Genomic DNA, 55,360 nt, shown 5'->3' on the forward strand with positions numbered 1-55,360 from the left:
GAGCCCGACGACGGGATCGATGTATTCCCTGATGATCTTTTCCGGATGCTCCGCGGCGACCTTTTCGATCTCGACGCCGCCCTCCTCCGAGCCCATCATGACGATGCTCGCCGAGAGGCGGTCGATGACGAGGGAGAGGTAAAATTCCTTTTTGATCTTCGATCCTTCTTCGATGAGCAGACGATTGACAACCTTGCCCTCGGGCCCCGTCTGATGCGTGACGAGCGTTTTGCCAAGCAGCTCGCGCGCGTAGCGGCGCACCTCGTCGGTCGTCTTGGCGATCTTGACGCCGCCGGCTTTCCCCCTGCCGCCGGCGTGGATCTGTGCTTTGACGACGATGACCGGTGCGCCGAGTTTCTCGGCGTTGTCGACGGCCGCGTCGACGGTGAATGCGGGCAGTCCGTTCGGGACCTTGACGCCGTATTCGCGCAGCACCTGTTTGGATTGATACTCGTGAATGTTCATTTACCCAATCCTCCCTTTTTGTGAGTAGAACCTACATGCCACTCCTATATTAACCCCGTTTGACGGGAAAGTCCACAGATTTCCATAGCCGCGACGATTGAAAAAAATAGGGGAGTTATAAATGTTTTCTATGAAAAATTTTGTATCTCGTCGAGTTTGTAAACGGTCTCGGCGGCGAATACTTCGTCCGGCCGGAGAATCGGCTGCGGGAAGGCGGGATTGGCGGGGCTGTTCGGGAAGAACTGGGTCTCGAGGCAGAACCCGCCGCGCCGCGGGAAGACGATGCCGCCCTTGCCCGGGGGCGTTGTGCCGTCGAGGTTGTTGCCCGTGTAGAACTGCACGCCGATGCGGTCGGTGTAGCAGGAGAGGGCGAGCCCCGCGATATCTGAGGAGACGCATGCCGCTTTTGTGAGATGCGCATACGGCGCGGGCGCAGTGTCGCCGCGCAGCACCCAGTTGTGGTCGTAGCCGCGCGCCGTGCGCAGCTGGTCGTAGTCCGCGTCGATGCGTTCGCCGATGCGGTGCGGCGCGGTAAAGTCCATCGGCGTCCCCGCGACGGGGAGGATCCGCCCGTCGGGGAGGGACTCGGCGTCCGCCCATGTGAACGCGTCCGCGCAGATCTCCGCGGTATGATTTAGGATGCTCGGCGCCGCAGCGCCCTCGAGATTGAAATACGTGTGATTCGTCAAATTGCAGACGGTCGCGGCATCGCTGACGGCTTCGTATGCGATGGAGAGCGCGTCGTTATCGTCGAGCCGGTAGGTGACCTTGACTTCGAGATTGCCCGGGAACCCCGCGGCTCCGTCCGGGCTGACGGTCGTCAGCCGCACGCCCCCCGGGAGGATCTCCGCCGACCATAGATGGTACTGGATACCGCTCGATCCGCCGTGGATGTGGTTTTGTTTTTTCGAACCCGTATTGCGCTCGAGTTGATAGGACCGTCCGCCGACGGTGATGCGCCCGCCCGCAATGCGGTTCGCGTGCCGGCCGATGACGGCGCCCATGTAGGCGGTGTCGCGCACATAGTCCTCGCCCCGCGCGTAGCCGAGCACGATGTCGACGGGACGTCCGTTCACCCGCTTTTCGAACGTGACGAGGCGCGCGCCGTAGTCGGTGACGGCGACGCGCGTGCCGCGCGCGTTCGTCAGCGTGTAGAGACCGATGCTTCGCCCGTCGGGCATCCTGCCGAACGGCTCCGGCGTTGGTGCTGTCATCGTATTCCTCCCCCGAAAACATGTGACGCGCTGCGGAAAAGACGAATCCCGGTTCAGGGGCCTGCCGCATGCGGCGTATCGACAATCGCGCCCACAGGGCAGTCCTCCGCCGCCTCATAGGCGTCGTCCTGTTCCTGCGGGCAGGGCTGACGCGTGACGCGCGCGCAGTGTGCGGCGCGGTCGATGCGGAAGACGGCGGGCAGGCGCTCGGCGCACATGCCGCACGAGACGCAGAGGTCTTCCCGGATGGTCAACGGCATGGCGGTCCCCCCTTTTTTATCGATACGAAAATGAAAATTCCTGCCGCGCGGCGTGCGGCAGGAGTTCTCGTTCAATATAACACACGCCGTCAGTATGGCATAGGATGTGTCGGTTGTCTGCGGTCAATGTGACGGAATCGCGGCCTAGACCTCGACCGCCGTGGTTGTATCGCCGAGCTCCTTGTGCATATAGGCGCGGATCTCGACGCCGTGTTCCATCTGCATGACGTGATCCAGGAGTTCCTTTGCCCGGGCCGCGGTCACGGAGCGGATCATCTCTTTGACGCGCGGGATCGAGGGCGCGCTCATGGAGAGCTCAGTGATGCCCATGCCGAGCAGGAGGACGGCCGCGTACGGATCGCTCGCCATCTCGCCGCACATGCCCGCCCAGATGCCGCGCTCGCGCGCGCTCTGGATGGTACGCTGGATGAGGCGGAGGACGGCGGGGTTGAACGGGTTGTAGAGATGCGCGATCTGCGCGTTGCCGCGGTCAACCGCGAGCGTGTACTGGATGAGGTCGTTCGTCCCGATGCTGAAGAAGTCGACGTATGCCGAGAGGAGCGGGGAGACGACGGCTGCCGCCGGGGTCTCGACCATGATGCCGACCTGTATGTCGGCGTATTCCTTGCCCTCGTGGGCGAGCTCGACCTTGGCCTGCTCGACGAGTTTCTGTACGCGCTGGATCTCGCTGACGCTGATGACCATGGGGACCATCATCGCTGCCTTGCCGTAGAGGCCCGCGCGCAGGATGGCCTTGATCTGGGGCAGGAAGAGATCGTGCCGGTCGAGGCTGATGCGCAGGGCGCGGTAGCCGAGGAACGGGTTCTCCTCCGGCTCGATGTTGAGGTAGGGGAGGGGTTTGTCGCCGCCGATGTCCATGGTGCGGATGACGCAGATGTTGCCGCCGCATTTCTCCACGGCCGCACGGTAGGCCTTGAACTGATCTTCCTCCGTGGGGATGGTCGTCGAGCCCATAAAAACGAACTCGGAGCGGAAGAGTCCGACGCCCTCCGCGCCGTAGGTCAGCGCGTTGTCGACGTCCATGTGCGTGCCGATGTTCGCCGTCAGCTCGATGCGTACCCCGTCCTTTGTGACGGCGGGGAGATCCTTGAGCGCGGCATAGTGGGCGGCGAGTTTGGTCTGCTCCTCGATTTTTGTCTCATAGAGCGCGCGTTCCTTCTCGGTCGGACGGATGACGATATCGCCGCGGCTGCCGTCGATGATGACCTCGTCGCCGTCGTTGATGAGACTAATCTTGTCGCCGATGCCGAGCACCGTCGGGATGGCGCGCGCCTTCGCGATGATGACGACGTGGCTGGTCGCGCTGCCGGAGCCGAGGATGACGCCCGCGATCTGCTCCGTGGGCATGCCTGCGACGACGGACGGCTCGATCTCCTCGCCGCAGAGGATGACTTGCCCCGCGTCGAGTTCGGGCTCCTTGACGCCGAGGACGTGTCTGGCGATGCGTTTTCCGACATCGCGCAGGTCGACCGCGCGCGCGGCGAAGTACTCGTCCTCCATCTGTTCGAAGAGCTGCGCCTGTTCGTCGGCGGCCTCCAGGATGCCCTGCGGCGCGCTGCCGCACGTATCGATCTTATGCTTGATATTGTCCGCCATCATGGGATCCTGTACCATCATGCGGTGTGCTTCGAGGATCGCGGCCTGTTCGGTCTGACCGTCTTTGCGCAGACGTTCGATGGTCGCGAGGAGATCCTCCGTGACGGCCGCGATGGCCGCCTCTGCCTTTTTCTGCTCCGCCGCGACGTCCCCGGGGCGATAAGCGGCGAGATAGCCGTCGAGATTCTGCCCCGCGAGCATGACCCGGCCGACGGCGATCCCGGAGATGACCCCTTTTCCACGGATGGTTTCCGCCATTATGATTCACCCTCTCTTCCTATGAAAAAACGCCTCGGGGTGAAACAGCACGCTGCAAAACCCCGGGGCGCCCGTACATTTATTCTTCGCCGAACTTCGTCTTGATGAGTTCCGCGAGCTCCTTGACCGCCGCAGCCTCGTCCTCGCCCTCCGCGATGATGGTGAGTTCCGTACCCTTGACGAGGCCCATGCTCATCAGCATGAGGATGCTCTTGGCGTCGACCTTCTTGCCCTTCGCTTCGAGTTGGATCTTGGACTTGAACTTCGTCGCGGTCTGGACGAATACAGATGCGGGACGCGCGTGGATGCCCGTCTTGTTCTCGATTGTCACCGTTTCCTGCGTCATATGAACCTCTCCCATCCGAAAAAGTAAGCATATTATCCCCATCGCAGCCGCCCGCACACGAACGGAAGCAAATGAATGTCACCGTCATTATACTAAAAATGCCATCCGAAATAAAGGGCAGAAATAAAAATGTTTTTCAAGAATATTTTGCAAGAAAAGGAAGGATTTTCCGTGTCTGCGTCGAAAGAATTCAAGAATACCTGTGCGGTGCGCGCGCCGCATCGGGAACGGGCGCGGGGAACGAGGAGGGAAGACGATGCGGGTGCAGCTTTGGCTTTCCTCGCTTTTTCTTGCCGTGCTGCTCGGCGTCGGGCTCGCGGCGGGACTCATCGCGTTCAGCCCGGCGCTCACGCGGACGTACTATGTGCATATGGCCCTGCTCATTCTCGGCGCGGCGGCGTGCGTAACCGTCTACAACAGATATATGGCGGGGCGTATCCGCCGCCGTGCGGATGTGCCGACTGTTCCCGCAGCGGAATGCGGACCGCCGGCGGAACCTGCGGCCGAGGCGCATATGCGGGAGGTACTTTCCGCGGAGCTGCCCGCTGCGGCTGCCGGCCCCGCGGAGACGAGCGATGCGGCGGAGACGCTGCCGGCGGACCTCGACGCTCTGCTCGATATCGCCTACGAGTCGAGCGCCGCGGATCCCGCGCGCGCCATACGGGTATATCGGGAGGCGCTCGCGCGCTACCCGGACGATTCGTATATCCCGTACCTCGTCATCGAGCTCTCGACCCTTTACAAAAACATGGGCGACTACGGTGCGGCACGCGAGCTCTTCACCCATGCGCTCACACTGCCGGTGATCGAGAAGAGCGAGATTATGGTGCAGGAACTCCGGCGTTCGCTGCGCCATCTGGATGCCGTCGCTCTCATGCTGGCGATGCGGGGCACGCCTCAGCTGCCCTTCGGTGCGGTGCCGAAGGAACTGCTGGACGCGGCCAATCGCCGGGCGGACAGAGAGGCGTCCGCGTCCAACCCTTGACATTTTTTGAAAAATGGAGGAATAGAAATGAAGAAAAGCGCTGACATCCTGGGACTCCCCGTCATCAGTATTACGGAGGGGCGCGAGCTCGGCATGAGCAAGACACTGCTCATCGACGCGCCGAACCGCATCGTGGCCGCGGTCACGATTGAAGACGAGGACTGGTATCGCGGCGTCAAGCTCATCCCCTATGATAATGTCATTGCGGTCGGCGAAGATGCCCTCACGATCAACAACAGCGAGAACATCCTGACCCTCGATGCGGCGGGCGATTTTGAGTCGCTGCTCGACGACAACATCCGCGTGATCGGCACGAAGGCGATTACGCGGACGGGCGTGATCCAGGGCCTCATCTCCGAGATCTTCATCGGCGACGACGGCAGCATCGAGAAATGCGAGATCACGTCGCCCGAAGGCATGACGTCCGAGGTGACGGCGGATCAGGTCTCGATCTTTGGGAAGGAAGTTACGGTCATCTCCCCGGAGGGCGACGGCGGAAAAAAAACTGACGCAGCGGCGGCACCGGCGGCATCCGCTGCGCCTGCACCTGCGGCAAAAGCCGCGGCTGAGCCGGTCGTCGAGGAATCTGCGTCCGCCGCGGCGCCGGACGAGCCTGTCGGCGAGGTGCCGGCAGATGCGCCCGCACCGGAAGAGATGTCCGAAACTCCCGCCGAGGAGCCCGGCGCCGAGGAATCGGTTGCCGTCGCGGCTACGGAGGCCGCTCCGGTCGAGATCCCCGCGGCTCCGGCAGAGGACGCCGAGAAGAGCGCGGACCGCGTGAACGAGGATCGCCACCGCCGCTTCCTCCTCGGCAAGAAGGCGACGCGCACGATCAAGATGGACAACGGTGTCGTCATTGTTGAGGCGGGCGCCGACATCACCGAGGAGGTTCTGCAGAAGGCGAAACTCGGGAACAAGTTCATCGAGCTCTCGATGAGCGCTCAGTAAACGGGTATCGATGGGGAAAATTTCCTCCAAAACATAAAGGGGAGCTGTCACAAGACGGCTGAGAGGGGACGTAGGCGTCCCGACCCGCAACCTGATTTGGGTAATGCCAACGTAGGGATATACCGATGCAGTCGAACGCGGCTATGTCTCTTGGCATAGCCGCGTTTTCACATCGGATGGGGAGGCGTTATGATGGATCGGCGGACAGGGCTCGGCGCAAATGCGCTGATTTGGTTCGGCGCGGGCGTTTCGCTCGCGGAGATGCTGACGGGGACGTTCTTTGCGCCGCTTGGATTTTCGGACGGCGCTGCGGCGATTGTGCTCGGGCATATGATCGGCTGTTTCTTGCTGTTTTTGGCGGGTGTGATCGGCGCGCAGACGCGGCGCAGCGCGATGGAGACGGTGAAGACGGCGTTCGGCGCGCGCGGCGGACTGCTCTTTGCCGTGCTCAACGTGCTCCAGCTCGTCGGCTGGACGGCGATCATGATCTATGACGGGGCGCGCGCGGCGGGCAGCATCATGGATGCGGGACACGCGCTGTGGTGCGTTGGGATCGGCGCGCTCATCATCCTTTGGATCCGCATCGGCATCCTGCGTATCGGTCCCGTGAATGCGGTCGCGATGACGGGGCTGTTCTTCCTGACGGTGCTGCTCTGCGCGACGATTATGGGCGCGGACGGTGCGCCGACGTCTGCGGCAGAGGAGACGATGAGTTTTGCGATGACGCTCGAGCTCTCGATTGCGATGCCGCTCTCGTGGCTGCCGCTCATCAGCGACTACACGCGCGCGGCGGAGCGTCCCGTCGCGGCCGCTGCCGTGAGCGCTGCCGTCTACGGTCTCGTCAGCTGCTGGATGTACTTCATCGGGATGGGGGCGGCGATTCTCGCGGGGACGTCCGATATCGCGCAGATGATGCTGCATGCGGGACTCGGCGCGGCGGGGCTCGGCATCGTCGTGCTCTCGACGGTGACGACGACGTATCTCGACGCGTACTCGGCGGGCGTGTCGAGCGAGAGCATCGTGCGCGGCGTTTCGGGGCGTACGGTGGGCATCGTCGTAGCTGCCGTCGGGACGGCGGCGGCAGCAGTCTATCCGATGGACGACATCACGGGCTTCCTCTACATCATCGGATCGGTATTCGCCCCGATGATTGCCGTCCTCCTTGTGAGCCACTTCGTCCTGCATGAGGACGCGTCGGAGCGCACCGTGCACGGAGCGAATCTCGCCGTCTGGTTCGTCGGGTTCCTCTGCTATCGCGGTCTAATGATCGTCGATACGCCGATCGGGAGCACACTGCCGACCATCGCGCTGACGATGGCGCTCGCGTATGCGGTGAATAAGGCGAGGGGAGCGCGGGCGGTACGGTAAAAGTCTTGGAAGTGCATATGTAGCGGCTCAGGGCATATTTTACGCCGCCACCGTAGGGGCGCCGCGCTGCTGCGCCCTCCCCCTCGTTATGGCGGCATATCGTATCGCCGAAATAGCGGCGCTATGCGCGAAAATCCCGCATCACGCCTCGAAAGGATAACACAATGGATTTCAATTATATACTTCCCTCCATATGCGCCGCTGCGCCCCTCATCCACTGCATCACGAACTATGTGACGGTGAACGATGTGGCGAATGTCCTGCTCGCGGCGGGGGCGCGTCCGATTATGGCGGACGACCCGGAAGAGGTCGAGGAGATCACGGAACTCTGCGCGGGCCTCTGCATCAACATCGGCACGCTGAACGCGCGCACGATTCCCGCGATGACGGCGGCAGGACGGCGGGCGCACGCACTGGGGCGGCCCGTGGTGCTCGACCCCGTAGGGGCCGGAGCGAGCCGTCTGCGCACGGAAACCGCGCGCGATATCCTATGTGAGGTAAAGCCGACGGCTGTGCGCGGCAATATCTCCGAGATCCGCGCGCTCGCGATGGGCACGGGGGCAGCCGCGGGCGTCGATGCGGCCGCGGCAGACGCCGTGACCGAGGAGAACCTTGCGGAGGCGGCGGCCTTTATGCGCGCATTCGCCGCAGAACATCACTGCATCGCCGCCGTGACGGGCGCGATCGATATCGTTACGGACGGCGCTGCTTGTTATGCCGTGCGCAACGGGCGCCCCGAGATGAGCCGCGTCACAGGGACGGGGTGTCAGCTGTCCGCGCTCACGGCGGCGGCGCTTGCCGCGGCATCCGAGGAGCCCCTCACGGCCGTGCTGGCCGTCGTCGTTATGATGGGCGTTGCGGGAGAGATCGCATGGGAACGCATGGGGTCGAGGGACGGCAACGCCGCGTACCGCGCGAAAATCATCGACGCCGTGTACCGTATGGACGAGGAGACACTCGCACGGTACGCCAAGGATGAACGGATCTGACGATATGAGAAAGCCCGCACGAAAATCCGGCGGCACGAACGTGGAGGCGAAAATATGAAACTACACACAGCACTCACAATTGCCGGTAGCGACTCCGGCGGCGGCGCCGGCATCCAAGCGGACCTCAAGACCATGACGGCGCACGGCGTCTACGGCATGACCGCGGTCACGGCGCTCACCGCACAGAATACGACGGGCGTGACGGACATCCTCGCGGTGCCGCCCGCGTTCCTCGCCGCACAGATCGACGCCGTCTTTACGGACATCCCTCCCGATGCCGTCAAGATCGGCATGGCGGCGGATGCGGCGCTGATCCGCGTGATCGCCGAGAAGCTTGACGCGTACGGCGCGCGGCACGTCGTTCTCGATCCCGTGATGGTCGCGACGAGCGGCGCGCGCCTCATCAGTGAGGACGCCGTGGATACGCTGCGAACGGAGCTTGTGCCGCGCGCGGATCTCATCACGCCGAATATCCCCGAGGCGGAGGTACTCGCGGACATGGGCATCAAAAATACCGCCGATATGGAGCGTGCGGCGGCAAAAATCTATGGGACCTACGGAACGGCGGTACTGATGAAAGGCGGGCACGCGGTGGACGACGCGAACGACCTCCTCGCAGACAGGGGCGGCGCGCGCTGGTTCCGCGGGCGGCGCATCGCGACGGAGAATACGCACGGCACGGGATGCACGCTCTCGAGCGCGATCGCGTCGAACCTCGCGCGCGGATTCGATATGTATGAGGCGGTCGCACGGGCGAAGGACTACCTCTCGGGCGCACTCGCGGCGGGCCTTGACCTCGGCAAAGGGCACGGGCCGATGGCGCACGGTTTTGACCTCAAGAGCCGATTCATCTCGTCTTGATACTGCGCATCAAAATACCGCATGTACATTTTACATGCGGTACTCAGATTCCAGTGAAGGAGATTCTATGCTAGATACGCGCACGCGCAAACTGACCCTTGCGGGCATTCTCACTGCCGTCGCCGTGCTCAGCGGCGTGTTCAGCTTCCCTGTGCTCGGCAGCCGCTGCGCGCCCGTGCAGCACCTCGTCAATATCCTTGCCGCCGTCTTTCTCGGCCCGCTTTGGGGCATCGGCGTTGCATTCTCGGCAAGCCTCCTGCGCAACATCGCGGGGCTCGGGAGCCTCATGGCGTTCCCGGGCAGCATGATTGGCGCGCTCGCCTGCGGCATGGTCTACTATTATACGCGCCAGCTCGGGCTGACCTGCGTCGCCGAGGCGCTCGGCACGGGCGTCTTCGGCGCGCTTGCCGCCTATCCCGTCGCCGCGCTCCTCATGGGGCTTACGCCCGCGAGTTATACCGTCTACATCGTCCCGTTTTTCATATCGACAGGCGTCGGCAGCATCGCCGCATTCATCCTTCTGCGATTCCTCCTGCCGAAGATAAGGCGCGGGTGAATATTTATTTCTGACCGGATTCGTTCGGCATGCGCTTTGAGCGCATTCGTCCCTTCGGGGACGGCGGCCGCCCGATCGCCTCTGAGGAGCGCCCGCGATGAAATCCTCTTCATCCCCGAGAATTGAAATAAATACGGCGACGAATGTCGCTATGACGGGCAGAATACGCTCCGCAGACTGCGGGCGGAGGTTGATATTCGTCCGGCAGACATAAAAAAGAGCGGCGTATCAACGACGATACCCCGCTCTTTTTGTGCGCGTATGATTCAATTAACGTGCCGCCGCCCGTTCCGTGCAAATGCCGCAAATATAGGCGAACCGGCTGCCGCCCTGCGCGCCGTCTGCCGTGATGCAGAGATCGTCCTCCGCTGCACCGAGCGCACGGAAGGGGATCATGACGGTCTGTACGTAGCCGATGACAATGCGGTCGTTGTCCGTCAGCGGCACGCGGCTCAGCTCGGCGTAGTCGAGCGCGCGTCCCGTTTCCGTGCCGACGCGATATGCAAGGCTCGCCCATGCGGGGTAACCGATGAAGTAGGTCTTGATATAAAGATTTTCCCCGCGGAACACGATGCCCGCGGGCAGACGGTGCGGATATTCCTCCGGAACGTCGATGCCCGAAGTCTCCTCCGACCATATCGCTCCGGGAACGATGCGCGTCAGCGCGGGCGCGGCGGCCGCCTGCGCGGCCTGCAGCGTACAGAGGAAGGCGGTGGCGGCGACGAGGAAGCAAAGAATTTTTCGCATGAAGGTGTCCTTATTTTTAACATAGAAAAAGGAGGGAAAATTGAAATACAAAACCGCCGACCGGCTTTCTCGTCACCTGTCGGCGGTTCTTCGGAAAATACGGGAAACGATAGGCAACTCTCTCGCATCCAAACGGCCTTTGCTTCGTTCCTCGTCGCTGCTAGCGTGCGCGGGGAACTTTCCCTCAAACTTTGAAAACGCTGAGAAACCACCTTGGCAAACGACAGCGCGCTCTTTGCCGAACCTGCGTGACACGTTCTCACGCGGCGCCTGCGTCTGCCCCCATGTCCGCCCCTGCGGACCGCCGCATCCTCCTGTCGTCCCCGTCGCTTCGCTCCGCGCACCCGGCCGCGCTCCTTCCGCGGAAGCGGCGATGCACCCTTTGCGGGGATCCGTGCGGCTGCTCAATATCCCATCGGAATCTCCTCCCAGCCCGTCGGGGAAGGCGGTGATGTGCGCTCCGCTTCGCCGGTGGTCGCACCTCCGTCATCCCGATCCAACAATGACTCGTCGGTCAACACTGTGGGAAAACCCCGGAGCCTGAACCGGATGCTTACGGTTCATACGGCGGCCGCCTGTCCTGAATCAAGCTGGCTGTGAGAGGCTCCTTTACTAACTTTAGTATATCAAATTTTAAAAAAATGTCAATGCTGCAAAGAAAAAATAAAGGAGTTTTTTGAATCGAGGAGAATTTAAAAAACAGTTTTATCTTAAAGCGAATTACTCGTGAAAAATATCACAGATGAAAAATATTTTCAATTAGTATTGAAAAGAATACCTGCTTGCTCTATAATAAAGAATATTCGGATAAGGACTATAAAGAAAGCGTGATGATATTGAGCAAGATTGTTGAAGAAATCAAGAACCAAAGCTACCGCGCCTGCTGGGGGCTTTTCATCGACGGCGAATGGATCGCCGCAGAAGGGGAAAAGTCGTACGAAGTGACGACGCCCGCCACGGGGAGTCTCATCGGCGTCTGTGCCGAGGCGTCGCAGGCGGACGTCGATAAGGCGGTCCGGGCGGGCTGGAAGGCGTTCCCCGCGTGGAAGAAGAAGAGCCCCGCAGAGCGCGCGGAGATTCTGCTGAAGATCGCCGACCGCATTGATGAACACGCCGAGGAACTTGCCTATATCGAGAGCCTCGACAACGGCAAGCCCGTCCGCGAGACGCGCGCCGTCGACGTTCCGCTGGCGAGCGATCACTTCCGCTATTTCGCGGGCGTCATCCGCGCGGAGGAGGGAACGGCGTCGCAGATTGACGAGAACACCCTCTCCATCGTCCTGCGCGAACCGCTCGGCGTCGTCGGACAGATCGTGCCGTGGAACTTCCCGTTTCTCATGGCGGCGTGGAAACTTGCCCCCGCGCTCGCGGCGGGCAACTGCATCGTCTTTAAGCCCTCGAGCGAGACCTCGCTCAGCGTGCTCGCGCTGACCGACATTATCAAGGATCTTCTGCCTCCGGGCGTGCTCAACCTCGTCACGGGGCGCGGTTCGACGACGGGCAACTACATTCTCGCACACGAGGGGCTGAAGAAACTCGCCTTCACGGGCTCCACCGAGATTGGCTACGACGTCGCAAAGGCGGCGGCGGATCGTCTCATCCCCGCGACGCTCGAGCTCGGCGGCAAGTCGGCGAACATCTATTTCGAGGATGCGCCGTGGGAGAAGGCGGTCGAGGGCGTCTGCCTCGGCATCCTGTTCAACCAGGGACAGGTCTGCTGTGCCGGCTCGCGCGTCTTCGTACAGGATACGATTTACGACAAGTTCCTCGCGGCGGTGAAGGAGAAGTTCGAGGCGGTGAAGGTCGGCCTCCCGTGGGAGGACGCGACGCAGATTGCCGCACAGATCAACATGCACCAGCTGGAGAACAGCCTTGCCTACATCGACATCGCGAAGAAAGAGGGCGCGCGCATCGTCTGCGGCGGCGCACGCGCGACAGGCGCAGGGCTCGAAAACGGTGCGTTCATGCAGCCGACCATCATCGCCGACGTCACGAACGACATGCGCGTGGCGCGCGAGGAGATTTTCGGCCCGGTCGTCTGCTTCATCAAGTTCCATGACGAGGCGGAGGTCGTTAAGATGGCGAACGACAGCGAATACGGTCTCGGCGGCGCCGTCTGGACGAGGGACATCAACCGTGCGTTCCGCGTCGCGCAGGCGGTCGAGACCGGCCGTATGTGGGTCAACACCTACAACCAGCTGCCCGCGCATACGCCGTTCGGCGGCTACAAGAAGTCCGGCATCGGCCGCGAGACGCACAAGGTCATCATGGATGCCTACACACAGTCCAAGAACATCTACATCAGCCTGAGCGAAGCGCCGTTCGGACTGTATTAAAGAAATAGGCGCGGAGTATTTTGCTCCGTATGCAGGGCGCCGCCCTATCCCATGCGGTAGGACGGCGTTTTTATGTGAAAAATGCGCTATTGACTTTTTCCGGAATTCGACACAATATAAAGAGAGACCGTGCACATGACGGTGCAGGCGGACACAACGAAGAATATGATCGGAGGATAAGATGAGACTGCAGAAAACGATGTATGGAACGGCGATTGCGGTGCTTTCCTGCGCCGCGTATCTCGGCGCGGGATATGCGCCTGCGGCGGCGGCGCCTGCCGCGGCAGAGACGCAGACAAAGGCGGAGACTCCCGCGTCTCTCGCGCTCTCGCCCGTGACGATCACCGATCACGATGAGACGCTGACGATGCTGCTGCCGGCGCAGATTTCGGAGTTCAAGAAAGAAGAGCAGTCGTTTGCGGAGATCGGTTTTACCATCGGGAAATATCTTGCGCGCGCCGAGGGAGCGGGGCTCGACGTGCTCGTTCAGCACACCGTATTCGGAGATGCCGGCGACAGTGCGGCCGGCGTGCCGACACTCGACGAGGCCGTGGCGGGCGCGCGCGATGCGATTGCGGCGGCCTATCAATACGATCAAATGATGCGGGACGAGCGGATCGATCTCGGCGGTATGCCGGGGCACCTCTTCTCATATGCGTATACGGTCGGGGGGACGCGCTATATCGACGACAGCGTCGTTGTGACGATCGGCTGCAATCAGTGGAACATCACGCTCTCGCGGCGCGCGGACAACAAGACGGCCGCGCCGCATATGAATGAGATACTAAGTTCTATTCGAGTGGGCGCCGCGCAATAGAGAGCGGGGCCGGCCTGTGCGTATGAGTCTTATGCATACGGAGAAGGAGAGTTCTATGTCCATGTTAAAGAATATACGGTGCCTCATCGCGCTGTGTCTGCTCGTGTTTGCCGCTTGTTTCGGCGGGGCGGCGCAGGCTGCGGCAGAGGACGGTACGGCCCCGCTCGAACTGCATCCGGTCACGCTCACGGATCACGGCACGACGCTGACGATGACACTGCCGCAGGTGCCCGATTTTGAATCTCATGAAATGCCCCTGCCTAACGGGTTCTATATGAACGAATTTTCTTCGTATCGGAAGGATATGGATTTCCGCGTGCACGTCCAGCATATGATCTACGGGCACATGAACGATGGGAAGCCGGTTGAGCCGCAGCTGGAGGAGACGGCCAAGGGGATGCGCAAAAACTTTAGGACGCTTTACAAGCTTGACCGGTTCGACCGCGACGAGATGCTGGACCTGGACGGCACGCCGGCGCGCTTGCTCTCGTTCAGTTTTGCGATGGACGGCAAACGCTATACGGACGATTATCTCATGGTTGTTTTTGGGCAGGAGGAGTGGAGCGTATCGCTCACCCGTCCTGCGGGGAGCGCATCGATCGAACAGCGTATGGACGAGATGCTGACCTCCGTTCGGGTGACGGCGGCAAAATAATCCGAGGCGGGATTTGAAACGTATCCGGCGGTATGCCGCAGACTATTTTTAGGAGAAGAAGCGATTGCGCGGCGATTATTTGGATATTGAGCGGAAAATTGAGCGCGGAGAGCGGCTGACGCACGCGGATGGCGTGCGTCTTTTCGCGTGCCTGGACATCGCGTGGATCGGGATGCTCGCTGACCGCGTGCGCCGGGAGAAATGCGGCGACATCGTGTACTACAATGTGAACTGCCATGTGAATCTGACAAATATCTGCACGGCGCACTGCAGGTTCTGCGCGTTCGGGCGCGATGCGGACGAGAAGGGCGCATACGAGATGAGCGCCCGTGAGGCGGTCGCCCATGTGGCGGATGCGATGCGCGACCCGCATCTGGCGGGACTGCACGTCGTGAGCGGGCTGCACCCGGACTGGACGTTCGACGACTACCTCCTGCGCCTTTCCGCCCTGCACGAGTCGTTCCCGTCGCTCTATCTGAAAGGCTTTACGGGCGTAGAGATCACGCATTTTGCAAAGACGTCGGGCTTGCCTGTGAAAGAAGTGCTCCTGCGTCTGCGCGATGCGGGGCTCCAGTCCATCGCGGGCGGCGGCGCGGAGATTCTGACCGACCGCGTGCGCGGCGAGCTCTGCCCGAACAAGGCGACGGCGGACGAGTGGCTCGTAGTCGCGCGTACGGCGCATGAGCTCGGCATCAAGACGAACGCGTCCATGCTCTACGGGCATATCGAGACCATCGAAGAGCGCGTGACGCATATGCTGCGCCTGCGCGACCTCCAAGACGAGACGGGCGGCTTCCAGACGTTTATCCCGTTCCCATTCCTCCCGTCGAATACAGAGCTCGGGCAGAAGGTGAAGCAGACCTCCATGTGGGACGATTTGCGGACGATTGCGATCTCGCGGCTCATGCTCGACAACTTCCGCAACATCAAGGCGTACTGGGTCATGCTCACCGTACCCGTTGCACAGGTCGCGCTCTGCTTCGGCGCGAACGACATCGACGGCACCGTGCACAAGGAGACCATCCTTCACGACGCGGGCGCAAAGAGCCCTCGCGCCCTCTCTGAGGATCACATCATCCGCGTCATCCGTGAGATCGGGCGGACGCCCGCGGCGTGTGACTCGAACTTTAATATCATTGAGACCTATTGAGGTGAGAGGAACGATGCATTCAAACTTCCGCCTCGCTCAGGAGGGGGAATATAGGGCGGGATTTTGGCGTCTCGCTTAGGTTTTGGGATATAGGGAGGCATGAAAAATACCGCTGCTCCTATGACGGAACAGCGGCTTTTTTGTTGCCGGATATTATGCGTATCCGTACAGCTTCCGCTTTTTCCACAGGAACGCGAACACCATGCACGCGCCGAGGAAATCGGCGGCGGGTGTCGCCATAAAGACGCCGTGGATGCCGAAGAATCGGGGGAGCAGGAGGAGGAAGCCGAGGAGGAAGAGCATCGTGTGGCAGAAGGACAGCAGCGCGGAGGTGCGGCCGTCGCCGAGCGCGGTGAAGAAGGACGAGCCGTAGGTGCCGAATCCCGCGAAGAGGAAGCCGATCGCATAGAGGCGGAACCCCGTCACGGCGAGGTCGTAGACGTGCGAGGTTGCGGGGACGAAGATCTGTGTGAGCGGCGCGGCGATGAGGATGCTGACCGCGGTGGTAAAGAGGGAGAATGCGGTGATGAGCGTGAGACTGCGGCGCAGGATTCCGCGCAGGGCGTGCGTGTCGCGTTTGCCGTAGTTGAAGCTCGCCAGAGGTGCGACGCCCTCGGCGTAGCCCATGTAAATGGCGGTAAGCAGACCGGAGATGTACTCCGAGATGGCGATTGCCGCCACGCCGTCCGCGCCCGCAAGGCGCATCATTGTGTTGTTCATGACGATCATGATGATGCTCATGGAGAGCTGCATCACCATCTCGCTCGAGCCGTTGCCCATCGCAGAGAGGACGGTGCGCAGCCGCCAGACGGGGCGCACGAGGCGGAGCGTCCCCCTCCGGTGTATGACAAAGTACCATAGGCCGACGAATGCGGAGATGGAGAAGCCCGTCGCCGTCGCGACGGCTACGCCCCCCAGCCCCCAGTCGAGGACAAAGAGGAGGATGTAGTCAAGCACCATATTGACGATGCCGCCGACGAGAAAGGAGAGCATCGCGAGACGCGGCTGTCCTGCCGCAACGAGGAAGATGTCGAGAATTAGCCCTGCCATCGTGAGCGGTGTCGAGACGAAGAGCGGCACGGCATATACTTCGCAGAGCGGATAGAGGGCATCGTCCGCGCCGAAGAAATAGAGGACGGGGCGTAGGAAGATCAGTCCGAGTACAGCGATCATCGTGCTGAGAATGACGCAGACGAGGACGAGCAGGGAGAAATTTTCCTGCGCATGACGGCGTTTTCCCTCCCCAAGCTGCGCCGCAACGAGGGCACTGCCGCCCGTGCCGAGCATGGTCGCGAGTACGATCGTGAGCGGGATGAACGGCATGACGATGTTGATTGCCGACAGCCCGTCCGTCCCGACGGCGTGCGCAACAAAGAAGCCGTCGACGATGAAGTTCACATTCATAACGAGATGTGAGATGATCATCGGCACGGCGAATGCGAGCAATGTGCGGTAGGTGATGGGAGCGGATAATTGTGCCATCGTACCCTCCTTCCTCGATAATAGGCGCTATTATAGCACGGAACGAGGCGGGAAAGCAAGTCTTGCACCCGCGTGGAGGATTTGCAAAAGCGCGCCGCATTTGATACACTTGCGGGGGTATTAAAGGAGAGAATATCGTACATGAGTGATCGAAAGAAAGCCCGTGCCGCCGCCGAGCGCGGGGCGCGGCTGACGAGGGCGGATGCGCTCGCCCTCTACGAGGACAACGACCTCCTCGCGCTCGCTGCGTGGGCGCGTGCGGCGAAGGAGCGAGCGAGCGGGAAGAACGTCTACTATACGGTGAACCGTCACATCAATCTCACGAACATCTGCAGTGCGAACTGTCCGCTCTGCGCGTTCCAGGTGGAACGCGGCGATGCACGCGGCTATATTATGGAGACCGACGACGTGGCTCGCGTGCTGGAACTGGCGAAAAAAACACCGCGCCTCACGGAGATCCACATCGTGAGCGCGCTGCATCCTGACCGTCCTTTCTCCTACTACGAGGGCGTGGTGCGGCAGGTGCGCGCGGCGCTTCCCCATGCGGATATCAAGGCATTCACGCCCGTGGAGGTTGTGAACTTTGCAAAGACGGAGGGGACGTCCGTCCGTGACGTCCTGCACACCCTGCAGGAGGCAGGGCTGTCGTCACTCCCCGGCGGTGGCGCGGAGATCCTGTCCGATCGTGTGCGCGCGGTTATATGCCCGAACAAGGCGACGCGTGCGGAGTGGATCGACTGTATGCGCACGGCGCACGCGCTCGGTATCCGCACGAATGCCTCCATGATGTACGGACACATCGAGACGGTGGAGGAGCGCATCGACCATCTGCTTGCCCTGCGCGATCTGCAGGATGAGACGGACGGTTTTCAGGCATTCATGCTCTTTCCGTTCCATCCCGAGAACACGGCGCTTGGTGCGGAGAAGAAACTCACGCGCGTCGGCTCATGGGAGGATATGAAGATGCTCGCGCTCTCGCGCCTTGTGCTCGATAACGTCGCACATTTCAAGGCGTTCTGGGTCATGCTGACGCAGCCGATTGCGCAGCTTGCCCTCGGCTTCGGTGCGGACGATCTCGATGGTACGATCGGCGAGGAGAAGATCATCCACGCGGCGGGGGCACAGACGCAGACGGGCATCACGCGGAGCGAACTCGACGCGATGATCCGCGAGGCGGGCTATGTGCCTGTGGAGCGCGATACGTTTTATCGGCCGATCGCGGCAGGGGAGGGCGCATGAGACTCACGGAGCAGGAGGCTGCCGATCTCCTCACGTACGGCGACCCGATCGAACTCGGGCGCGCGGCGGATGCGGAGCGGCGGCGGCGGTTCGGCGATACGGTGACGTTCATCGTTGACCGCAACATCAATTACACGAATATCTGCGTGAATGAGTGCCGTTTCTGCGCATTCTACACGAAACAGGATGCGGAGGATGCGTATCTTCTGCCGCTGGAGGAGATTCTCGCGAAGGTCGGCGAGACGGCGGCAGCGGGAGGAACGCAGGTCATGATCCAGGGCGGCATCCATCCCGATCTGCCGCTCTCGTACTACGAGGATATGCTGCGCGCCATCCGCAGCCGCTATCCCTCCATCGTGATCCACTCCTTTACGGCGACGGAGATCCTGTATTTTGCAGAGAAGGAGGGGCTTACGGTCGAGGAGACGCTGCGGCGGCTGCAGGATGCAGGGCTCTCGTCGCTCCCCGGCGGTGGTGCGGAGATCCTCGTCGACCGCGTACGCAAGCTCATCGCGCCGAAGAAGATCATGACGGCGGACTGGCTGCGTGTCATGCGCACGGCACACAAGATCGGCATGGAGTCGACGGCGACGATGGTCATCGGCTTCGGCGAGACGATGGCGGAGCGCGTGGAGCACATGGAGCACATCCGCCGGCTGCAGGAGGAGACGGGCGGCTTCCGCGCGTTCATCACATGGACGTTCCAGCCGGGCAATACGGCACTCGGCGGAGAGAAGACGTCGAGCTGGGACTATATGCGGACACTTGCCCTCACGCGGCTCTACATGGACAATGTTGCGCACATCCAGGGCTCGTGGGTGACGCAGGGCGAGCGCATCGGTCAGCTGACCCTCGGCTTTGGCGCAGATGATCTCGGGAGCATCATGCTCGAGGAGAATGTCGTGCGTGCCGCGGGGACGCGGTATAATATGTCGATCAAGAAGATGATCGATCTGATTCGCGGCGCAGGCAGAGAGCCGGCACAGCGTGACACGCAGTATCGCGTGATACGGAGGTTTTGATATGGCAGAGCAACAGGTTCCGGCAGCGGGCTATGCCGTCATCGGCGGCTCGGGGACGCTCTCGAGCGACTTCCCGCGTGCCTCGATGGCGGCGGATGTGGAGATCCTCGCGGACGGACTGCACTTTGCAACACCCTACGGCGAGAGCCCTGCGTTCCGCCTCTTCTCCGTCGCGGGACGGCACGTGCTGACCTGCCGTATGCACGGCTGGCGCAGCGGCGTCACGCGCGCGGACGCGTCGCGGCAGGTGTTCTGGGTGCTGCGCGCGGCGGGCGTGCGGCGCATCCTCTCCGAGGGCGGCGTCGGCACGGTCAATCCCCTGCTCGACCCGCGCGATTTCCTCATCCCCGACGACTACCTCGACCTCTCCGTGCGCAAGGACGTCATGCTCGACGGGCGGTATCTCCTCGTCATGCGCGACGCGCTCTGCCGCGAGCTGCGCGAGACGCTTGTCGCTGAGACGCGCAAACGTTACGCGGGACGCATCTTTGACCGCGGCATCTACGCCGTCACGGACGGGCGGCATTTCGAGAGTCCCGCCGAGATCGCTATGCTGAAGGGGCACGCCGACATCGTTGGGCAGAGCCTTGCCCCCGAGGTCTACCTCGCGCGCGAGATCGGCGCGTGCTATGCGGGGCTGTATTTCGTCGTGAACTACGGCGAGGGGATTCGCCCGTGGTCGCACGATGTGCTCACGGATATCTTCTACGACGACGCCCCCATGATCGGCGACATCCTCCTCGCCACGATTCGCAGCGTCCCCGCCGACACCTGCGCCTGCCCCTGCGCGTCCCTGCGGAAAGAGACGCTGCTGAAGGACGTCTATAACAAAGAATCCGATAAAGGGTAAGACCCTTGCGCATCCATCGACTAGACATCTCCTCTATGACTGCTCTTCGGAACGGCATAGAGGAGATTTTTTATGAAAACCGACCTGCCAAATGCCAAATATGGTAAAATACATATGCGAAATCTATGCGTGAAGGAGAGCGGGGCATATCCATGTATCACAGACAGTTAAAAACGTTTCTCTTGGCTGCGGACTGCGGCAGTTTTAACCGCGCGGCGGAGCTGTCCTATGTGACGCCGACGGCGGTCATCAAGCAGATCAATCTGCTCGAATCAAGTCTCGGGACGCGCCTTTTTGAGCGGTCTCACCGCGGGCTTATCCTGACAAGCGCCGGTCGATCGTTCTATGACGACGCGGCATATATGATGCGCTACTGGGAGGACTCCGTCCTGCGCGCGCGCAGCGCGGCGTGTGCGGACGGCAGGTTGATCCGCATCGGGACGTCGCCGCTGACGCCGGCGCAGGTGTTTTCCGCGTTGTGGGCAGAGATCGAGCAGGTGCATCCGGCGTTCCGTCTGCGCTTTGTCCCCTTTGAAAACACGCCCGAAAACGCCCGTGAGATCCTGCTGCATCTCGGGCGGAACATCGACATCGTGCCGGCACTCTTTGACGATACGCTGTGCACAGTGCGGCACTGCCGCGGCTATGAGCTGGTTCGTGCGCCGATCTGCTGCGGCGTGCCGGTGCGACACCCTCTTGCGCGGAAGGACGCGCTCGACGTTTCGGATCTCTATGGGGAATGCCTCATGCTCATGCACCGCGGATGGAGCGCGCATGTCGACGCGCTCCGGGACGATTTGACGGCGCACCATCCGGAGATCCGCATCGAGGATTTTCATTTTTACAGCCTCGACGCATTCAACCGCTGCGCGCATGAGGGCAAGCTGCTCATGACGGTCGGGAGCTGGCGGGACGTTCATCCGCTCGTCAAAGTTCTGCCGGTTGCATGGCGGCATACGTTCCCCTGCGGGCTGATGTACGCCATGAATCCGACCGGCGTTGTGTCGGATTTTTTGAAGGCGGTGCGCCGGCTTGTGCGGGAGCGGAAATTTCTGTTTCAACCCTAAGGTATCAACGAGTCTATAAATTGATGCTTCTCATGTGCGCTCCACGTGGTTATCATAAAGGGAGAACCGGAGTTTTTTGGGGAATCGAAGGGGGCAGACATTTATGCTCAAAGGAAAAAAGGTGCTTATGGCGGCGGTTTGCATGTGGCTCACGGCGGGTACGGTGCTCGCATTCAGCCGCCCCGTGACGATCGCGGAGCAGGGGAGCTTCATGGCGGGCGGTACCGTTATCACCGCACCGGGGACGTACGACGGTACGAAGCCGGCCGACCATGCGGGAGAGACCCTGCACGGCGATCATGCCTATGTCTTTTATCAAAAGCCGGTGCATGCGCACCGCTATGCAATGGTGTTCCTCCACGGCTACGGGCAGTCGGCAAAGACATGGGAGACGACGGCGGACGGCAGGGACGGATTTCAAAATATCTTTTTGGAGAAAGGGTACGCGACCTATCTCGTCGACCAGCCGCGGCGCGGCCGTGCGGGGCGCGCGACCGTTCCCGGAGAGATTACCGCGCAGCCGGACGATCAGCAGTGGTTCAATATGTTCCGATTCGGGCAGTGGCCGAACTACTATGACAACGCCGCGTTCCCGAGGGATGCGGCATCTATGAATCAATTTTTTCACGCGATGACGCCGGACACGGGGAAATTTGACGAAGGAATCGTCGCGGATGCGATGGCGGCGGTCTTTACGGCATCCGGCGACGGCGTGCTCGTCACGCATTCGGCGGGCGGCGGCCCCGGATGGGCGACGGCGATGAAGTCGGACAAGGTGCGCGGCGTGATCGCGCTCGAACCCGGGACGTTCCCCTTCCCCGAGGGCGAAGTACCGGCGGCGGAACCGACGACCAGCCCGTTCCCTGCGGTCGGAAAAGCCGTGCCGCTGCAGGAGTTTATGAAACTCACGAAGATCCCCATCGTCGTTTACTTCGGCGACAACATTCCGACCGCGCCGACCGAGAACTGGGGCGCCGACAACTGGCGCGTCCGCGTGAACCTCGCGCGGAAATGGGCGGCGGACGTGAACGCGCACGGCGGCGACGCCGCGGTTGTGATGCTGCCGGAGCTTGGCATCAAAGGCAGCACGCATTTCATGATGTCAGATCTGAACAACGCGGAGGTTGCGGATGCGATGGAGGCATGGATGCGGGAGAAAGGGCTTGCGAAGTGAGCGCAGTCTCCCGCACTTGAAAGGATAACATTTTATCCGGCAGAGAAGGCAGGTAAATGATGAAGAAACTATTGACAATCGTATGTTCCGCTCTGTGTATGCTCGCGTTCACCGCCTGCGGGAACACAGCGGCTCCTGCGGGAGCGCCGCCCGCCGCGTCCGGTGCGCAGCAGGCACAGACGCCGCCCGGCGGGCATAAGATTCTCGTTGCCTATTATTCCGGCACGGGCAACACGAAGGCGACTGCCGAGCGGATCGCGGCGAAGCTCTCGGCAGACCTTTTTGAGATCGTACCGAGCGAGCCATATACGCAGGCAGATCTCAACTACAATGACGAAAACAGCCGCGTCATGCGCGAGCACAACGATCCGAGTCTCAGGCATCCGGGGCTTCGGCAGGCGGCGCCCGACGGATTCGCCGCTTATGACGTCGTGTTCGTCGGCTATCCGATCTGGTGGGGCGAGGCGTCGTGGGTACTCGACGACTTTGTGACGCAGAACGACTTTACCGGCAAGACGGTCATCCCGTTCTGCACGTCCGTCTCGTCGCCGCTCGGCGAGAGCGCCGCACACCTTGCCGCGCGTGCGGGCACGGGCACATGGCGCGACGGGATGCGGTTCCGCGGCGCCGCCTCGGCGGATGAGGTCGCCGCGTGGGTGTCCGAGCTGGACTTATGAGCCCTTCGGGACGATCCGATGCGGCGCGGATGTTCACGAAGGACACAACGGTTTCGGAAGTCGTGTGCGATCCCGTATTTGGCGATTTCGGACGGCTCCTCTTTCCCGTGGACAGACCGATGGACGGCGCTGCGACACTTGCGGAGATCAGCAGCCCTTCGGTATACATGTGGTACAGTAGTATCGATGCGGATGAGACGGTCGCCGTCCTGAACCGGCTGCGGCGGGATGCCGCTGCCGGACAGCGGGTGTTCTATCCGATCTATACGCCGCAGGAAACGGCGGCCGATCCTTCCAAGCGGGACACGGGGCTGTTTTATTTTCGCGGGCGTCCCGGCGCGAAATTTGCCGTGATGAATGCGGGCGGCGGTTTTGTCTATGTCGGAGCGATGCACGACAGCTTCCCCCATGCGCGCGCGGTCAGTGCGATGGGGTACAACTGCTTTGCGCTGATTTATCGCCCCGACGATCCCTATCGTGATCTTGCGCGGGCGCTCGCCTTTATCCACGATCACGCGGCGGAGCTGGCGGTCGATCCGGACGGCTATTCCCTCTGGGGCGGCAGTGCGGGCGCACGGATGGCGGCGGCGCTCGGCCGCAGGGATGCTCTCGCTCAACTTGGCGTCGCGCGCGTCGGCCAGGCGGCTGCTGTCGTGACGCAGTACACGGGGTATACGGGAACCGCGCCGGATGATGCGCCGACCTATGCGTGCGTCGGTTCACGTGACGGGATTGCAGCCCCGCAAGCGATGCGGCGGCGTCTGCAGCGGTTGGAGTCATACGGCATTCCGACAGAATTTCACGTTTACGAAGGGCTGACGCACGGATTCGGGCTTGGCAGCGGCACGGCTGCCGCGGGATGGGTGCGGGCGGCGGTTTCCTTCTGGGAGGCGCAGATGAAGGAAAGGAGACGGGCGGCATGAGCATTTTGTTTGTCAACGGCAGTCCCAATAGGGACGGCAACACGGCGGCGCTCGCAAAGGCACTGATCGGCGGCAGACCGTATACGACGCTGAACCTCAATGACTACCGCATCAATTTTTACGGACAGGAGCTCCCCGGCGATCAATTTGACGAGGTTGTGGCGGCAATGCGCGGGGCGGATACCCTCGTGATCGGGTCGCCGCTTTACTGGCACAATCTGTCCGGCGCACTGCGGACACTGCTGGATCATTTTTACGGCGGCGCCGATACGGCGGCGTTCTCCGGCAAGGATATGTACTTTATCTGTCAAGGTGCGGCGCCGGAGCAATGGATGCTGGAGGCATGCGAATACACGATGAAACGATTTGCCTCTTACTACGACATGAACTATCGGGGGACGGCGACAAACCGCCGCGAAGCGGAACGGCTGGCGGCGGGGCTGCGCTGAAATTTTGAAGGAGCATTTGATCATGAGCAAAGAAGAAATGAACACGTTCGGACTGGTTTACGACGGCGCGCTTGAGAAGAACGAGCCGGGCAAGGTCAACATCCGTCCGGTTTCCTACGATTTGAACGGTCTGAAAATCGCGGCAAACATATATGTTCCGGCAGATTTTCAGGAGAGCGGCGCATATCCCGCCGTGGTCGTGGCGCACCCGAACGGCGGTGTGAAGGAGCAGGTCGCGGGGCTCTATGCGCAGCGGCTGGCGGAGCTCGGCTATGTGACGCTGGCGTTCGACGCCGCCTATCAAGGGCAGTCGGAGGGGCAGCCGCGCAATACCGATAAGCCGCAGAACCGCGTGGAGGACATTCACGGCGCGATCGATTTCATCGTGCAGTACCGCGGCGTCGACCGCAGCCGCGTCGGTATCCTCGGCATCTGCGGCGGCGGCGGATACACGCTGCGCGCCGCGCAGACGGACAAGCGTCTGCGGGCAGTCGCAACGCTCTCGGCATTCAACACCGGAATCGTGCGCAAGAACGGCTTTTTGGATTCCCAAATCCATACGATCACCGAGCGTCTGGAGGATGCGTATCGGGCGCGGGAGGACGAGCGCGCCGGCAGGGAGGTACGCTACACGCCCGACATGCTGACGATGACGCCCGCGGAGGCAAAGGAGCTGCCGTTCGATCTCTACCGCGACGGGTACGAATACTACGGAATCATGTGCAGACACACGGGTTCCGGATTTTCCTACACCGTCTCCTCCAACATCGACCTCTTTGCCTTTGACGCGCGCGTCGGCATGGAGATGATCGACCGGCCGCTGCTGATGATGGCGGGCAAGGCGGCGGACACGCTCTACATGACGGAGGGCTGCTACGAGCGGGCGACGGGGACGAAGGAAAAGGAGCTGTTCCTCATCGACGGCGCTACGCACATCCGCACCTACTGGTATCCGGAGTACGTGGACAAGGCGATGGACAAGCTCGCGGAATTTTACGCGAAGTATCTCTAAAGGAGGCCGCACATGGAATATGTAACGCTCAATAACGGCGTGAAAATGCCGAAGCTGGGATTCGGTGTCTATCAGATCACAGACCCCGCGGAATGCACGCAGGCGGTGCGCGACGCCGTCGACGTCGGCTATCGGATGATCGACACGGCGGCTTCCTACGGCAACGAGGAAGCGGTCGGCGCGGCAGTGCGGAGCTGCGGCGTGCCCCGTGAGGAACTCTTTATCACGACAAAGCTCTGGGTTACGGATGCGAGCTATGAGGGGGCAAAGCGCGGATTCGCGCGGTCTATGCAGCGGCTCGGGCTGGACTATCTGGATCTCTATCTGATCCATCAGCCGCTCTCCGATTACTACGGCGCGTGGCGGGCGATGGAGGAGCTCTATCGGGAGGGCGTGATCCGTGCCATCGGCGTGTGCAGCTTCTATCCCGACCGGCTCGCGGACCTGATCGCCTTCAACGACGTTGTGCCGCAGGTCAATCAAGTCGAGGCGAACGTTTTCTTCCAACAGAACGAGGCGCAGGCGTATATGACGTCCAAGAACGTGCAGATGGAGGGCTGGGCGCCGTTTGCCGAGGGGCGGAACGACCTGTTCGGCAACGAGACGCTGCGGGAGATCGGTGCGAAATACGATAAGAGCGTCGCCCAGGTCGTGCTCCGCTGGCTTCTGCAGCGAGATATTGTCTGCATCCCCAAGAGCGTGAAGAAAGAACGGATGCGGCAGAACTTCGATGTGTTCGACTTCGCGCTCACGGCGGAGGACATGAACGCGATTGCCGCCCTCGATACCGGCGTCAGCGCGTTCTTCGACCATCGCGACCCCGCCGCTGTGGAGCGGATCGCGGGCATGGTCAGAAACGTATAGGCGGCGGACAAAGTCATATAGAACGTGAACGGCTTCATCACATAAAAAACTCCTGTGCAGGACTGCCCCGATCAGGCATCCCGCACAGGAGTTTTTGATATTATGGTTGTCGGTTCTTATGCGCCCGCCGCTTCGTACCCGAGGGCGAGCGCCCGCATATTCTGCTCCACGGTATGCGGCGGGACGCGGTTTTTCACGGCGGCTTCGACGGCGGAGAGGGGGACGAGATCCGCGACGCGCGTGATCGTGCCGAGGGCGACGATGTTCGCGAAGAGGGCTTTGCCAAGTTTTTCGATGGCGAGCGTGGTGATGGGGACGGAGACGATGTGCGCCGCGTGCGGCACCCGGGGGACGAGCTCGCTGTCCACAATCAGGATGCCGTCCGCGTCGTCGAGGTCGCCCGCGTATTTATTCGCCGCCGCCTGCGTCATGGCGAGCACGATGCCCGGATGCTCCACATGCGGGTGGTAGATGGCGGCATCGCTTACAATGACCTCGGAGCGGGACGCGCCGCCGCGCGCCTCAGGGCCGTAGGACTGCGACTGCGCGACGTTCATGCCGCACGCGGTCGCGGCCTCTGCAAAGATGATGGCGGCGGTGATGACGCCCTGTCCGCCCGAGCCGGAGAGACGAAGTTCTTTCTGCATGTCAAAGCCCTCCTGCGCGGCGCATGATCTCGGTATTTGCCGCCCCGTATTCCGCACCCTCATACGCGCAGAGGAGGCCGATGGGGAATTTGTCCGGCGTGCGTTTTTCGGGCGGAAGTTTATCCCACGCGCTCTTCATGACGGCGTGGTCGCGCATCCACGAGAGCATCGCGGCGGGCGCGCCCATCTTGTTCCGGCGTCCGTAGGCGGTGGGGCATTGGACGATCGCCTCGATGAGAGAGAACCCGTGACTCCCGAGACCGCCCGCAATCATCTGCGTGAGATGCTTGACGTGGAACGCCGTTGAGCGCGCGACATAGGTCGCCCCCGCAGCCTCAGCGATGCGGCAGGCGTCGAGAACGCGGTCGACCGTGCCGTAGGGCGCCGTCGTCGTGGACATGCCCGCGGGCGTCGTCGGCGAGGTCTGCCCGCCCGTCATGCCGTAGATGTTGTTGTTGAAAAGGACGACCGTCAGGTCGACGTTGCGCCGGCATCCATGCAGGAAATGATTGCCGCCAATGGCAGTACAATCGCCGTCTCCTGTAATGACAACGACGTTTAGTTCGGGGCGTGCGAGCTTGATGCCCGTGGCAAAGGGAATAGCGCGCCCGTGCGCCGTATGCACGGTGTCAAAGTCCATGTAGCCCGACCCGCGCGAGGAACAGCCGATGCCGGAGACGATGACCGTATTGTCCTGCGTGATGCCGTCCGCGCCCTCGATCGCCTCGGCGATGCATTTGAGCGCCGTGCCGTTGCCGCAGCCGGGACACCAGAGGTGCGGCAGACGGTTTTGCCGGAAAAGCTGTTCGTAGCCGCGGTCGATGTCCGCGTGCAGATTTGTATTCGTATCCGCCATTATGCCCGTCCCTCCTCACACATGCGCCGAATCTCGGCGAGAATCTCCTGCGGAGTGAAGTCCAGCATATTGTATTTGAGCGCGGCACGGACGGGCGTGCCGTGCGCCGCGCGCGTGACCTCATGCACGAGCTGACCGTAGTTCAGCTCCGCGACGAGGAGCGCCTTCACGCGATTTGCGAGCCGCCCGACGGCGGCATTTGCAAACGGCCAGATCGTTTGGAGACGCAGGAAACCGACGGAGAGCCCCTCCGCACGTGCCGCGCGGACGGCTTCGTAGGCGGTGCGCGCCGTGCCGCCGTAGCTGATGACGGCATAGTCCGCATCCTCCATGAAGTGTTCTTCCACGTGGATGATCTCCTCGCCCGCGCGGTCGATTTTCTCATGCAGACGGCGGAGCATGGACTCTGTGACGGCGGGACTGCCCGAGGGGAAGCCCGTCTCATCGTGCAGGAGCCCCGTCACATGGATGCGGTACCCGTCGCCGAACCGCGCGACGTCGGGGACGAGGTCTTCGCCGACCGCATACGGCTGATAGCCCTCAGCGCGCGTCAGTTTCGGCAGGCGGCGCGGGTAGATGTTGAGCTCCTCGGGGGCGGGCAGCGTGACGTTCTCGCGCAGGTGCCCGACGATCTCATCCGTCAGCAGGATGACGGGCGAGCGGAACCGCTCGGCGTAGTTCACCGTCATGACCGTCATGTCGAACGACTCGCGGACACTCCACGGCGAGAGTACGATGATGGGATGGTCGCCGTGCGTGCCCCAGCGCGTCTGCATCACGTCGCCCTGCGCTGGCGCGGTCGGCTGTCCCGTGGAGGGGCCGACGCGCTGGACGTTGACGACGAGGCAGGGAATCTCGGCGCATGCGGCGTAGCCGATGAGCTCCTGTTTCAGAGAGAACCCGGGGCCGCTCGTCGCGTCCATGACCTTCGCGCCTGCGAGCGAGGCACCGAGGATGGCGCCCATCGCGCCGATTTCGTCCTCCATCTGGAGGAAGGTGCCGCCGATCTTCGGCAGCAGCAGCGCCATCTGTTCGGCAATCTCGGTTGAGGGCGTGATGGGGTAGCCCGCGAAGAACGTCACACCCGCCGCAATCGCGCCCTCGGCGACCGCCTCGTTGCCCTGCATCAGCCGGGCAGAGGTTTTTGTTTTGCTCATACGACCGCCCTCCGCTCCACGAATATCGCAAAATCCGGACAGCGCATTTCGCACTGCCCGCACGCGATACAGTCGTCGGGACGGACGGGCGTGATCTTGCCGAGGAGGCTCACCTCGAGCACTTTTTTCGGGCAGAATGCCGCGCAGATGCCGCAGCCCTTGCACCGATTTTCTTTGATAAACAGCTCACCTTTCATGGCGCTCAACTCCCGCCGGGATGCGGAACACATCCCACAATACACAGAACACATCTTCATCCCGCCGGCTATGCTGCCGTTTCTTCTTTGGATGATAGTCCTATTATAACAGAAAATACAGAAGAAAAGAAATAAAATGCATGAATACATGTCGTATTTCGATCTGTGCGCACGGGGATTGACGCGCGGGCGCCGGCGTAGTAATCTATACGGGCATCCCGCCGAGGGGCGGGGCGGAGGAGGGATTGATACCGTGCAGTTTTATACGTATGCCTATATCGTGCAGCGCAGTCAGATCAATGACGCCGTGCAGTACACGCTTTCATTTCTCGCGCTGGCGGCACTGCTCTTTGTGATTTTCAAATACCTGCGCAGCCGGTTCGTCTCGCGTTACCGCGACCTCATCGTCATCCTGCTGCTCACCGTTCTGTTTCTCGGCGGCGTTCAGTACAGCGGCTATACGCAGACGCGGAGCGACCGGGAGCAGACCTCGCGCATGGCGCTGTTCCTGCACCGCATGGCGGATGATCTCGGCGTCACGGTCAATGAGGTGCGGACGAACTCGACCAACCTGAAACAGGGGATGCTCGTCAGCGTGCACGGAACGTATTATATGGTGACGTTCAACGCGGACTTTACGTCGTTTCGATATGACCGGACGCATCTGATGAGCCGCGACGTGCAGATCGTGGACAAGGAGGACTGACATGATCGTCTATTCGCTCGTACTCGTCAAGCTCGCGCTCGGACTGCTCTGTCTGATCCTTCAAATCAATCTGCTCGGTAAGGGCAATCTCGCGCCCAGCTCCGCGACGGATCAGGTGCAGAACTATGTGCTCGGCGGCATCATCGGCGGCGTCATCTACAACAACGACATCTCGGTGCTCGAGTTTGTCCTCGAGCTCATCGCGTGGACGCTGCTGGTGCTCGTCCTCAAATATGTGAAATCCACGAGCAGCGCGGTCAAAGGATTTGTCGACGGGCGGCCCGCGGTCCTCATCGAACGGGGCGTGCTCAAAGTGGAGGAGTGCATGCGGCACGGGATGCTCGCGCACGATATTCACCTCAAGCTGCGCATGGCGGGCGTCTACTTCGTCAAGGACGTCAAACGCGCCGTGCTTGAGCCGAACGGTCAGCTCACCGTCATTCAATACGGCGAACAAAACGCGCGCTATCCGCTGATCCTCGACGGGCAGATCGACGACGACGCGCTCGAACTCGTAGACAAAGACCGCGTGTGGCTTAAAGGGGCACTGCGCGAGGCGGGGTATGAGCTGAAGGATATTTATATTGGGGAGTATAAGGAGGGGGAACTAGTTTTCTATCTTTATGAATCGTGACACAGAAAAACGGGATACCATACTGGTTTGTATAGTATCCCGTTTTCTTATGCCCATGAGAGCTGCAGTTCCCGTTTTGTATGGACACAGTCGGATAGGTATAAGTTTATCAGCGTCTGATAGGGAACGCCTGACCGTTCTGACTGTTTTCTAAAGTATTCTATAACCTCATCATCCAACTTGATTGTAATTTGCTTCTTAACCCGGTTGGAATAAGGATTCCGCCTTGGATTCAGCTGACGAATATCGTATTCTTCTCTCATTTATATCACCATCTTTCCCAGTATATCTGTTTCTCATTTTTTGTTGCTTCTCGCGCTGAAATCAAACGAATCACATGATTGTTATCTCGGTAGCAATGACTTACAATACATATTCTTTTCGTTTGAACCATTCCGATGATGAGAAATCTGTCCTCATCGATTGAATGGTCGGGGTCATCAAAAAGAATAGCGTCGTCATCATCAAAGACAGTACATGCTTCCTCAAAGGAGAGATTATGCTTTCTCTTGTTGATTTCGTTTTTATTTTCATCCCATACAAAGCTTGTCTCCATGCGTATATTGTACTTACTTTTTAATTACTTGTCAATATACGTTTACTTCACACGATATGCCACGGCATACATCACGGGGAGCACCAGCAGCGTCAGCACGGTTGCGACGATGAGGCCGCCTGCGATGGCGACTGCCATGGGTCCCCAGAAGATGCTGCGCATGAGGGGGAGCATTCCGAGGATGGCGGCGGCGGCGGTAAGCATGATGGGGCGGAATCGCAGAACAGCGGAGTCGATGATGGCGTCCATGGGCTGCTCACCCGCGTCCTCATGCTTTTTGATCTGATCGATGAGGATGACGGAGTTGCGGATGATCATGCCAAAGAGCGCGAGGATGCCGAGATACGCGACGAATCCAACGGCGGAGTCCGTGAGCAGCATCGCGAGCACGACGCCGATGAGCCCGAGCGGTGCGGTGAGGATGGTCAGCGTCATCTTGCCCATGCTGCCGACCTGTATCATGAGGAGCGTCATGATGATGAAAATCATGGCGGGCACGGGCTTTACGAGGTAGCTCATGGAGTCCGCGGAGTCCGCCAGCGCGCCCGCCGTCTCGATCGTCGTTCCCGCGGGGAGAGCATCGCGCAGCTCCTTCGTCGCGGCGAAAATGCGGCGTGCGGCGTCGTTGCCCTCGCCCTGCGTGACCTCCGCCTGTACGAGGATGGACGGGCGCAGGTTGAGGCGCTTGATGAATCCATCTTCCGCCTCGTAGGAAATATGCGCAATCTGCGCGAGCGGGATGTACCCGCCGGACGTGGCGACGGGGAGCTCCCCGAGCCGCTCGATATTCGTCCGATCTGGCTCTGCAAGCCGCAGAGCGATGCCGATCGTGCGGTCGCCCGTGTAGAACTCCGCTGCCTGAGCGCCCGAGAGCTCGGTGTAGAGCATCTGCTTGACAGCCTTGGCAGTGATGCCGAGACGTTTCAGTTTTTCCTTGTCAAAATCGATGCGGACAGCTTTCGTTTTCTCCGTCCAGTCGAGGTGTACGTTCGCGGTCGCGGCATCGCTGCTCGCGATCGCAGCGACCTCCTCGGCAACGCGCCGTGCTTCGTCCGCGGTGGGGGCGGAGACGCGCAGCATGACGGGGAAGTTGGCAGGCGGCCCCGTCTGGATGTATTGCGTCGTGACGCGTGCGCCCGAGAGCTCGTCGCGGCGTGCGTCGCCGATGAGCGCCGCAAGCTGTTCGCGCTCCGCCGTGCCCTTCGCCGTGATGACGAACTGCGCCGTGTTGTCGGCGTCCGCCTTCGGATCGACGGTGAGGACGAACCGCGGCGTAGACCTGCCGACGTAGTACGCGTAGTTTTCGATTTTGTCCATATGCGCGTCGAGGATCGCCGCAAGCCGATCCGACTCTGTCTGCGTCGCCTGCATGGACGCGCCTGCGGGCAGGGTTAGCCGGACGAGCAGCTCGGGGCGCAGCGACGGCGGGAAAAAGGTCTGCTTGATGTGCGGAAAAGCGACGAGGGAGAGGATAAAGATGAGTACCGTCCCCGCGAGCACGATGCCGCGATGCGTGAGGAATGCGGTCAGCACACGGCGAAAGAGGCGGTAGAAGCGGCTCTCATACGGATCGTGCGAGGTCTCTTCTTTTTTCACACGGATGAGGTAGTACCCGAGCAGCGGCGCGACCATGACGGAGACGATCCAGCTGAGGACGAGCGCGATGCCGATGACGGGGAAGAGCGCGGCGCAGAACTCGCTTGCGAGCCCCTTTGCAAAGGCGACGGGGATGAATCCCGCGCAGGTGATGAGCGTGCCGGTGAGCATCGGTTTCGCGGTCTGGGTGAAGGCGTAGCACGCGGCGTCGAAGCGATCCATGCCGCGCTCAAGCTGCACGCTCATCATCTCGACGGCGATGATCGCGTCGTCTACGAGGAGACCGAGCGCGATGATGAGTGCGCCGAGGGAGACCTTGTGCAGGTCGATGCCGAGGATATACATCGCGACGAACGTGCCAGCGAGCACGAGCGGGATGCAGCACGCGACGACGAGCCCCGTGCGCAGTCCGAGCGAGAGGAAGCTGACGGCGAGCACGATGACGACGGCGAGCAGCAGCGTCTCGACGAAATCGTCAATGGAGCTCTGCACGACGGCGGGCTGGTTTGAGACCTCGCTGAGCTGTGCACCGAGCGGAAGGTTTGCACGGATCTCTGCGGTGAGCGCGGAGAGATTTTGCCCGAGTTCGAGGATATTTCCGCCGTCCGCCATGGAGACGGCGATGCCGACGGCAGGGGCGCCGTCGTAGAACATCTTCGGATCGGCAGGCTCGATGTCGCGCCGCTCGACCTTTGCGATATCGCCGAGACGAAAGACGCGCCCGTTCGCGGCGATGGGCAGCGCGCGGATGTCCTCGACGTTTTCAAAGACGCCCGAGGCGCGCAGATACACATTGTCCGTCTCCGTCTCGATGCGCCCCGCCGTCATCATCGCATCCTGTCCCGCCAGAGCGTCCGTGATGACCTGCGGGCTGATGCCGAGCTGCGCGAGGCGGTCGAGCGCGATCTCGACGTAGACGCGCTCGCGCTGGACGCCGATGAGGACGACCTTTTGTACGCTCGGCACGGCGAGGATGCGGCGGCGGGCGTCCTCCGCCATGGCGCGCAGCTCCTCATAGGAGTAGTCTGCGCCCGTGACGGCGTAGATCGAGCCGTACACGTCGTCGAATCGGTCGTTGTAGTAGGGACCGAGCACGCCGTCCGGCAGATCCCGTTTGACATCTTCGCCGAAGTTATGCACGTCGCGCCACGTCGGGCGAATCTGCGCCTTGTCCACCTCGGGGCGCAGGTCCAGATAGATGACGGTCTGCCCGGGGCGCGTCTCGCTCTTGATCTGCTTCATGCCCGGGACGTCTTGGAACCGGCGCTCGAGCTTGTCCGTGACCTGCTCCTGCATCTCCTCGGCGGTCGCGCCCGGCCATGCGGCGGAGACGACCATCTGGCGGATGGTGAACGCGGGATCCTCCATGCGCCCGAGCGAGCGGTAGGCAAAGACGCCGCCGACGGCGAAGACGATGATGAAATACCAAACGAGGGAACGATGGCGTAGCGAGAGCTCGGTGAGATTCCTCATTGCGTGCGCACCGCCTCTCCCTCGTGCAGCTGGTGGACGCCCGCCGTCACGACGACGGCGCCCGCGGGGAGCCCTGTGACGACGACGTCGTTATCATGAAATGCCGTGACCGTGACCGGTTGGAGATGTACCGCGCCGTCCTCGATGATGTAGACACCTGTGGTATCGCCCGTTTGGTACAGGGCGGAAAGGGGGAGTACCGCGCCTGCCGCCTCCGCAGAGGAAAGGCGCACATGCGCCGTCATGCCGAGCGGAAGTTCCGCGGGGGCGTCTCTCAGTGCGATGCGCGCGGCGTAGGTGCCCGTCGCGGCATCGGCGACGGGGGCGATCTCGCGCACGGTGCCCGTATAGGCAATATCGTCTGCCCAGAGCGTCACGGCGGCGGGCATACCGACCGAGACATCCGATAGTCGGCTCTCCGGAACGGCGATCTCGATCTCGCGCGCGCCCTCCTGCGTGAGCGTCATGACCGTCTGCCCCGCGGCGACGACTTGACCCTCCTCGACCGTGATATTCGATATGACACCGTCCGCACCTGCAACGAGGTGTGTGTAGCCGAGCGCGTTGCTCGCCTCTGTGCTCTGCGCCGCCGCCTGACGATAGGCAGCTTCGGCGGCGTCTGCCTGTGCGCGGTACTGATCGAGCGCTGCCGCCGAGATCGCCTGTGCGGCGTAGAGCTCCTCATAGCGCGCGAGATTCGTGCGCGCGAGCTGCATCTGTGCGCGCGCCGAGGCAACGCCCGCATCCGCGGCGTTCGCCTTTTGCTGTACGTCGCGCGCGTCGATGACCATGAGCACATCGCCCGCGCGGACACGCGTCCCGACGTTCACGTTGCGCGAGAGAATCTGTCCGCCGACCTGAAAGGCGAGCTTTGTCTCGTATCGTCCGCGCACCGTGCCGGCATAGCCCGTGTCGCCTGTAGAAGAGGCATCGCCGACCGTGACCGTGCGCACGAGGGGCGGCGGCGGTTCTTTTTCGGCGGTCGTGCCGCAGCCGAGGGCGGCAAGGGATGCGGCGAGGATGAGTGTCGTATAATAGAAGTGCTGTTGCATAATGATTTTCCTTTTCTTATCGGGGAAGCCGCATAGTTTGCAAGCATCGACGCAGCAGATCAGGGGGAAGCTTTGTGATTGCTGAGTATTGTGTAAAAAGTGATGTGTTATATCTATCAGAGGTCGAACTTAAATAGTTTATGAGGTCTATTAGAAAAAGATGTCTTAAAAACCGCGTGCCTAAGATTTGATGGATAAAGAGGATTGCTGCATATAGATCCCGATTACCGAGTTTTGGATATTGGCTGTCGAGTTTTGTAAGGGGAGGTGGAAGTAATGTGTTAAGAGTTGTTGTCTGCAAAGCATCAAAGCGATTGGCATGGAATGTGATGAATTTTAAATTATGCGCGATCATATTGCGACATTTCCGAATGAGGTTGAGCCCTGAGATGAGAAATGCTATTTTGGCCGATTTTCGGAGGGCGTTGGTTGGCAGAAGAGTGTTTGCAATTGTATTTTTCTGCGGGGGCCTTAATACACGGAACAGATTGATGCTGTTGCCAAAAGAGATATTCTTGAAGAGAATCCATGGAGGAATATGGTTATGGCTTGTTTTATAAAACCGTGTTGGCATCGGTGGATACTGCTGTGTGAATATCCTTTTAATATCGTCTAACAGGTGTTGACAGTCAATATTTCGTGAAGCATAGTTGTAATTAGAACGATCTAAATAAAAGCGCTCATCCACACCAAAATTTTCAGCAATACAATGTGACAATATTGACTTAAAGTAATTTTCAATCAACATAATACGAGGGAAAATAATATTTTGAAAGCCCTTATCAAAGAGGTGGAAACGATATAAAAATTCGATGGTAATTCCCGGCCTATAGCGGCCGTTGATCATCATAGAGTCTTGATATCCGTTGATTAAATCATAATAGGACATTGTTTTGAGTGCATGTTCTGCAAAACCTGTATCCTTGATTATGAGTCCGTATTTATCGGCTAAATGGTGTATTTGCTCTTGGTAAGTCTTAAAAGGTTTATCGTAGTTACATGGTTCAGACATATGAAAAGCCCTCCATTACTGCTATGAGCAATGAAGGGCTCTGACCAGCGCCGCACGCTGAAGTCCTTTCACTGCACTTAGTATAGCAAAAAAGTATAAAAACGTCAATTACTTTAGCAGGAGATATAGCATGGTTTCCTAAATATTACCACCGAACGGCAGCCCTGTCCATACGACGCATATTTGAACGTACGCGCAATTTATGGTAGAATAATTTGGCATAGATAGGAGAAAGGATGTCATAATGGACGAGGAACAGCGGCGCTATGAAAAGATCCGCGGGGCGTACCGCTCGGTCGGGCGGCTCGCGAATCTGTACGACGGGATGATGACGTACAGTACATGGTCGGGGAAGTTCGTCTCGCGGCTCGTCTGGGGTCTCGGCCGTGCGGGCGTCACGCGCTATGTGGGGCTCGCGCTGCGCGCGGCGCACGAGGGCTTCGCGGGGCGGCTGCTCGAGGTGCCCGTCGGCACGGGCTGTCTCTCCCTCCCCGTCTACGCGGAGCTCCCGGACGCCGATATCACCTGCGTCGACTATTCGCCCGCGATGCTCGCGGCGGCGCGCGCGCGGGCGGATGTGCTCGGGATCCGCAACGTCGCCTTCGTGGAGGGGGATGTCGGACAGCTGACGTTCGAGGACGATTTCTTCGACGCGGCGGTCTCGATCAACGGGTTTCACGCGTTCCCGGATAAGGAGCGCGCGTGGTCGGAGGTACATCGTGTCCTGCGTCCCGGCGGGCGGCTGACGGGATCGGTGTTCGTGCTGGGCGAGAATGCCCGGACCACGTTCGTCGTCACGCAGCTTTACGAGCGCATGGGCTTCTTCACCCCGCCGTACGATACGGCGAAGAGTTTAGAGGAACGCCTCCGAAAACTCTACGGCGAAGTATCCGTCGAATGCGTCGAATCCCTCGCATGTTTTTCCTGCGTGAAGTAGGAGTTGTTCAGTAAAAGGAGAAGATCACTATGAAAATTCGTCGGATCGTATGCGCACTTTGCATCGGACTCATGGTTGGCGGCACAGCTGCCGCGCCCACAGCGTTTGCGGAGGAGCAGGCCGCGGCACAGCAGGCGGCGCCCGCGGTGACTCAGATATCGCTGGAGGAGAGCGGCGTCTTTAATGCGCAGAAAGTGGAAGAACAGATGAAGGCGACGATCGACCTCTTTGAGCGCGGCGATATTGCAGCGCTGCAGGCGAGCGCGACGGATAATATGCGTCAGAGTCTGACGGCGGAGCAGGTGAACGAGGCAAAGACGCAGTTCGCACCAAAATGGGGGGCGCGCGTTTCGTTCGGCAAACCGTACATGACGGCACTGCGTCAAGGGGACGAGGTGTTTGCCGTCGGTGAGATCGCGGTCGGGTACAAGGCGACGGCCGTGGTCTATCGCCTCAGCTATGACCGCAATATGAAGCTGGCGGGCTTCTTCGTGCGGTGATTGACCGCGCATAGCCGCTTGACGGGAGCCGCGGCGCAAACGACGCGCGCGGCGGAGCATTATGGTCTAGGTGCCGCGCGCATGGCTGCGGCGATACAAATGAAAACATAATAAAACGGGACTGCCGCATGTTCGTCATGTGACAGTCCCGTTTTGTTGAACCTAAAAATCCATCGCGCGTATCACGCGGCGTCGTCATAGACGCTGTTGTCATAGTCGCCGTCGGTCGCAGACGCGGACTGCTGTGCCACCGTGGATTGGAACGGCGCCGCGCTGTCATAGGTGGTCTGGACGCCGTAGAGCGTCGTTTCTTCCTTTGTCTGGATGTAGAGTTCGGTCCCCGCCGGGAGGTCGACGTTCTTCCCGCGCACGAACGCCCCCGCGACGATGCCGACGGGGCCGAGGACGGCGATGCCCGCGAGCGACGCGCCCGCCGCCATCGCGAGATGTTCCATCTCTTTCTTTGCCTCTTCCCCGATGTAGGTCGTCACATAGGTGCCGTCGAGCGCCTTCGTGTTGTTAAAGTCGATCTCGACCTCCGCGTTGCGGCCGAAGTTGCGTGCCTGCCGTACCTTTGTGACCGTCCCTTCACCGCGCGACCCCTTGGCAAAGACAAGCGCGTCGTTGACGAACACATCGTCCGCAACCTGGTATTCGATCGTATCGCCCACCTTGAGGTTTTTCGCATTGACGGGCGTCACGAGCGAGATCTTGACGAGCGTGTCTGCCGGGACGGAGACGGGGACGACGGGAATGTCCTTCGTTCCGAACGATGCGGTGCTGAGCGCGGCGATGCGCTTTTTGAACGTACCTTCGCCCGTCTTTCCGAGGAGGGACGTCTCCATCTCGCCGACGCGCTCCTGCACGGCGCGCATGCTCGTCTCGTGGTTGATGTTCCATTCAATCGCGTTGAGATCCATGAGGATCGACGGGGTGGTGCTGTTCGTATAGATTTCCTCGTAGAGCGCGTCGATACGCGACATGAGGCTGCCCGTGCGGTGACTGCCGTCGTAGTCGCGCTCGAGCCGGTTGATGCGGTCGATGAGGGCGCCCGTCTGCTCTCTGCCGTAGGTATCCTGTTCGATGAGGGCGAGTTTCGACTGGACTGCGTTCGGCGTTTCCGCCGCGAATGCCGTGCCCGCCGATGTGAGCGCCAGCACAAAGGTCAGCGCGAGCGCGCAGATTTTCTGTCGCATGGATTGATCATCCTCCTACTTTGTCGACTGCTGTTTTGCCGTCAGAAATTCCTCGATGAAGTCAACGATGCTCCGCATGGGCGAAGACGGGGTGTACGGCTGCGGCACATCCATGCCGGGCAGGGTACGCAGCACTTCCTTCGTGTCATAGACCTCTACTTGCGCCGAGAAGAATTGATACGTGTTCTTCTCGCGGTTGAAGCGCGTGCGGTAGAGATAGCGCCGGTTCTCGGATATCTTCACCACAGCGATAACGGCGTCGCGCTCCGCATCGGAGACGCGTACGATCGTCGCCGCGTCCACGTAGTAGCCCGTGTCGTCGTCCGCGTCGACGAACTGCATGTCCTCCGCCGCCTCGCATACGCCGAGCCCCGCGAGGAGAACGAAGACGGCAAGCAGAAATCTGCGCACCGGTAACCGCCGCATCCGCATCGCCGCCTCCTTCCGGGAATCTCTGATCCTACGCTTTCATATCCGCTCCATTATAGAGGAAAACTTTTTGCACGTCAAATTTATGTTGGGATGAGAGTTCCTTAAGGGAAGGTATCGCGGCGCTTTTTGGTTGCGAAAATTCCGTTTATGATGTAGTATAACGATGTGTAATGACTTCAAAAGACAGGAGAACGCGCCGATGACTACAGCCTTGAGAACGCGCATCCTACTGGCCTTGTCCGCCGCCTGTGCCGTCTTTCCGATCGGGGCCGAAGCTGCCTACAGCGGGGATGGGAACACGGGCATTCAGCGACTGGATTTTATCGAGAACCGCCGCCGCGTCGAGCGTGCGAACCGCCTCACGGAGGAACAGCAAAAGCTGCTCGCCGATGCGCAGGAAATGCGGAAACATCTGCGCCATCCCCTGGATGAAACGCAGCCGTCGCCGATCGCCTTCGAAGGCGACGACCTCACGTATGACGAGCGTACGGGGGATTTTGTCGCCAAGGGGCATGTGGATATCGTGCAGTTGGCTGCGCGGCGGTTCCAAGGCGACTATGTGGAGGGAAACACCGTCCGCGGAGACGTTTCCATTCCGGATAAGGCGCATATGCTTCAGCTGACGGAGGGACAGACCCGCGTCACGCTCGACGGGTACCGGATCAACTATAACTACCAAAAACGCACGGGCACGATGGCCGAGGCCAAGGGGAAGGTCGGCGCCTACTATATGACGGGGAAACGATTCGAGTTCTACCCCGATAAGATCGTCGTTTATGACGGAACCCAGACGAAATGCGGCGCCGAAAAGCCCGACTACCATCTGAGCGCGGACGTGGCGGAGCTTTACCCCGGGGATCGCTTGGTGCTCACGAACGTAAAGTTTTGGCTGAAAAACAAAGTCATATTTACCAAGAAGCGGCACGAAGTGGGTATCTCCCATCCCATCCAACAGAACTTTCCGCGCGCCGGGTACGACAGCGACGACGGCGTGTGGCTTGAACAGACATTCGAGCAGTCGATTGCCCCGCGCGTGACCGCCGCCTTTCATTTCCATGTGACGACAAAGCACGGCTGGCGGAGCCACTACGATCTCGGCTGGCAAAATGCCGGAGCCAGCGCGCTCGTCACCTACGGCAGCTTCGAGGACGGGGACAACAATTGGATCAAGAAAGAGCCGTCCCTCATTCTCGGTTATGGACATAGGATCGGGAAAAGCCCCGTCAGCTACGGTCTGTATTCCGAATACGGACGCTGGTACGGCAGCGGTATCCACAGCAATCACTGGGTCTACGGAGTTTCCGTCACGCACGACACGATTCCCTTCCACGGGTTCGGGCTCGATCTCGCGGCGGGGTACTCCGTCACCCGCGAGAGTTACGACCGCTCGCGCGTGCAGGGCATGAATGCGAGCGCCTTTCTCACGAAGGAGTTCGACGATCGTTTTGCCGCCTATGTCGGCTACGTGTACACAAAGAACACGAAAGCAAATTCTCTCTTTCACTTTAATCAAGAGGATTATTCAAAGGTCATTCAGACGGGCATGAGCTACCGGATTGATAAAAATAACCGGATCGCTGTCGGCGCAAAGTACGCGTCCGGACCGCGGGAATGGACCGATGTGGACTACTATTGGTTTCACGACCTGCACTGCTCGCAGATCATCCTGCGCTACCGTTCGAAACAGAACTCGTGGAAGGTGAAGTGGGAGTTTACGCCATGGTAAACGAGACCGCCGCGCTCTCGGGGACGCCGGTTCTGATCGTCGGAGATATGGTGGCGGACGTCTATCTCGACGGCCGGATCTCGCGCATCTCGCGGGAAGCCCCCGTGCTCGTCCTCGAGCAGATGGAGGAGCGTGTCGTTGCCGGCGGCGCGGCAAATGTCGTCAATAATGCGGCGACCCTTGGCGGAACGGCATATGCCGTCGGCGTCGTCGGGGACGATGCGAGCGGAGACAGCCTGCTGCGCGTTCTCGGCGAACATCGCGTACAAACGGCGGGATTCGTCCGCGATGCGGACCGTCCTACCGTCACGAAGACACGCATCATCGCGGGCGGGCGGGCGACCGTCAGTCAGCAGATTGTGCGCGTGGACCGCGAGTGGCATACGCCGCTCTCGGCGGAGACGGAGGAGGCGCTTCTCTCGCATATCCGGACGCTCCTGCCGCAGGTACGCGGCGCCGTTCTCTCCGACTACGGTTCGGGTACGGTCACGGAGCGCGTCGCGCGTATGGTTATCGACGAGACGCGTACGGCGGGGATTCCGAGTATTGTGGATTCGCGGTACGACATCCTGCGCTACGAGGGCGTCGGCTACGTTAAGCAGAACGATGCCGAGCTTGCCGCGGCGCTTGGGCGGGAGTTGCGCACGGATGCGGACATTCATGCGGCGGGGCACGAGCTGTGCCGCCGCCTCAATGCGGAGGGCGTTCTTATCACACGCGGCGCGGACGGGATGACGCTGTTCCTCGCGGACGGGACGGCGACGGATATTCCCGTCAGCGACCGCAGCGAGATCTACGACGTCTCGGGCGCGGGGGATACCTGCGTCGCCGTGATGATTCTCGCCCTCGCGGCGGGCATTGCGCCGGCACATGCCGCACGGCTCAGCAACTATGCCTCCGGCATCGCCGTGCGGAAATACGGGACGGCGACCGTATCGCAGGAGGAACTGTGCGCGGCCGTTGCGGCGGCGGAAGGAGAATGCGGATGCTGATCCCGGGCGATCAAATCGAACGCTATGCCGCGGCGCTGCGCGCAGCAGGACGGCGCATCGTCTTCACGAACGGCTGCTTCGACATCCTTCATGCCGGGCATGTGCGCTATCTCGCGGCGGCGCGCGCGCTGGGCGACTGTCTTGTGCTTGGGCTCAACAGCGACGCGTCCGTGCGACGGCTCAAAGGGGAAACGCGTCCCGTCAATGATGAGAACGACCGCGCGGAGGTCGTCGGAGGCCTGAAATCCGTAGACGCGGTCGTCATTTTTGACGAGGACACGGCGGAAAATTTGATTGCGAAAGTGCGTCCGGCCGTCTATGCCAAGGGCGGCGACTATACGCGCGAGACCCTGCCGGAGGCGCGCGTCGTCGAGTCCTATGGCGGCGAGGTCGCGTTCATCCCTCTCGTCGCGGGGAAATCCACCACGAACATCATTCGAAAAGCGGGCAAAAGCGAGAGGAGGAACACCTCGATTCTATGAAGAATATCCTAGTCGTCAAGCTCAGCGCCATCGGAGACGTGATCCATGCGCTGCCCGTCTCGTATGCGGTGAAAGAGAGTTTTCCCGAGGCGCATCTGACGTGGGTCGTCGAACCGACGGCGTATGATATTCTGAAAGGGAATCCCTATATCGACGATATCATCGTCTTTGAGAAAAAGAAATTCCGGACATGGCGCGGCTTTCTCTCCGAGATCGGTCCTTTCCGGAAACGGCTGCGCGCGCGGCGTTACGATGCCTCTATGGATCTACAGGGGCTCTTTAAGTCCGCGGCCGTCGCTTGGGCGGCGGGGGCGCGGCTGCGCATCGGCACGGCGCATATGCGCGAGGGGGCGAGCCTTGTGAGCCGTCCCATTGCGGGAACGCATGCGCAGGGGCATATTGTCGACCGGTATCTTGACGTTGCCCGCGCGCTCGGCTGCCGCGTGGACCGCATCGTTTTCCCCGTGGCCGTTTCCGCGCGCGAGGCGGCGTCGGCGGATGCCTTGCTTGCGGAGGGCGGCGTGCGGGAGGGGGCTCGATTTGCCGCGCTTGCGGTCGGTGCGAACTGGCCGAATAAACGGTGGCCGCCGGCGCATTTTGCGGCGCTTTCGGATTTGCTTTACGGCAGGAAGATCATCCCCGTGCTTGTGGGGGGCGGCCGGCTCGACGAGGAGATTGCGTGCGACATCACGGCGCGGACCGAAGTGCCGCCCGTCAATCTCGTCGGCCGCACAAGCCTGAAGGAGCTTGCCTGTATATTTACGCGCGCGGCGTTTGTTGTCGGCGGCGATACCGGTCCCGTACATCTCGCCGCAGGGCTCGGCACACGTACGATCATGCTCATGGGACCGACCGACGCGAACCGTAACGGTCCCTATGGGCAGCGGGAGAACGCCGTCGAGGTGGATCGTTCGTGCCGGCATTGTTGGAAACGTTCCTGTCCCAAGGGATTGGACTGCCTTGCGGCGACCGCGCCGGAGACGGTGATGGAGCGCAGCGTACGGATCCTTGCAGGGTGATTTTGGGTGCCGAGATCATACGAAATACAGAGACGCGCTGGAGGGATCACAGGTTTGTATCGGAATATTCTCGTCATCAACCTCATGCACCTCGGCGATCTCATGCTTGTGACGCCCGTCCTGCGGACGCTCCGGCACAACTATCCCGCCGCGCGTATTACGCTGCTCGCGGACAAGCTGCTCGCCGATATCGTGCGGGAGAATCGGCATGTCGATGCCTGTCTCTTTATTGATAAAAAAGGGAAGGACAACAGCCTGCTCGGCATCCTCCGATACGCGGTGAAACTGCGGAAAGAGAATTACGATCTCGTCGTCAATCTCCACCGCAACGAGCGCGCCTCAGCGCTCGCGGCGCTCTCGGGCGGGAGGCGCATCGTCGGCTATGCAAAGCCCGGATTTTCTCTCGCCTTTGACAGCGTCAGTCCCGACCAAAATAAAATCATGCACGAGATCCGGTCCCACTATGCGGCGCTGCGGGATGCGGGGGTCATCGGCGAGATTGATGACGCCGGACTCGAGATGCGGATTCCCGCCGAGGCCGAGGCGGAGGCGGAACGCCTTTGGACAGCGCGTTTCGCCGCCGGAGATAAGGTTGTCGCGCTCAATATCGGCGCGAGCTGGATGACGAAACGGTGGGAGTCCGGTTACTTCGCCGCCGTCGCCGACACCTATCTCGCGCGCGGCTATCATATCGCCGTGATGGGCGGACCGACGGATGTCGAGATTGTTCGGGTCTGCGTAGAACGGATGCGGGAGCGCGGCAACCCCCGCCTCCATGTCTTTACGGGGAAGGTGAGCCTCGGCGTGCTTGCGGGGCTTCTGCGCAGGTGTGTCCTCTTCATTACCACGGACTCCGGCCCCATGCATGTCGGCGTCGCCATGAACGTTCCCGTTATCTGCATGTTCGGCGCCTCGCCCATCCCGGGATTCTATCCGTACGACGAGAAGAGCGTCTCCGTACGCGCCCCCGTCCCGTGTCATCCCTGCCGTATCCACGAATGCCCGCTCACGGGGGACGAGCATATGATGTGCATGAAGCGCATGCCGCCGGAACTTATTTTGGCGTACGCCGACCGACTCCTCGCCGAGACCGGCGAGCGTCCTGCGTACGAACTGCCGCGCCCGACGCATTTTGAGACGCGCGTCGTCGAGATGCAGCCGGACGGACGCTTTGCATTATCGCCGCCCGGCGCGGCGGGACGCGTCGTCGAATCTTCTCTGCCGGAGAGCAGATAGGTCGGAATCGCAGGGGAATACGGGAGAGGGGCATATTCGTCGTCGGCCGAAAGGCGCGATGAAATAATCGCATCATAATAAAGGCGCAGCTATATAACGGGCTGCGCTTTTATGTTATAATAGAGTAACGATTTGTAAATTTTCATGTAAGACGGGGTGACAGAAAAGCGAAGGGCGGTGAAGACGATCGACACGCTTTTTTTGCGCGAGGCGACCATGGAGGACGCCGCGCTGCTGTTTGAGTGGCGTAACGACGGAACGTCGCGGGAAATCCGCAGCAAGCGGATCGACGCTTCAACGCATTTGCTGTGGCTGGAGGAGACGCTGCGCGATCCGGGGGTCAAGTTCTTTATTCTCATGCGGGGCGCGACGCCCATCGGGCGGATCCGCATCAATAGGCGGGACGAGGGGCTCGTCATTTCGTGCAGCATCGCCGCCGACTACCGCAGACGCGGCTACGGCGCGCGCATGCTCGCGCTGCTCGAGGACCGGGTGCGCGCGCACCGGGAGCGCCGCGTCTTAGTCGCATACGTCCAAAAAGACAACGAAGCCTCGCGGCGCACATTCGCAAAACTCGGCTATCAATGTATGGAGGAATACGAGTCGTATCGCTATACGAAGCAGCTTTGACGCGGGCTTGCAGTCTGCGCAAAGATTCAGTACAATAGACAACAACAGCGGATGAGTACAGTCCGGTCGGTTTCAGTCAAGATAGGAGCGGTTTCATGGACATGACCAAAATTCGCGATGTCGTTGCGGAAAAGAGCGTGCGCAGCAACATCCTCGTCGTCGGCGACGTCATGCTGGATAAATACTACTCCGGCGAGGTCACGCGCATCTCGCCCGAGGCGCCCGTGCCGATCACGCATGTGACGGGCACGCGCGAGACGCTCGGCGGCGCGGCGAACGTTGCGCACAACATCGCGCTTCTCGGCGCGCATGTCAGCATCGCGGGATTTGTCGGCGACGACGCGCACTGCAAGACCCTGCTGGATAAATTCGCTGCGCGCGGCATTGATTACAGCGGCCTTGTCCGGACGGACCGCCCCACGACGACGAAGATCCGCGTCATCGGCGGTCATCAGCAGATGCTGCGGCTTGACTTTGAAGATGCCGCTCCCGTTGACGGGGATTATGCCGCGCGTTACCTCGCATATATCGATCAAAAGCTCAACGAGAGCATGGACTGCGTCATCATCTCCGACTACGGCAAGGGATCGTGTACCGAACATGCGACACAGCATATCATCCGCGCTGCGCACGATCACGGCGTGCCCGTCATCATCGATCCGAAAGGCACCCAATGGGTGAAATATAAAGACGCCGACTATATCACGCCGAATCTAAAGGAAATCAACGACGTGCTCCTCGAACCGATCGAGAACGAGGACTTCCCCGTTGAGAAAGCCGCGCGCTACGTTATGCGGAAATTCAACATCCGCAACCTCATCCTCACGCGTTCGGCACGAGGCCTTTCCATCATCCACGGCGAAGAAGTCGTCCATATCCCCACGCATGCGCAGGAAGTGTTCGACGTATCCGGCGCGGGCGATACGATCATTGCAGTTTTTGGGCTTGCTCTTGCGGGCGGGTTGAAGCCCGCCGACGGCGCATACCTTGCGAACCTTGCGGCCAGCGTCGTCGTCTCGAAGGTCGGCACCTATGCGGTCAGCCGGGAAGAACTTTTGCGGGTTCTCGATCGGCAGGAAGGAGCGGCGTCATGATCATCGTCACCGGCGGCGCCGGCTTTATCGGCAGCAATCTTGTTCGCGAACTCAACGAACGCGGACGCGCGGACATCCTGATTGTCGACGATCTCGAGGACGGAGAGAACTACAAGAACCTGCGCGGACTGCATTTTATCGACTATCAGCATAGAGACGACTTCCTCCGCCTCGTCGAGGACGGTGACTTCGACGGTTCGGATATCGACGCGATCTTCCATGAGGGCGCGTGCTCGGACACGATGGAGTATGACGTCAACTACATGATGAAGACGAATTATGCGTACGCCAAAGCGCTCCTGCATTTTGCGATGGGCACGCGGATCCCGTTCCTCTACGCCTCCTCCGCCTCAACCTACGGCGGGGGGAAGCGCGGATTTACCGAGGGGGACGCGTGCGAGGATGCGCTCAATCCCTACGCCTATTCCAAACTCGCGTTTGACCGCTACGTGCGGCAGGTGATCCCCGAGGCGCGCAGCCAGATCGTCGGGCTGAAATACTTCAACGTCTACGGCCCGCAGGAGCACCATAAAGGAAAGATGGCGTCGATTTTCTATCAGTTCTACAATCAGATCAAGGAGACGGGCGAGGCGCGCCTCTTTCGCGGGACGGACGGGATCCCCGACGGCGAGCAGCGGCGCGACTTCGTCTATGTGAAGGACGTCGTGCGCGTCAACCTGTGGTTCTGGGAAAACGGCGGCGAGAGCGGCGTCTATAACTGCGGCACCGGCACGGCGCACAGCTACAACGAAGCGGCGCGGGCGGTGATCGCGGCGCTCGGCACGGGGAAAATCGCCTACCGCGACTTTCCAGAGGTGCTGCGCGGCAAATATCAGAACTACACGCAGGCGGATACCGCGATGCTCCTTGCCGCGGGCTACGACGGCGGATTCACGCCGATGGAGACGGCGGTGAAGGAGTACTGCGCCTTCCTCGACGCGGGCGGATACTTCACCTATGCCGAATAAGGCGATTTTCTTTGACCGGGACGGCACGCTCAATGTCGATGTGGACTACCTCCACGACCCCGCGGACTTCGTGTGGACGGAGGGCGCGGTCGATGCCGTGCGGTGGGCGAACGAGCACGGCTATCTTGCGATCGTCGTTACCAATCAGAGCGGCGTCGCCCGCGGGTATTTCCCCGAGAGCGACGTCAGCCGGCTGCATGAGTGGATGAATACCGAACTGCAAAAACACGGCGCGCATATCGACGCGTTTTACTACTGTCCCCATCATCCGGAGGCGAAACTCGCCGCCTACCGCCGGGACTGCGACTGCCGCAAGCCCGCGCCGGGACTCCTCCTGCGCGCGTTGCGAGAGCACGACGTCGACCCCGCCGCATCCCTTATGATCGGCGACGCCCCGCGCGATATTGCCGGCGCCGCACAGGCGGGGATCCGCGGCGTGCTGTATGAGGGCGGGGATCTCTGCGTTTTTCTGCGGCATGCAATCCAAGTTTGACAATTTGCTCCAATAGGAGGAAAGACCGATGCAGCTAGCCGTCATTATTCTTACGCACAACGAAGAAGATAATATCGGGGCGTGTGTGAAGAGCGCGGCTTTTGCCGACGAGATCCTTGTGATTGACGACCGCAGTACGGATCGTACCCGCGAGATTGCCGAGGCGTCGGGCGCGCGTGTCGTTGTGCGTCCGCTCGCGGGAGATTTTGCGGGACAGCGCAATTTTGCGCGCGTACAAACCGACGCGGACTGGGTGCTTTATCTCGACGCCGATGAGCGTGTGACGGAGGAGACCGGGCGCGAGATGCGCGCCGTGATGGCGGCCGGTACGCGCGCCGTGTATGCCGTAGAGCGTGTGAACGTCGCCTTCGGTCAGCGCATGTATTACGGCGGACACCGTCCCGACTATCCGCGGCGTTTTTTCCCGCGCGACGCCGTGCGTTGGGAGGGACTCGTTCATGAGCGCGTCGTATCCGATCTGCCGGTCAAGCGCCTGCGCGGCAGCCTTCTTCACTATACGTACACGGATTGGGGGCGCTATTTTCAAAAATTCAATCAGTACACGACCCTTATGGCAGCGCGCCGGCATGCCGAGGGGAAGCGTATCTCGTTCGCTAAGATACTGCTGGATCCGCCCTTTTCCTTCTTCCGCTTCTATATCCTGCAGCGCGGATTTCTCGAAGGCCGCCTAGGGTTTATCCTCAGCGTGTTCCACGGCTTTTATACGATGGTGAAATATGTAAAGCTCTATTATTTACAATCAAGAGAATGAGAAAGGTGATGCACCGTGCAGCTGCTTGGGGATATGCGCGTAGAGCGCGTTCATGCCTGGGCCTTTTATCTGCTCTGCGGATTTGGACTATTCAGCAACGTTTCGATCGCCGCCGCCAACATCTTTCTCGGGACCCTCGTCGCAGTCGTGCTTCTGCGCCTTTGGTTAAAGCGCAACGATTGGCGTGAGGCGCTCCCTAACGGGCGCATGGGCAGAGCGCTCTTCATTTTGATGGGGGCGGTGATTCTATCGTCCCTTTTTTCGAGCGACATATCGAAGAGCCTGCGGACATTCGGCGACTATTATGGCTACCGCATGTTGGGACTTTATGCCGTGCTTCTTATGATTCGGGAGAAACGGCGGCTGGCGCTGATCGCCGTATGCGTTGCCGTATCGTTTGCAGTCAACGATTTGGCGGTGATCTATCAAGGGATATTCCAAGAGAATTTTAGAGCCTCCGGATTCTCCATCTATATGTCGGTGGGCGGGTTCCTCTCGATGCTGCTCCCGTCGCTTGTCCTGCTCCTCCTAAGCGGACAAATGGAGGAGAAGTATCGCGTCTCCGCGTGCATACTCCTCGTTCTTGGGTGTATGGCGCTCCTCTATAACGGGACGCGCGGGGCATGGCTCGCGGTGCCGCTGACGACATTTCTGTGCTGCGGATTCTTAGTCCGCAAAAAGAAGAAATTTTTGATCGGGACCCTTCTTACCGCAGTCGTTTTTACCGGGATCTTTGCAGCTGCGCCGACATTTTCATCGCGTTTGGCAAGTATCGGCGATACGAAAATGCAGAGCAATTCCGAGCGGCTGCTCCTCTGGACGAGCGCCTATCGTATGTTCGAGGATCATCCCATCCTCGGCGTCGGATTCGCGCAGTTCAAATCCGAATATCAAAGCGGCTATATCCTTCCCGAGGCAAAAGAACGTGAACTTACCCATGCGCACAGCAATGTGATGCATATGCTCGCAGAGTGCGGGGCCGTCGGACTTTTTGCATTGCTCTTCTTTTGGGGGACTTGGCTTTTTGAAAGTTTCCGCATGTGGAGAGCGACGCGGCATGTGGCCGCTCTTGTGACCGCAGCGGTACTGATGGGGCTTGTTCTGCAGGGATTGACGGAGTACAACATGGGCAACTCCGCCGTAATGAAGCTGCACTGGCTGCTGATCGGCCTGTCCCTGCAGTGGCTGCGGCTGGATGAAACCGATCGGGTACGATAGCATCGCGTAAAACGCATCGACTTTTCATGTGAGAATCAGCTGCCTAAAAAAGTGGAGGACCATCGTGAAAATTGCTATCTTTGAGAATATCATGACCCCCGGAGGGCATGAAGTCGACTTTGACCGTATTCTCGTCGAAGAGCTGACGGGGCTTGGGCATGAGGTGTCTTTTTATGTGCCGGAAGGATTCCGATTCGGGATGGATTATCATGTGCCGGTTACTTATCTTGCGGGAGCTTCCGTTCAATACACCAGTGCGCGTGGGATTAAGAAGGTTTTTCTTTCCATACGGCGTGAGCAGCGGCGCTTCGGTTGGTATCGGAAGCTTTATGCGGCGGCAGAGACGGGCGCGTTTGATGCGCTTATCGTTCCAACATCGACATATCGCTATTTGCGTGCACTTACACACAGCGTTTTGCGGCGATCTCCCGTACCGATTATTTTCATTCAGCATGGGGTGAATCCAAGGGAAGCACCGAAGTTCTTGGATGCAGCAGATCAATTGGCGCCGTATCCCAACATCCGCCCGACAGTGATTACCTTTGGCGAAACAATATTTGACCAGCGGCGGAGCAATATTCACACGGTGTTGCCGCCGGCGTTTATTCCGCGTGATATTAAGGTGGAGTCAAGCCCCTTACTGCGGAAAGATGAGCCGATAACCATCGGTTTTTTCGGACAGTTTCGTAGGGAGAAGCGGCTTGAAGATTTCCTACGGGTCTATCTTGCCGGGCATTATACGAGGCCGGTTCGACTGTTGGTGCAAGGCTCAACCATGCATGATGAGGATGCCAAAGAATTTGATCGTATTATTGCGGCATATGAGGGACGTGGAATCGAGTTCTTACATCGCGGTTTGATCGGTGCGGAATGGCAGCGTGCGATCGCGGATGTCGACGTTCTTTTAATGCCGTATTCTGCGCCTCGGTATCGTTACCATTGGGGGGCGATGTTATTTACTGCCATTGGATTTCAGAAACCGGTTTTAACGAGCGATGATATGAATCCGGAGGTATTCGCAGAGTTTGAGATAGGGAGAACGTTTCGGAGCGGGGATATGAAAGCGCTCGGAAAATGTTTGGAGCGTTTCATCAACGAATACGATGTAAATGCGCCGGGATATCATGCGGCACTTGCGCGTGCGGCCGAGCGGTATTCTCCTAAGACACTTGCTGTGCGGCTTACGGAACTGATGACCCATCATGAAAATAGAGGGGATCGCTAGAAGCTTCAGAGGAATTATTTTATGCTTGCAGAGATTTATGATGTTGCGCGCCGCGCTTATCGGTTCAATCATTTGCGGGAGGGGCGGCGCGCCGTCGTCTTTATGCTGCGTGCGGCGCTGCATTGGAATGAACTTCGCAAATTATATCAATTTTTTCATGAAAACGAGGCTCGTACGGAGCTCTATCAAAGAAATCCATATATGATAGAGCAGGCGACGCGCGCCTTTTTTTATGCGGGCTCTACGGTCAGCGCTCGTATTCGGCTGATTCAAACGCATTATGCTTTCTTGGAAGAGAAATTGAACGCCGACTGGTTTATCAGTCTCGGTCTCGACGGAATGCATGAGATTTGGAGGGCACCCGAAACAGATATGGAGTGGCGCGCCTATCTTAAATTCGAACCGGGACAGCGTAAAGAAGGCCTGCTCTCCGTGATCATGGATGTGGACGGTGTGCATCTCTATCAGATTATTTTTTGGATTGACCGCTCGGAGGGGGAGGCGACCCTTGTGATCGGAGCAATGCAGGGGCCGAATACCGACGATGCGCGGGAGTTTGTCCGTGAGATGACCAAACGCGCGCATCGGTTCCGCACGAAAAACCTCATTCTGTATATGACGCAGGCGGCGGCGCGCGCACTCGGTGTGCGGCGCATCTTTGCCGTGTCCAATGCGGGGTATTATGCCAATAACCACGTGCGGCGCGATCGAAAACTGAAAACAGACTTCGGGGCTTTTTGGGAAGAAGTCGGCGGGCATTTGACAGAGGATATTCGATTTTATGAACTGCCTCTCACACTTCATCGTAAAACAATGGAAGAAGTCCCCGCGCGGAAACGCGCCGTTTATCGGCGGCGCTTTCAGATGCTCGACGAAATCGATCGGGAAGTGGAAGAGCGGATGCGAGCTGCTTTGAAATAAAAAATCCGAACATAAGAAAAGAGCATCAGCTTTTACAGCCAATGCTCTTTTCTTATGCCGTTTAATCCACCTTCACGCCCGGCGTAATCCCCCGTGTATAACGTCGTTCCATACGGTCGTGGACGTGGGCGTATTTTGCGGTGACTTTGGGGCTGCGCTGGCGCAGCGTCTCCTGTACGACGCGCAGGTCCTTGGTCTCTTGATAGAGGTTGGTGCCGCAGCTGTGGCGGAAGAGATGACAGGCGTAGCCGGACTGTTTGAGACCCGCCGCGGTGAGCGCACGGTTGATGACGTAGCGGATGCCGACGCGCGAGATGCGTCCCTGCGCGTTGTTGCGCGCGCAGGAGATGACGGTCGGCGTGAGGCGGTTCTCCTGCGGGATGGGACCGCGCTCCTCGAGGTATGCCTTGAGGAGCTGCAGCGTCTCTTCGCAGGGGTAGATGATGCCGGCGTGTCCTTTGCCGCGAATCTCGATGCGCCCGCGCTGCCAGTCGATGTCTTCGTCGGAGAGGCGCATGACCTCGACGACGCGCAGCCCCTCGACGCCCATGAGGTAGACGATGAGGAGGTTGCGGAGGCGTTTGAGCTGATTTTCGTCTTCTTTCAGATAGGCGCAGATTTCCCCGATTTGGTCGACGGTGAGGTATTTGTAATCCTCGTCGAGGTGCTGCGGGTTGCGCAGCTGGAGGTCGGCGCAGGGGTTCTCGGCGATAAAGGAGAGCCGCTGGGCGACTTTATAAAAGGCTCGAATGGCGGCGCCCTTAATCATGAGGGTTGCTGCGCTGTAGTTCCGCCGACGCATCTCTTCCATGTAGACGCGAATCTGATAGTCGCGCACGTCGTTCAGGGGGTGCAGCCCTTCTTCCATGCACCACCGGAGGAAGAGACGGATTGCGAGTTCGTAGGTGCCGCGCGTGTCCTCGGTGGGCGCGCCGCCCGCGATGTAGCGCGGCAGGTACTCGTAGAAGTGCGTGATGAAGTATTCGGGTGTGACGGCGTCCTGCCTGACGCTGAGCGATGGGGCGTCCATGCGGCGGACATTTGCCGGCGCCGCATCCCGCCGCGCGGGAACACCCGGCGCCGTACTGCCGCCGCTGCGGTACGTGCTCTTTTCCGCCATGCCGGCACCTCCTTCCGTAGTCGCTCTAGTGATTATAGCATGAAAGAAATAACTTAGCAACAGATGCTAAAACCTTGTGCGGGGCAGCAAAAAGGCCGTGCAGTGATGCACAGCCTTTTTGACGCTGCGGGAGCTATACGAGCGCAGCCTGCCGCACAATCTCGAGGGCGAGTTCGGCGGCGTTGTAGAGGTCCTCTTCGAGGATGGATTCTTCCTTCGTGTGGCAGTCGGTCATGCCGACGCCGAGGACGGCGGTCGGGACGCCGTAGGCGTTGAAGAAGTTCGCGTCGGAGCCGCCGCCCTCCTCCTCGAGCGCGACGGGGAAGCCGAGCGCGTCCGCGGCGCGGCGCAGATACTGAATCGCAAGAGCGTCTTTCGGCAGTTCGTAGGGGTCGTAGTCCTTCTTGACGGCGACGGCCGCCGTGCAGCCGGCCTCTCTGGCGGTGCGCTCGGCGATGTCCGCCATGCGCGCGGTGAGCGCGTCGAGTTTTGCCTTGTCGCGGCTGCGCGATTCGAAGTTGATCGTACAGGTCTCCGCGACGACGTTTGTTGCCGTGCCGCCCGCGATGCGTCCCGCGTTGCAGGTGGTCTCCTCGTCGATGCGCCCCTGCGGCATGGCGGCGAGGATTTTGCCCGCGGCGACGATGGCGTTGCGCCCCGCCTCTGGGTCAACGCCCGCATGAGATGCCTTGCCGCGCACGACGACTTCGATTTGATTCTTGCCGGGCGCTTTGAACGCAGCCATGCCGGGGTGCCCGTGCGTGTCGAGCGTATAGCCGAAGTCGGCGCGGAGCAGCGAACGGTCGATGTTCTGCGAGCCGTTGACGCCGCCCTCCTCGGCGACGGTGAAGACGATCTGGAGATTGCCGTGCGGGATGTTCTGTTCCCGCAGCCCTCGCAGGGTCTCGAGGATGGAGACGACGCCCCCCTTATCGTCCGCGCCGAGGATGGTCGTGCCGTCGGAGCGGATCACGCCGTCCACGAGCCGAGGGCGAATCCCCGCGCACGGTTCGACGCAGTCCATATGCGCCGTGAGCATGACGGTCGGCGCATTCGGCACGGTGCCTTTAAAATTGGCGACGATGTTGCCGCAGCTGCCGCCGAGTATCTTGCCGGCGTTATCTTCATGAATCTCGGCGGCGCCGAGCTCCCGCAGCCGCGCGGCGAGCAGGTCGCCCATCTCGCGCTCGTCAAGGGTTGAGCAGCGGATGGAGACGAGTTCGAAGAATTCGTCGAGCACCCTTTTCTTGTTAATCATGCGGTCACACTTTCTGTCAGAGGAAGAGGACGACCATGAACGTGATTGTGGCGAGCAGCATGGGGAGCGCGTTGCGATTGGTGAGTTCCATCGGGCTCACCTTTGCGAGGCCGGCGCACACGAGCGCCGCGCCCGCGACGGGGGACATGGAGCGGCCGATGGAGCCCGCCATCTGCGCGAGGGAACCGAGGTCGATGATGCCCATGCCGAAGGACGCCGCCTGCGGGGTAATTGCGCCGTTAAAGGCCAGCGCCGCGGCGTCGCCCGAGCCGGAGATGACGGCGATGAGGAAGGGGCCGAAGGCGCCCGCGAGTTTGGCGACGGACTCGGAGCCCTTCATCGCCTCGATGAGGGCGTCGGTCAGACCCATTGCCGCCATGCCCGCGGTAAAGACCGCCGCCGCGACGATGAGTCCGATGACGTCGCCGTAGGCGCTGCCCATGCCGCTGAAGAATTTTTTGGTAATCTCCTGCGGATCTTGGCGCGTGACGATGAACGCGAGCACGGTGCCGACAATCATTGCCGTGGGGACGTCGACGAGCGGGAGCACGGCGAGCTGTTTGCTGCCGAGGACGAGCAGGATGAGGGGAACAAGAGGGACGAGCGCGTAGACGGGGTTGACCTTAAAGTTTTTGCCGCCTTCTTCTTTTTCGAGCTCGGCCAGATATGCGGCGCGGCGCGCCTCGTCCGGTCCCTCCTTGCGCAGGACTGCGACGGCGGTCAGCGTGACGACCGCGACGACGGAGGCGATGATGGCCGCGGGCACCTGCGCCATGATGACGGTCATGAGGTCGGTTCCGGCGAGGTCGGCGACGAAGATGTTATGCGCCTGCCCCGGACTGACGGCGCTGCCCCATGTGCCCGCGAGCACCGCCGCGGCCGCCATTGCGGGATGCACGCCGGCCGCCATGAGCGTCGGGATGA

58 protein-coding genes and 1 riboswitch (2 of these 59 running past the window's edge) are annotated in these 55,360 nt (G+C 60.5%); of the genes, 37 read left to right on the top strand and 21 right to left on the bottom strand.

Annotated features, from left to right (window positions below; genetic code table 11):
• From sucC to HMPREF9161_RS07105, 5 genes are all read right to left on the bottom strand, one after another.
• Positions 1-465, bottom strand: partial view of an ADP-forming succinate--CoA ligase subunit beta gene (gene sucC, locus HMPREF9161_RS07085; protein ID WP_009728989.1) — the start only. The gene continues 726 nt to the left of window position 1, outside the view; the window shows 465 of its 1,191 coding nt (coding positions 1-465); it begins with the start codon at positions 463-465; its stop codon lies off the left edge, out of view.
• A gap of 128 nt (positions 466-593) precedes the next feature.
• Entirely contained in the window at positions 594-1,679 is a 1,086-nt protein-coding gene (locus HMPREF9161_RS07090; RefSeq protein ID WP_009728990.1) for an aldose epimerase family protein, read from the bottom strand.
• Between the two features lie 53 nt (positions 1,680-1,732).
• Entirely contained in the window at positions 1,733-1,939 is a 207-nt protein-coding gene (locus tag HMPREF9161_RS07095) for a ferredoxin (RefSeq protein WP_009728991.1), read from the bottom strand.
• 144 nt (positions 1,940-2,083) lie between these two features.
• Positions 2,084-3,814, bottom strand: coding sequence for a phosphoenolpyruvate--protein phosphotransferase (gene ptsP / locus HMPREF9161_RS07100; RefSeq protein WP_009728992.1), 1,731 nt, complete (start codon positions 3,812-3,814; stop codon positions 2,084-2,086).
• Positions 3,815-3,893: 79 nt separating this feature from the next.
• Positions 3,894-4,160 carry an HPr family phosphocarrier protein gene (locus tag HMPREF9161_RS07105; RefSeq protein WP_009728993.1) on the bottom strand — a complete coding sequence of 89 codons (267 nt, stop codon included), beginning with the start codon at positions 4,158-4,160 and terminating at the stop codon, positions 3,894-3,896.
• A 256-nt stretch (positions 4,161-4,416) separates the two neighbouring features.
• On the opposite strand from HMPREF9161_RS07105, the gene HMPREF9161_RS07110 reads away from it, so the two are divergent.
• The 6 genes from HMPREF9161_RS07110 (at position 4,417) to thiW (ending at position 9,867) form a co-directional block, all read left to right on the top strand.
• Entirely contained in the window at positions 4,417-5,145 is a 729-nt protein-coding gene (locus HMPREF9161_RS07110; protein WP_009728994.1) for a hypothetical protein, read from the top strand.
• Between the two features lie 27 nt (positions 5,146-5,172).
• Positions 5,173-6,093, top strand: a complete 921-nt coding sequence (locus HMPREF9161_RS07115) for a PRC-barrel domain-containing protein (RefSeq protein WP_009728995.1) — start codon at positions 5,173-5,175, stop codon at positions 6,091-6,093.
• Positions 6,094-6,121: 28 nt separating this feature from the next.
• Positions 6,122-6,228: riboswitch (TPP riboswitch) on the top strand.
• Positions 6,229-6,282: 54 nt separating this feature from the next.
• On the top strand, positions 6,283-7,461 hold the full coding sequence (cytX, locus tag HMPREF9161_RS07120) for a putative hydroxymethylpyrimidine transporter CytX (protein WP_037348649.1): 1,179 nt from the start codon (positions 6,283-6,285) through the stop codon (positions 7,459-7,461).
• Between the two features lie 164 nt (positions 7,462-7,625).
• Positions 7,626-8,450 carry a hydroxyethylthiazole kinase gene (gene thiM, locus HMPREF9161_RS07125; RefSeq protein WP_009728997.1) on the top strand — a complete coding sequence of 275 codons (825 nt, stop codon included), beginning with the start codon at positions 7,626-7,628 and terminating at the stop codon, positions 8,448-8,450.
• Between the two features lie 54 nt (positions 8,451-8,504).
• The gene (thiD, locus tag HMPREF9161_RS07130) at positions 8,505-9,311 is read left to right on the top strand and encodes a bifunctional hydroxymethylpyrimidine kinase/phosphomethylpyrimidine kinase (protein ID WP_009728998.1); all 807 of its coding nucleotides are present in this window, start codon (positions 8,505-8,507) and stop codon (positions 9,309-9,311) included.
• A gap of 67 nt (positions 9,312-9,378) precedes the next feature.
• Positions 9,379-9,867 (top strand): energy coupling factor transporter S component ThiW, encoded by a 489-nt coding sequence (thiW, locus tag HMPREF9161_RS07135; RefSeq protein ID WP_009728999.1) that lies wholly within the window; start codon positions 9,379-9,381, stop codon positions 9,865-9,867.
• Positions 9,868-10,137: 270 nt separating this feature from the next.
• Here the strand turns inward: thiW and HMPREF9161_RS07140 are convergent, their stop codons facing one another.
• Positions 10,138-10,614, bottom strand: coding sequence for a hypothetical protein (locus HMPREF9161_RS07140; protein ID WP_009729000.1), 477 nt, complete (start codon positions 10,612-10,614; stop codon positions 10,138-10,140).
• Between the two features lie 830 nt (positions 10,615-11,444).
• Between HMPREF9161_RS07140 and HMPREF9161_RS07145 the strand changes: the two genes are divergently transcribed.
• The 4 genes from HMPREF9161_RS07145 to mqnE all read left to right on the top strand — a co-directional run bounded on the left by HMPREF9161_RS07145 (position 11,445) and on the right by mqnE (position 15,572).
• Positions 11,445-12,950, top strand: coding sequence for an aldehyde dehydrogenase family protein (locus HMPREF9161_RS07145; protein WP_037348852.1), 1,506 nt, complete (start codon positions 11,445-11,447; stop codon positions 12,948-12,950).
• 181 nt (positions 12,951-13,131) lie between these two features.
• Positions 13,132-13,767: a hypothetical protein gene (locus HMPREF9161_RS07150; RefSeq protein ID WP_009729003.1), complete on the top strand. Its 636-nt coding sequence runs from the start codon at positions 13,132-13,134 to the stop codon at positions 13,765-13,767.
• A gap of 55 nt (positions 13,768-13,822) precedes the next feature.
• The gene (locus tag HMPREF9161_RS07155; RefSeq protein WP_009729004.1) at positions 13,823-14,422 is read left to right on the top strand and encodes a hypothetical protein; all 600 of its coding nucleotides are present in this window, start codon (positions 13,823-13,825) and stop codon (positions 14,420-14,422) included.
• A 64-nt stretch (positions 14,423-14,486) separates the two neighbouring features.
• Positions 14,487-15,572: an aminofutalosine synthase MqnE gene (gene mqnE / locus HMPREF9161_RS07160; protein ID WP_009729005.1), complete on the top strand. Its 1,086-nt coding sequence runs from the start codon at positions 14,487-14,489 to the stop codon at positions 15,570-15,572.
• 153 nt (positions 15,573-15,725) lie between these two features.
• On the opposite strand, the gene HMPREF9161_RS07165 is transcribed toward mqnE, so the two are convergent.
• The gene (locus HMPREF9161_RS07165; protein WP_009729006.1) at positions 15,726-17,054 is read right to left on the bottom strand and encodes an MATE family efflux transporter; all 1,329 of its coding nucleotides are present in this window, start codon (positions 17,052-17,054) and stop codon (positions 15,726-15,728) included.
• Between the two features lie 141 nt (positions 17,055-17,195).
• On the opposite strand from HMPREF9161_RS07165, the gene HMPREF9161_RS07170 reads away from it, so the two are divergent.
• From HMPREF9161_RS07170 to HMPREF9161_RS07215, 10 genes are all read left to right on the top strand, one after another.
• Positions 17,196-18,293, top strand: a complete 1,098-nt coding sequence (locus HMPREF9161_RS07170; protein WP_009729007.1) for a CofH family radical SAM protein — start codon at positions 17,196-17,198, stop codon at positions 18,291-18,293.
• Positions 18,290-19,315, top strand: coding sequence for a cyclic dehypoxanthinyl futalosine synthase (gene mqnC, locus HMPREF9161_RS07175; RefSeq protein WP_009729008.1), 1,026 nt, complete (start codon positions 18,290-18,292; stop codon positions 19,313-19,315). The genes HMPREF9161_RS07170 and mqnC overlap by 4 nt, the downstream gene beginning before the upstream one ends.
• Before the next feature lies 1 nt (position 19,316).
• Positions 19,317-20,165, top strand: a complete 849-nt coding sequence (locus HMPREF9161_RS07180; RefSeq protein WP_009729009.1) for an MTAP family purine nucleoside phosphorylase — start codon at positions 19,317-19,319, stop codon at positions 20,163-20,165.
• A gap of 152 nt (positions 20,166-20,317) precedes the next feature.
• Positions 20,318-21,232 (top strand): LysR family transcriptional regulator, encoded by a 915-nt coding sequence (locus HMPREF9161_RS07185; protein WP_009729010.1) that lies wholly within the window; start codon positions 20,318-20,320, stop codon positions 21,230-21,232.
• A gap of 103 nt (positions 21,233-21,335) precedes the next feature.
• Entirely contained in the window at positions 21,336-22,406 is a 1,071-nt protein-coding gene (locus HMPREF9161_RS07190; protein WP_009729011.1) for an alpha/beta fold hydrolase, read from the top strand.
• A 56-nt stretch (positions 22,407-22,462) separates the two neighbouring features.
• A complete protein-coding gene (locus HMPREF9161_RS07195) occupies positions 22,463-23,083 on the top strand; it encodes a flavodoxin (protein WP_009729012.1) in 621 nt (206 codons plus the stop codon).
• Positions 23,084-23,112: 29 nt separating this feature from the next.
• Positions 23,113-24,006 carry an alpha/beta hydrolase gene (locus HMPREF9161_RS07200; protein ID WP_009658615.1) on the top strand — a complete coding sequence of 298 codons (894 nt, stop codon included), beginning with the start codon at positions 23,113-23,115 and terminating at the stop codon, positions 24,004-24,006.
• Positions 24,003-24,455 (top strand): flavodoxin family protein, encoded by a 453-nt coding sequence (locus tag HMPREF9161_RS07205; RefSeq protein WP_009729014.1) that lies wholly within the window; start codon positions 24,003-24,005, stop codon positions 24,453-24,455. Before HMPREF9161_RS07200 ends, HMPREF9161_RS07205 begins: the two co-directional genes overlap by 4 nt.
• A gap of 22 nt (positions 24,456-24,477) precedes the next feature.
• The gene (locus HMPREF9161_RS07210; RefSeq protein WP_009729015.1) at positions 24,478-25,467 is read left to right on the top strand and encodes an alpha/beta hydrolase; all 990 of its coding nucleotides are present in this window, start codon (positions 24,478-24,480) and stop codon (positions 25,465-25,467) included.
• A 12-nt stretch (positions 25,468-25,479) separates the two neighbouring features.
• A complete protein-coding gene (locus HMPREF9161_RS07215) occupies positions 25,480-26,331 on the top strand; it encodes an aldo/keto reductase (RefSeq protein ID WP_009658646.1) in 852 nt (283 codons plus the stop codon).
• A gap of 116 nt (positions 26,332-26,447) precedes the next feature.
• On the opposite strand, the gene HMPREF9161_RS07220 is transcribed toward HMPREF9161_RS07215, so the two are convergent.
• From HMPREF9161_RS07220 to HMPREF9161_RS07235, 4 genes are read right to left on the bottom strand one after another with little or no spacing between them, the layout of a single operon-like run.
• Positions 26,448-26,978 (bottom strand): 2-oxoacid:acceptor oxidoreductase family protein, encoded by a 531-nt coding sequence (locus HMPREF9161_RS07220; RefSeq protein ID WP_009729016.1) that lies wholly within the window; start codon positions 26,976-26,978, stop codon positions 26,448-26,450.
• A gap of 1 nt (position 26,979) precedes the next feature.
• Positions 26,980-27,834: a thiamine pyrophosphate-dependent enzyme gene (locus HMPREF9161_RS07225; RefSeq protein WP_009729017.1), complete on the bottom strand. Its 855-nt coding sequence runs from the start codon at positions 27,832-27,834 to the stop codon at positions 26,980-26,982.
• Positions 27,834-28,991 (bottom strand): 2-oxoacid:acceptor oxidoreductase subunit alpha, encoded by a 1,158-nt coding sequence (locus tag HMPREF9161_RS07230; protein ID WP_009729018.1) that lies wholly within the window; start codon positions 28,989-28,991, stop codon positions 27,834-27,836. The genes HMPREF9161_RS07225 and HMPREF9161_RS07230 overlap by 1 nt, the downstream gene beginning before the upstream one ends.
• Positions 28,988-29,188, bottom strand: a complete 201-nt coding sequence (locus HMPREF9161_RS07235; RefSeq protein ID WP_009729019.1) for a 4Fe-4S binding protein — start codon at positions 29,186-29,188, stop codon at positions 28,988-28,990. Before HMPREF9161_RS07235 ends, HMPREF9161_RS07230 begins: the two co-directional genes overlap by 4 nt.
• A gap of 253 nt (positions 29,189-29,441) precedes the next feature.
• Here HMPREF9161_RS07235 and HMPREF9161_RS07240 point away from each other — a divergent pair, with 253 nt between their 5' ends.
• Both HMPREF9161_RS07240 and HMPREF9161_RS07245 read left to right on the top strand, forming a co-directional pair.
• Positions 29,442-29,894 carry a DUF3290 domain-containing protein gene (locus tag HMPREF9161_RS07240; RefSeq protein WP_009729020.1) on the top strand — a complete coding sequence of 151 codons (453 nt, stop codon included), beginning with the start codon at positions 29,442-29,444 and terminating at the stop codon, positions 29,892-29,894.
• A 1-nt stretch (position 29,895) separates the two neighbouring features.
• Positions 29,896-30,528 (top strand): DUF421 domain-containing protein, encoded by a 633-nt coding sequence (locus HMPREF9161_RS07245; protein ID WP_009729021.1) that lies wholly within the window; start codon positions 29,896-29,898, stop codon positions 30,526-30,528.
• Positions 30,529-30,575: 47 nt separating this feature from the next.
• On the opposite strand, the gene HMPREF9161_RS09805 is transcribed toward HMPREF9161_RS07245, so the two are convergent.
• The 5 genes from HMPREF9161_RS09805 to HMPREF9161_RS07260 are packed head-to-tail and all read right to left on the bottom strand — an operon-like array spanning position 30,576 to position 36,217.
• Positions 30,576-30,791, bottom strand: a complete 216-nt coding sequence (locus tag HMPREF9161_RS09805) for a BrnA antitoxin family protein (protein WP_071599620.1) — start codon at positions 30,789-30,791, stop codon at positions 30,576-30,578.
• Positions 30,792-30,796: 5 nt separating this feature from the next.
• Complete coding sequence (locus tag HMPREF9161_RS09810; protein WP_071599621.1) at positions 30,797-31,084, bottom strand: BrnT family toxin; 288 nt, start codon at positions 31,082-31,084, stop codon at positions 30,797-30,799.
• Between the two features lie 42 nt (positions 31,085-31,126).
• Positions 31,127-34,153, bottom strand: a complete 3,027-nt coding sequence (locus HMPREF9161_RS07250; RefSeq protein ID WP_009729022.1) for an efflux RND transporter permease subunit — start codon at positions 34,151-34,153, stop codon at positions 31,127-31,129.
• Positions 34,150-35,205: an efflux RND transporter periplasmic adaptor subunit gene (locus HMPREF9161_RS07255; protein ID WP_009729023.1), complete on the bottom strand. Its 1,056-nt coding sequence runs from the start codon at positions 35,203-35,205 to the stop codon at positions 34,150-34,152. The genes HMPREF9161_RS07250 and HMPREF9161_RS07255 overlap by 4 nt, the downstream gene beginning before the upstream one ends.
• A gap of 16 nt (positions 35,206-35,221) precedes the next feature.
• A complete protein-coding gene (locus tag HMPREF9161_RS07260) occupies positions 35,222-36,217 on the bottom strand; it encodes an Abi family protein (RefSeq protein WP_009729024.1) in 996 nt (331 codons plus the stop codon).
• Positions 36,218-36,461: 244 nt separating this feature from the next.
• Between HMPREF9161_RS07260 and HMPREF9161_RS07265 the strand changes: the two genes are divergently transcribed.
• The gene (locus HMPREF9161_RS07265) at positions 36,462-37,154 is read left to right on the top strand and encodes a class I SAM-dependent methyltransferase (RefSeq protein WP_009729025.1); all 693 of its coding nucleotides are present in this window, start codon (positions 36,462-36,464) and stop codon (positions 37,152-37,154) included.
• 29 nt (positions 37,155-37,183) lie between these two features.
• Entirely contained in the window at positions 37,184-37,654 is a 471-nt protein-coding gene (locus tag HMPREF9161_RS07270) for a DUF3887 domain-containing protein (protein WP_009729026.1), read from the top strand.
• Between the two features lie 182 nt (positions 37,655-37,836).
• On the opposite strand, the gene HMPREF9161_RS07275 is transcribed toward HMPREF9161_RS07270, so the two are convergent.
• Together HMPREF9161_RS07275 and HMPREF9161_RS07280 are read right to left on the bottom strand one after the other, a co-directional pair.
• Positions 37,837-38,850 carry a hypothetical protein gene (locus HMPREF9161_RS07275; protein ID WP_009729027.1) on the bottom strand — a complete coding sequence of 338 codons (1,014 nt, stop codon included), beginning with the start codon at positions 38,848-38,850 and terminating at the stop codon, positions 37,837-37,839.
• A 15-nt stretch (positions 38,851-38,865) separates the two neighbouring features.
• Positions 38,866-39,282 carry a hypothetical protein gene (locus tag HMPREF9161_RS07280; RefSeq protein WP_009729028.1) on the bottom strand — a complete coding sequence of 139 codons (417 nt, stop codon included), beginning with the start codon at positions 39,280-39,282 and terminating at the stop codon, positions 38,866-38,868.
• Positions 39,283-39,481: 199 nt separating this feature from the next.
• Here HMPREF9161_RS07280 and HMPREF9161_RS07285 point away from each other — a divergent pair, with 199 nt between their 5' ends.
• From HMPREF9161_RS07285 to HMPREF9161_RS07345, 13 genes are all read left to right on the top strand, one after another.
• Positions 39,482-41,008 (top strand): hypothetical protein, encoded by a 1,527-nt coding sequence (locus HMPREF9161_RS07285; protein WP_009729029.1) that lies wholly within the window; start codon positions 39,482-39,484, stop codon positions 41,006-41,008.
• Entirely contained in the window at positions 41,002-42,000 is a 999-nt protein-coding gene (locus HMPREF9161_RS07290) for a bifunctional heptose 7-phosphate kinase/heptose 1-phosphate adenyltransferase (protein ID WP_009729030.1), read from the top strand. Before HMPREF9161_RS07285 ends, HMPREF9161_RS07290 begins: the two co-directional genes overlap by 7 nt.
• Positions 41,994-42,482: a D-glycero-beta-D-manno-heptose 1-phosphate adenylyltransferase gene (gene rfaE2, locus HMPREF9161_RS07295; protein ID WP_009729031.1), complete on the top strand. Its 489-nt coding sequence runs from the start codon at positions 41,994-41,996 to the stop codon at positions 42,480-42,482. Before HMPREF9161_RS07290 ends, rfaE2 begins: the two co-directional genes overlap by 7 nt.
• A complete protein-coding gene (locus HMPREF9161_RS07300; protein WP_009729032.1) occupies positions 42,479-43,501 on the top strand; it encodes a glycosyltransferase family 9 protein in 1,023 nt (340 codons plus the stop codon). Before rfaE2 ends, HMPREF9161_RS07300 begins: the two co-directional genes overlap by 4 nt.
• A gap of 54 nt (positions 43,502-43,555) precedes the next feature.
• A complete protein-coding gene (locus HMPREF9161_RS07305; RefSeq protein ID WP_009729033.1) occupies positions 43,556-44,737 on the top strand; it encodes a glycosyltransferase family 9 protein in 1,182 nt (393 codons plus the stop codon).
• Between the two features lie 156 nt (positions 44,738-44,893).
• On the top strand, positions 44,894-45,367 hold the full coding sequence (locus tag HMPREF9161_RS07310; RefSeq protein WP_232213524.1) for a GNAT family N-acetyltransferase: 474 nt from the start codon (positions 44,894-44,896) through the stop codon (positions 45,365-45,367).
• A 95-nt stretch (positions 45,368-45,462) separates the two neighbouring features.
• Complete coding sequence (rfaE1, locus tag HMPREF9161_RS07315) at positions 45,463-46,461, top strand: D-glycero-beta-D-manno-heptose-7-phosphate kinase (protein ID WP_009729035.1); 999 nt, start codon at positions 45,463-45,465, stop codon at positions 46,459-46,461.
• Positions 46,458-47,429: an ADP-glyceromanno-heptose 6-epimerase gene (gene rfaD, locus HMPREF9161_RS07320; RefSeq protein ID WP_009729036.1), complete on the top strand. Its 972-nt coding sequence runs from the start codon at positions 46,458-46,460 to the stop codon at positions 47,427-47,429. Before rfaE1 ends, rfaD begins: the two co-directional genes overlap by 4 nt.
• A complete protein-coding gene (locus HMPREF9161_RS07325) occupies positions 47,419-47,922 on the top strand; it encodes a D-glycero-beta-D-manno-heptose 1,7-bisphosphate 7-phosphatase (RefSeq protein ID WP_009729037.1) in 504 nt (167 codons plus the stop codon). The genes rfaD and HMPREF9161_RS07325 overlap by 11 nt, the downstream gene beginning before the upstream one ends.
• A 28-nt stretch (positions 47,923-47,950) precedes the next feature.
• Positions 47,951-48,694, top strand: a complete 744-nt coding sequence (locus tag HMPREF9161_RS07330; protein ID WP_009729038.1) for a glycosyltransferase family 2 protein — start codon at positions 47,951-47,953, stop codon at positions 48,692-48,694.
• A gap of 15 nt (positions 48,695-48,709) precedes the next feature.
• The gene (locus HMPREF9161_RS07335; protein ID WP_009729039.1) at positions 48,710-49,912 is read left to right on the top strand and encodes an O-antigen ligase; all 1,203 of its coding nucleotides are present in this window, start codon (positions 48,710-48,712) and stop codon (positions 49,910-49,912) included.
• Positions 49,913-49,976: 64 nt separating this feature from the next.
• Positions 49,977-51,137 (top strand): glycosyltransferase, encoded by a 1,161-nt coding sequence (locus HMPREF9161_RS07340; protein ID WP_009729040.1) that lies wholly within the window; start codon positions 49,977-49,979, stop codon positions 51,135-51,137.
• Positions 51,138-51,158: 21 nt separating this feature from the next.
• On the top strand, positions 51,159-52,058 hold the full coding sequence (locus HMPREF9161_RS07345; RefSeq protein WP_009729041.1) for a VirK/YbjX family protein: 900 nt from the start codon (positions 51,159-51,161) through the stop codon (positions 52,056-52,058).
• 61 nt (positions 52,059-52,119) lie between these two features.
• On the opposite strand, the gene HMPREF9161_RS07350 is transcribed toward HMPREF9161_RS07345, so the two are convergent.
• From HMPREF9161_RS07350 to dcuC, 3 genes are all read right to left on the bottom strand, one after another.
• Positions 52,120-53,178, bottom strand: a complete 1,059-nt coding sequence (locus HMPREF9161_RS07350) for a tyrosine-type recombinase/integrase (protein WP_009729042.1) — start codon at positions 53,176-53,178, stop codon at positions 52,120-52,122.
• Positions 53,179-53,311: 133 nt separating this feature from the next.
• Positions 53,312-54,436, bottom strand: a complete 1,125-nt coding sequence (locus tag HMPREF9161_RS07355; RefSeq protein WP_009729043.1) for a M20/M25/M40 family metallo-hydrolase — start codon at positions 54,434-54,436, stop codon at positions 53,312-53,314.
• Between the two features lie 16 nt (positions 54,437-54,452).
• Positions 54,453-55,360, bottom strand: the 3' portion of a protein-coding gene (gene dcuC / locus HMPREF9161_RS07360; RefSeq protein ID WP_009729044.1) for a C4-dicarboxylate transporter DcuC. Its footprint extends 367 nt past the window's final position; only the last 908 of its 1,275 coding nucleotides appear in the window; its start codon lies beyond the right edge, outside the window; its stop codon occupies positions 54,453-54,455.

The organism is Selenomonas sp. F0473 (genome assembly GCF_000315545.1).
Classification (GTDB): Bacteria; Bacillota; Negativicutes; order Selenomonadales; family Selenomonadaceae; genus Centipeda.

Excerpts from the sequence above, each read along its gene's own strand:
- HMPREF9161_RS07090 (WP_009728990.1), bottom strand. The coding sequence starts at position 1,679 with ATGACAGCACCAACGCCGGAGCCGTTCGGCAGGATGCCCGACGGGCGA.
- HMPREF9161_RS07095 (WP_009728991.1), bottom strand. The coding sequence starts at position 1,939 with ATGCCGTTGACCATCCGGGAAGACCTCTGCGTCTCGTGCGGCATGTGC.
- ptsP (WP_009728992.1), bottom strand. The coding sequence starts at position 3,814 with ATGGCGGAAACCATCCGTGGAAAAGGGGTCATCTCCGGGATCGCCGTC.
- HMPREF9161_RS07105 (WP_009728993.1), bottom strand. The coding sequence starts at position 4,160 with ATGACGCAGGAAACGGTGACAATCGAGAACAAGACGGGCATCCACGCG.
- HMPREF9161_RS07110 (WP_009728994.1), top strand. The coding sequence starts at position 4,417 with ATGCGGGTGCAGCTTTGGCTTTCCTCGCTTTTTCTTGCCGTGCTGCTC.
- HMPREF9161_RS07115 (WP_009728995.1), top strand. The coding sequence starts at position 5,173 with ATGAAGAAAAGCGCTGACATCCTGGGACTCCCCGTCATCAGTATTACG.
- cytX (WP_037348649.1), top strand. The coding sequence starts at position 6,283 with ATGATGGATCGGCGGACAGGGCTCGGCGCAAATGCGCTGATTTGGTTC.
- thiM (WP_009728997.1), top strand. The coding sequence starts at position 7,626 with ATGGATTTCAATTATATACTTCCCTCCATATGCGCCGCTGCGCCCCTC.
- thiD (WP_009728998.1), top strand. The coding sequence starts at position 8,505 with ATGAAACTACACACAGCACTCACAATTGCCGGTAGCGACTCCGGCGGC.
- thiW (WP_009728999.1), top strand. The coding sequence starts at position 9,379 with ATGCTAGATACGCGCACGCGCAAACTGACCCTTGCGGGCATTCTCACT.
- HMPREF9161_RS07140 (WP_009729000.1), bottom strand. The coding sequence starts at position 10,614 with ATGCGAAAAATTCTTTGCTTCCTCGTCGCCGCCACCGCCTTCCTCTGT.
- HMPREF9161_RS07145 (WP_037348852.1), top strand. The coding sequence starts at position 11,445 with ATGATATTGAGCAAGATTGTTGAAGAAATCAAGAACCAAAGCTACCGC.
- HMPREF9161_RS07150 (WP_009729003.1), top strand. The coding sequence starts at position 13,132 with ATGAGACTGCAGAAAACGATGTATGGAACGGCGATTGCGGTGCTTTCC.
- HMPREF9161_RS07155 (WP_009729004.1), top strand. The coding sequence starts at position 13,823 with ATGTCCATGTTAAAGAATATACGGTGCCTCATCGCGCTGTGTCTGCTC.
- HMPREF9161_RS07165 (WP_009729006.1), bottom strand. The coding sequence starts at position 17,054 with ATGGCACAATTATCCGCTCCCATCACCTACCGCACATTGCTCGCATTC.
- HMPREF9161_RS07170 (WP_009729007.1), top strand. The coding sequence starts at position 17,196 with ATGAGTGATCGAAAGAAAGCCCGTGCCGCCGCCGAGCGCGGGGCGCGG.
- mqnC (WP_009729008.1), top strand. The coding sequence starts at position 18,290 with ATGAGACTCACGGAGCAGGAGGCTGCCGATCTCCTCACGTACGGCGAC.
- HMPREF9161_RS07180 (WP_009729009.1), top strand. The coding sequence starts at position 19,317 with ATGGCAGAGCAACAGGTTCCGGCAGCGGGCTATGCCGTCATCGGCGGC.
- HMPREF9161_RS07185 (WP_009729010.1), top strand. The coding sequence starts at position 20,318 with ATGTATCACAGACAGTTAAAAACGTTTCTCTTGGCTGCGGACTGCGGC.
- HMPREF9161_RS07190 (WP_009729011.1), top strand. The coding sequence starts at position 21,336 with ATGCTCAAAGGAAAAAAGGTGCTTATGGCGGCGGTTTGCATGTGGCTC.
- HMPREF9161_RS07195 (WP_009729012.1), top strand. The coding sequence starts at position 22,463 with ATGATGAAGAAACTATTGACAATCGTATGTTCCGCTCTGTGTATGCTC.
- HMPREF9161_RS07200 (WP_009658615.1), top strand. The coding sequence starts at position 23,113 with ATGTTCACGAAGGACACAACGGTTTCGGAAGTCGTGTGCGATCCCGTA.
- HMPREF9161_RS07205 (WP_009729014.1), top strand. The coding sequence starts at position 24,003 with ATGAGCATTTTGTTTGTCAACGGCAGTCCCAATAGGGACGGCAACACG.
- HMPREF9161_RS07210 (WP_009729015.1), top strand. The coding sequence starts at position 24,478 with ATGAGCAAAGAAGAAATGAACACGTTCGGACTGGTTTACGACGGCGCG.
- HMPREF9161_RS07215 (WP_009658646.1), top strand. The coding sequence starts at position 25,480 with ATGGAATATGTAACGCTCAATAACGGCGTGAAAATGCCGAAGCTGGGA.
- HMPREF9161_RS07220 (WP_009729016.1), bottom strand. The coding sequence starts at position 26,978 with ATGCAGAAAGAACTTCGTCTCTCCGGCTCGGGCGGACAGGGCGTCATC.
- HMPREF9161_RS07225 (WP_009729017.1), bottom strand. The coding sequence starts at position 27,834 with ATGGCGGATACGAATACAAATCTGCACGCGGACATCGACCGCGGCTAC.
- HMPREF9161_RS07230 (WP_009729018.1), bottom strand. The coding sequence starts at position 28,991 with ATGAGCAAAACAAAAACCTCTGCCCGGCTGATGCAGGGCAACGAGGCG.
- HMPREF9161_RS07235 (WP_009729019.1), bottom strand. The coding sequence starts at position 29,188 with ATGAAAGGTGAGCTGTTTATCAAAGAAAATCGGTGCAAGGGCTGCGGC.
- HMPREF9161_RS07245 (WP_009729021.1), top strand. The coding sequence starts at position 29,896 with ATGATCGTCTATTCGCTCGTACTCGTCAAGCTCGCGCTCGGACTGCTC.
- HMPREF9161_RS09805 (WP_071599620.1), bottom strand. The coding sequence starts at position 30,791 with ATGAGAGAAGAATACGATATTCGTCAGCTGAATCCAAGGCGGAATCCT.
- HMPREF9161_RS09810 (WP_071599621.1), bottom strand. The coding sequence starts at position 31,084 with ATGGAGACAAGCTTTGTATGGGATGAAAATAAAAACGAAATCAACAAG.
- HMPREF9161_RS07250 (WP_009729022.1), bottom strand. The coding sequence starts at position 34,153 with ATGAGGAATCTCACCGAGCTCTCGCTACGCCATCGTTCCCTCGTTTGG.
- HMPREF9161_RS07255 (WP_009729023.1), bottom strand. The coding sequence starts at position 35,205 with ATGCAACAGCACTTCTATTATACGACACTCATCCTCGCCGCATCCCTT.
- HMPREF9161_RS07260 (WP_009729024.1), bottom strand. The coding sequence starts at position 36,217 with ATGTCTGAACCATGTAACTACGATAAACCTTTTAAGACTTACCAAGAG.
- HMPREF9161_RS07265 (WP_009729025.1), top strand. The coding sequence starts at position 36,462 with ATGGACGAGGAACAGCGGCGCTATGAAAAGATCCGCGGGGCGTACCGC.
- HMPREF9161_RS07270 (WP_009729026.1), top strand. The coding sequence starts at position 37,184 with ATGAAAATTCGTCGGATCGTATGCGCACTTTGCATCGGACTCATGGTT.
- HMPREF9161_RS07275 (WP_009729027.1), bottom strand. The coding sequence starts at position 38,850 with ATGCGACAGAAAATCTGCGCGCTCGCGCTGACCTTTGTGCTGGCGCTC.
- HMPREF9161_RS07280 (WP_009729028.1), bottom strand. The coding sequence starts at position 39,282 with ATGCGGATGCGGCGGTTACCGGTGCGCAGATTTCTGCTTGCCGTCTTC.
- HMPREF9161_RS07285 (WP_009729029.1), top strand. The coding sequence starts at position 39,482 with ATGACTACAGCCTTGAGAACGCGCATCCTACTGGCCTTGTCCGCCGCC.
- HMPREF9161_RS07290 (WP_009729030.1), top strand. The coding sequence starts at position 41,002 with ATGGTAAACGAGACCGCCGCGCTCTCGGGGACGCCGGTTCTGATCGTC.
- rfaE2 (WP_009729031.1), top strand. The coding sequence starts at position 41,994 with ATGCTGATCCCGGGCGATCAAATCGAACGCTATGCCGCGGCGCTGCGC.
- HMPREF9161_RS07300 (WP_009729032.1), top strand. The coding sequence starts at position 42,479 with ATGAAGAATATCCTAGTCGTCAAGCTCAGCGCCATCGGAGACGTGATC.
- rfaE1 (WP_009729035.1), top strand. The coding sequence starts at position 45,463 with ATGGACATGACCAAAATTCGCGATGTCGTTGCGGAAAAGAGCGTGCGC.
- rfaD (WP_009729036.1), top strand. The coding sequence starts at position 46,458 with ATGATCATCGTCACCGGCGGCGCCGGCTTTATCGGCAGCAATCTTGTT.
- HMPREF9161_RS07325 (WP_009729037.1), top strand. The coding sequence starts at position 47,419 with ATGCCGAATAAGGCGATTTTCTTTGACCGGGACGGCACGCTCAATGTC.
- HMPREF9161_RS07330 (WP_009729038.1), top strand. The coding sequence starts at position 47,951 with ATGCAGCTAGCCGTCATTATTCTTACGCACAACGAAGAAGATAATATC.
- HMPREF9161_RS07345 (WP_009729041.1), top strand. The coding sequence starts at position 51,159 with ATGCTTGCAGAGATTTATGATGTTGCGCGCCGCGCTTATCGGTTCAAT.
- HMPREF9161_RS07350 (WP_009729042.1), bottom strand. The coding sequence starts at position 53,178 with ATGGCGGAAAAGAGCACGTACCGCAGCGGCGGCAGTACGGCGCCGGGT.
- HMPREF9161_RS07355 (WP_009729043.1), bottom strand. The coding sequence starts at position 54,436 with ATGATTAACAAGAAAAGGGTGCTCGACGAATTCTTCGAACTCGTCTCC.